The organism is Pseudomonas putida, from assembly GCF_050989985.1.
Taxonomy (GTDB): domain Bacteria; phylum Pseudomonadota; class Gammaproteobacteria; order Pseudomonadales; family Pseudomonadaceae; genus Aquipseudomonas; species Aquipseudomonas putida_AI.
Genome location: NZ_CP158815.1, coordinates 3987266 through 4044936 on the forward strand (window position 1 = coordinate 3987266; position 57671 = coordinate 4044936).

46 protein-coding genes and 4 pseudogenes (2 of these 50 running past the window's edge) are annotated in these 57671 nt (G+C 60.8%); 23 read left to right on the forward strand and 27 right to left on the reverse strand.

The features are described 5' to 3' along the window. Both ABTV29_RS18315 and ABTV29_RS18320 read right to left on the reverse strand, forming a co-directional pair. Nucleotides 1-1406 carry the 5' portion of a hypothetical protein gene (locus ABTV29_RS18315; RefSeq protein WP_433766061.1) on the reverse strand. 160 nt of this gene lie to the left of the window's left edge, so only the first 1406 of its 1566 coding nucleotides appear in the window; it begins with the start codon at nucleotides 1404-1406; its stop codon lies off the left edge, out of view. A 493-nt stretch (nucleotides 1407-1899) separates the two neighbouring features. Beyond that, nucleotides 1900-2205: pseudogene (locus tag ABTV29_RS18320) on the reverse strand (TolC family protein); the annotation flags it as partial. 366 nt (nucleotides 2206-2571) lie between these two features. Here ABTV29_RS18320 and ABTV29_RS18325 point away from each other — a divergent pair. Continuing rightward, nucleotides 2572-3132, forward strand: a complete 561-nt coding sequence (locus ABTV29_RS18325) for a YSC84-related protein (RefSeq protein ID WP_433766062.1) — start codon at nucleotides 2572-2574, stop codon at nucleotides 3130-3132. 355 nt (nucleotides 3133-3487) lie between these two features. On the opposite strand, the gene ABTV29_RS18330 is transcribed toward ABTV29_RS18325, so the two are convergent. From ABTV29_RS18330 to ABTV29_RS18345, 4 genes are all read right to left on the reverse strand, one after another. Beyond that, nucleotides 3488-4906: an efflux transporter outer membrane subunit gene (locus ABTV29_RS18330; RefSeq protein ID WP_433766063.1), complete on the reverse strand. Its 1419-nt coding sequence runs from the start codon at nucleotides 4904-4906 to the stop codon at nucleotides 3488-3490. Then, on the reverse strand, nucleotides 4903-8082 hold the full coding sequence (locus ABTV29_RS18335; protein ID WP_433766064.1) for an efflux RND transporter permease subunit: 3180 nt from the start codon (nucleotides 8080-8082) through the stop codon (nucleotides 4903-4905). Before ABTV29_RS18335 ends, ABTV29_RS18330 begins: the two co-directional genes overlap by 4 nt. 12 nt (nucleotides 8083-8094) lie before the next feature. Next, nucleotides 8095-9354 carry a multidrug efflux RND transporter periplasmic adaptor subunit MexE gene (mexE, locus tag ABTV29_RS18340; RefSeq protein WP_433766066.1) on the reverse strand — a complete coding sequence of 420 codons (1260 nt, stop codon included), beginning with the start codon at nucleotides 9352-9354 and terminating at the stop codon, nucleotides 8095-8097. Nucleotides 9355-9448: 94 nt separating this feature from the next. Further along, nucleotides 9449-9775 (reverse strand): LysR family transcriptional regulator, encoded by a 327-nt coding sequence (locus tag ABTV29_RS18345; protein WP_433766068.1) that lies wholly within the window; start codon nucleotides 9773-9775, stop codon nucleotides 9449-9451. Between the two features lie 109 nt (nucleotides 9776-9884). Here ABTV29_RS18345 and ABTV29_RS18350 point away from each other — a divergent pair, with 109 nt between their 5' ends. Further along, nucleotides 9885-10436 carry a TetR/AcrR family transcriptional regulator gene (locus ABTV29_RS18350; protein ID WP_433766069.1) on the forward strand — a complete coding sequence of 184 codons (552 nt, stop codon included), beginning with the start codon at nucleotides 9885-9887 and terminating at the stop codon, nucleotides 10434-10436. A gap of 136 nt (nucleotides 10437-10572) precedes the next feature. Here ABTV29_RS18350 and ABTV29_RS18355 read toward each other — a convergent pair. The 4 genes and pseudogenes from ABTV29_RS18355 to ABTV29_RS18370 all read right to left on the reverse strand — a co-directional run. Further along, nucleotides 10573-11109 (reverse strand): annotated as a pseudogene (locus tag ABTV29_RS18355) (methyl-accepting chemotaxis protein); the annotation flags it as partial. A gap of 372 nt (nucleotides 11110-11481) precedes the next feature. Beyond that, nucleotides 11482-12561 (reverse strand): annotated as a pseudogene (locus tag ABTV29_RS18360) (PDC sensor domain-containing protein); the annotation flags it as partial. 245 nt (nucleotides 12562-12806) lie between these two features. Beyond that, nucleotides 12807-13145 (reverse strand): hypothetical protein, encoded by a 339-nt coding sequence (locus ABTV29_RS18365; RefSeq protein ID WP_433766070.1) that lies wholly within the window; start codon nucleotides 13143-13145, stop codon nucleotides 12807-12809. 219 nt (nucleotides 13146-13364) lie between these two features. Then, nucleotides 13365-13865, reverse strand: coding sequence for a winged helix-turn-helix transcriptional regulator (locus tag ABTV29_RS18370; RefSeq protein ID WP_433766072.1), 501 nt, complete (start codon nucleotides 13863-13865; stop codon nucleotides 13365-13367). A gap of 123 nt (nucleotides 13866-13988) precedes the next feature. Between ABTV29_RS18370 and ABTV29_RS18375 the strand changes: the two genes are divergently transcribed. Together ABTV29_RS18375 and ABTV29_RS18380 are read left to right on the forward strand one after the other, a co-directional pair. Continuing rightward, nucleotides 13989-14612, forward strand: coding sequence for an isochorismatase family cysteine hydrolase (locus tag ABTV29_RS18375; RefSeq protein WP_433766074.1), 624 nt, complete (start codon nucleotides 13989-13991; stop codon nucleotides 14610-14612). Nucleotides 14613-14620: 8 nt separating this feature from the next. After that, nucleotides 14621-16186, forward strand: a complete 1566-nt coding sequence (locus ABTV29_RS18380; protein WP_433766076.1) for an aldehyde dehydrogenase (NADP(+)) — start codon at nucleotides 14621-14623, stop codon at nucleotides 16184-16186. 142 nt (nucleotides 16187-16328) lie between these two features. On the opposite strand, the gene ABTV29_RS18385 is transcribed toward ABTV29_RS18380, so the two are convergent. Both ABTV29_RS18385 and ABTV29_RS18390 read right to left on the reverse strand, forming a co-directional pair. Continuing rightward, nucleotides 16329-17396: a GGDEF domain-containing protein gene (locus ABTV29_RS18385; RefSeq protein WP_433766077.1), complete on the reverse strand. Its 1068-nt coding sequence runs from the start codon at nucleotides 17394-17396 to the stop codon at nucleotides 16329-16331. Between the two features lie 114 nt (nucleotides 17397-17510). Then, the gene (locus tag ABTV29_RS18390; RefSeq protein ID WP_433766079.1) at nucleotides 17511-18416 is read right to left on the reverse strand and encodes a hypothetical protein; all 906 of its coding nucleotides are present in this window, start codon (nucleotides 18414-18416) and stop codon (nucleotides 17511-17513) included. A 229-nt stretch (nucleotides 18417-18645) separates the two neighbouring features. Between ABTV29_RS18390 and ABTV29_RS18395 the strand changes: the two genes are divergently transcribed. The 4 genes and pseudogenes from ABTV29_RS18395 to ABTV29_RS18410 all read left to right on the forward strand — a co-directional run bounded on the left by ABTV29_RS18395 (nucleotide 18646) and on the right by ABTV29_RS18410 (nucleotide 21104). Next, nucleotides 18646-18804, forward strand: a complete 159-nt coding sequence (locus tag ABTV29_RS18395; RefSeq protein ID WP_433766080.1) for a hypothetical protein — start codon at nucleotides 18646-18648, stop codon at nucleotides 18802-18804. 375 nt (nucleotides 18805-19179) lie between these two features. After that, nucleotides 19180-19656 (forward strand): annotated as a pseudogene (locus ABTV29_RS18400) (MCP four helix bundle domain-containing protein); the annotation flags it as partial. A gap of 27 nt (nucleotides 19657-19683) precedes the next feature. Further along, complete coding sequence (locus tag ABTV29_RS18405) at nucleotides 19684-20805, forward strand: methyl-accepting chemotaxis protein (protein ID WP_433771933.1); 1122 nt, start codon at nucleotides 19684-19686, stop codon at nucleotides 20803-20805. A 119-nt stretch (nucleotides 20806-20924) separates the two neighbouring features. Beyond that, on the forward strand, nucleotides 20925-21104 hold the full coding sequence (locus ABTV29_RS18410) for a hypothetical protein (protein WP_433766082.1): 180 nt from the start codon (nucleotides 20925-20927) through the stop codon (nucleotides 21102-21104). Nucleotides 21105-21164: 60 nt separating this feature from the next. Here ABTV29_RS18410 and ABTV29_RS18415 read toward each other — a convergent pair whose 3' ends face one another. Together ABTV29_RS18415 and ABTV29_RS18420 are read right to left on the reverse strand one after the other, a co-directional pair. Further along, on the reverse strand, nucleotides 21165-21362 hold the full coding sequence (locus ABTV29_RS18415) for a YbdD/YjiX family protein (RefSeq protein WP_008051268.1): 198 nt from the start codon (nucleotides 21360-21362) through the stop codon (nucleotides 21165-21167). Between the two features lie 15 nt (nucleotides 21363-21377). Further along, on the reverse strand, nucleotides 21378-23435 hold the full coding sequence (locus ABTV29_RS18420) for a carbon starvation CstA family protein (protein ID WP_433766084.1): 2058 nt from the start codon (nucleotides 23433-23435) through the stop codon (nucleotides 21378-21380). 473 nt (nucleotides 23436-23908) lie between these two features. Here ABTV29_RS18420 and ABTV29_RS18425 point away from each other — a divergent pair, with 473 nt between their 5' ends. The 4 genes from ABTV29_RS18425 to ABTV29_RS18440 all read left to right on the forward strand — a co-directional run bounded on the left by ABTV29_RS18425 (nucleotide 23909) and on the right by ABTV29_RS18440 (nucleotide 26995). Then, complete coding sequence (locus tag ABTV29_RS18425) at nucleotides 23909-25273, forward strand: cache domain-containing protein (RefSeq protein ID WP_433766086.1); 1365 nt, start codon at nucleotides 23909-23911, stop codon at nucleotides 25271-25273. A 40-nt stretch (nucleotides 25274-25313) separates the two neighbouring features. Continuing rightward, nucleotides 25314-25946 (forward strand): response regulator, encoded by a 633-nt coding sequence (locus tag ABTV29_RS18430; protein WP_433766088.1) that lies wholly within the window; start codon nucleotides 25314-25316, stop codon nucleotides 25944-25946. 243 nt (nucleotides 25947-26189) lie between these two features. Beyond that, complete coding sequence (locus ABTV29_RS18435; RefSeq protein WP_433766090.1) at nucleotides 26190-26351, forward strand: hypothetical protein; 162 nt, start codon at nucleotides 26190-26192, stop codon at nucleotides 26349-26351. Then, nucleotides 26309-26995 carry a helix-turn-helix domain-containing protein gene (locus ABTV29_RS18440; protein ID WP_433766092.1) on the forward strand — a complete coding sequence of 229 codons (687 nt, stop codon included), beginning with the start codon at nucleotides 26309-26311 and terminating at the stop codon, nucleotides 26993-26995. The genes ABTV29_RS18435 and ABTV29_RS18440 overlap by 43 nt, the downstream gene beginning before the upstream one ends. Before the next feature lie 176 nt (nucleotides 26996-27171). On the opposite strand, the gene ABTV29_RS18445 is transcribed toward ABTV29_RS18440, so the two are convergent. From ABTV29_RS18445 to ABTV29_RS18465, 5 genes are all read right to left on the reverse strand, one after another. After that, the gene (locus ABTV29_RS18445; RefSeq protein ID WP_433766094.1) at nucleotides 27172-27681 is read right to left on the reverse strand and encodes a hypothetical protein; all 510 of its coding nucleotides are present in this window, start codon (nucleotides 27679-27681) and stop codon (nucleotides 27172-27174) included. A 479-nt stretch (nucleotides 27682-28160) separates the two neighbouring features. Next, nucleotides 28161-29507 carry a glutamine synthetase family protein gene (locus tag ABTV29_RS18450; protein ID WP_433766096.1) on the reverse strand — a complete coding sequence of 449 codons (1347 nt, stop codon included), beginning with the start codon at nucleotides 29505-29507 and terminating at the stop codon, nucleotides 28161-28163. 22 nt (nucleotides 29508-29529) lie between these two features. After that, entirely contained in the window at nucleotides 29530-30084 is a 555-nt protein-coding gene (locus ABTV29_RS18455; RefSeq protein ID WP_433766097.1) for a helix-turn-helix domain-containing protein, read from the reverse strand. Between the two features lie 25 nt (nucleotides 30085-30109). After that, nucleotides 30110-31399, reverse strand: coding sequence for an NAD(P)/FAD-dependent oxidoreductase (locus ABTV29_RS18460; protein ID WP_433766098.1), 1290 nt, complete (start codon nucleotides 31397-31399; stop codon nucleotides 30110-30112). A 149-nt stretch (nucleotides 31400-31548) separates the two neighbouring features. After that, nucleotides 31549-32955, reverse strand: coding sequence for a purine-cytosine permease family protein (locus tag ABTV29_RS18465; RefSeq protein ID WP_433766100.1), 1407 nt, complete (start codon nucleotides 32953-32955; stop codon nucleotides 31549-31551). A gap of 322 nt (nucleotides 32956-33277) precedes the next feature. On the opposite strand from ABTV29_RS18465, the gene ABTV29_RS18470 reads away from it, so the two are divergent. From ABTV29_RS18470 to ahr, 5 genes are all read left to right on the forward strand, one after another. Beyond that, the gene (locus tag ABTV29_RS18470; protein WP_433766101.1) at nucleotides 33278-33763 is read left to right on the forward strand and encodes a flavin reductase family protein; all 486 of its coding nucleotides are present in this window, start codon (nucleotides 33278-33280) and stop codon (nucleotides 33761-33763) included. Nucleotides 33764-33990: 227 nt separating this feature from the next. Further along, complete coding sequence (locus tag ABTV29_RS18475; protein ID WP_433766102.1) at nucleotides 33991-35034, forward strand: LLM class flavin-dependent oxidoreductase; 1044 nt, start codon at nucleotides 33991-33993, stop codon at nucleotides 35032-35034. Nucleotides 35035-35337: 303 nt separating this feature from the next. Further along, nucleotides 35338-36402, forward strand: a complete 1065-nt coding sequence (locus tag ABTV29_RS18480) for an alpha/beta fold hydrolase (RefSeq protein ID WP_433766103.1) — start codon at nucleotides 35338-35340, stop codon at nucleotides 36400-36402. 238 nt (nucleotides 36403-36640) lie between these two features. Further along, nucleotides 36641-38047 carry an aldehyde dehydrogenase family protein gene (locus tag ABTV29_RS18485; RefSeq protein WP_433766104.1) on the forward strand — a complete coding sequence of 469 codons (1407 nt, stop codon included), beginning with the start codon at nucleotides 36641-36643 and terminating at the stop codon, nucleotides 38045-38047. A gap of 571 nt (nucleotides 38048-38618) precedes the next feature. Next, nucleotides 38619-39650 (forward strand): NADPH-dependent aldehyde reductase Ahr, encoded by a 1032-nt coding sequence (ahr, locus tag ABTV29_RS18490; RefSeq protein ID WP_433766106.1) that lies wholly within the window; start codon nucleotides 38619-38621, stop codon nucleotides 39648-39650. 159 nt (nucleotides 39651-39809) lie between these two features. Here the strand turns inward: ahr and ABTV29_RS18495 are convergent, their stop codons facing one another. Further along, entirely contained in the window at nucleotides 39810-40664 is an 855-nt protein-coding gene (locus ABTV29_RS18495; RefSeq protein WP_433766108.1) for a hypothetical protein, read from the reverse strand. Nucleotides 40665-41185: 521 nt separating this feature from the next. On the opposite strand from ABTV29_RS18495, the gene ABTV29_RS18500 reads away from it, so the two are divergent. Further along, the gene (locus tag ABTV29_RS18500; protein WP_433766109.1) at nucleotides 41186-42115 is read left to right on the forward strand and encodes an alpha/beta fold hydrolase; all 930 of its coding nucleotides are present in this window, start codon (nucleotides 41186-41188) and stop codon (nucleotides 42113-42115) included. A 312-nt stretch (nucleotides 42116-42427) separates the two neighbouring features. After that, on the forward strand, nucleotides 42428-42976 hold the full coding sequence (locus ABTV29_RS18505) for an HIT family protein (RefSeq protein ID WP_433766111.1): 549 nt from the start codon (nucleotides 42428-42430) through the stop codon (nucleotides 42974-42976). On the opposite strand, the gene ABTV29_RS18510 is transcribed toward ABTV29_RS18505, so the two are convergent. Then, nucleotides 42948-43751 (reverse strand): alpha/beta fold hydrolase, encoded by an 804-nt coding sequence (locus ABTV29_RS18510; protein WP_433766113.1) that lies wholly within the window; start codon nucleotides 43749-43751, stop codon nucleotides 42948-42950. The two genes, ABTV29_RS18505 and ABTV29_RS18510, sit on opposite strands and share 29 nt — an antisense overlap. Nucleotides 43752-43842: 91 nt before the next feature. Then, the gene (locus ABTV29_RS18515; RefSeq protein ID WP_433766114.1) at nucleotides 43843-44160 is read right to left on the reverse strand and encodes a carboxymuconolactone decarboxylase family protein; all 318 of its coding nucleotides are present in this window, start codon (nucleotides 44158-44160) and stop codon (nucleotides 43843-43845) included. 1466 nt (nucleotides 44161-45626) lie between these two features. Between ABTV29_RS18515 and ABTV29_RS18520 the strand changes: the two genes are divergently transcribed. From ABTV29_RS18520 to ABTV29_RS18535, 4 genes are all read left to right on the forward strand, one after another. Continuing rightward, nucleotides 45627-47000 carry a glutamine synthetase family protein gene (locus ABTV29_RS18520; RefSeq protein WP_433766116.1) on the forward strand — a complete coding sequence of 458 codons (1374 nt, stop codon included), beginning with the start codon at nucleotides 45627-45629 and terminating at the stop codon, nucleotides 46998-47000. Between the two features lie 37 nt (nucleotides 47001-47037). Next, the gene (locus tag ABTV29_RS18525; protein ID WP_433766117.1) at nucleotides 47038-48429 is read left to right on the forward strand and encodes an aldehyde dehydrogenase family protein; all 1392 of its coding nucleotides are present in this window, start codon (nucleotides 47038-47040) and stop codon (nucleotides 48427-48429) included. Nucleotides 48430-48432: 3 nt separating this feature from the next. Further along, nucleotides 48433-49596: an iron-containing alcohol dehydrogenase gene (locus ABTV29_RS18530; protein ID WP_433766119.1), complete on the forward strand. Its 1164-nt coding sequence runs from the start codon at nucleotides 48433-48435 to the stop codon at nucleotides 49594-49596. Between the two features lie 216 nt (nucleotides 49597-49812). Then, a complete protein-coding gene (locus ABTV29_RS18535) occupies nucleotides 49813-51375 on the forward strand; it encodes an amino acid permease (RefSeq protein WP_433766120.1) in 1563 nt (520 codons plus the stop codon). 134 nt (nucleotides 51376-51509) lie between these two features. Here the strand turns inward: ABTV29_RS18535 and ABTV29_RS18540 are convergent, their stop codons facing one another. The 5 genes from ABTV29_RS18540 to ABTV29_RS18560 form a co-directional block, all read right to left on the reverse strand. Continuing rightward, nucleotides 51510-52652, reverse strand: coding sequence for an acyl-CoA dehydrogenase family protein (locus ABTV29_RS18540; RefSeq protein WP_433766122.1), 1143 nt, complete (start codon nucleotides 52650-52652; stop codon nucleotides 51510-51512). Between the two features lie 10 nt (nucleotides 52653-52662). Next, nucleotides 52663-53856, reverse strand: a complete 1194-nt coding sequence (locus tag ABTV29_RS18545; protein ID WP_433766123.1) for an acyl-CoA dehydrogenase family protein — start codon at nucleotides 53854-53856, stop codon at nucleotides 52663-52665. Nucleotides 53857-53994: 138 nt separating this feature from the next. Beyond that, nucleotides 53995-55080: a Zn-dependent alcohol dehydrogenase gene (locus tag ABTV29_RS18550; RefSeq protein ID WP_433766125.1), complete on the reverse strand. Its 1086-nt coding sequence runs from the start codon at nucleotides 55078-55080 to the stop codon at nucleotides 53995-53997. A gap of 28 nt (nucleotides 55081-55108) precedes the next feature. After that, nucleotides 55109-56461 carry a coniferyl aldehyde dehydrogenase gene (locus ABTV29_RS18555; RefSeq protein WP_433766126.1) on the reverse strand — a complete coding sequence of 451 codons (1353 nt, stop codon included), beginning with the start codon at nucleotides 56459-56461 and terminating at the stop codon, nucleotides 55109-55111. Nucleotides 56462-56581: 120 nt separating this feature from the next. Further along, a protein-coding gene (locus ABTV29_RS18560) for a LuxR C-terminal-related transcriptional regulator (protein WP_433766127.1) crosses the window boundary here: on the reverse strand, nucleotides 56582-57671 show its 3' portion. It continues 725 nt past the right edge of the window; the window shows 1090 of its 1815 coding nt (coding positions 726-1815); its start codon lies off the right edge, out of view — the gene reads right to left on this strand; it ends in the stop codon at nucleotides 56582-56584.

Sequence of the window (57671 nt, forward strand, 5' to 3'; positions counted from 1 at the left end):
CTCAAATAGTCGGTGGCAAAATTTAGCGGAAGATACGGAACATTTCGACCCGTCCGAGCATTGTGTTCACTGACTCTTTCGGCAATACAAGAGATCTCATTATCAATACTATTCGCCGAAAATTCGTCGAGCTTTTTCCGCTGACTAAAGTCCTCTTCATGGATCGTTGGAATACTCCCATGCATTCCAGTTCCCAATCGCTCGGCCAAAGGATTTTTCACATCGTGAATTTCACTTATCGTATTGGTGTGATTCAACCTTACGAAACGGGTTGGCGAAAAAATTCGCCCGTAGATATCATCCGGCTTTGTCAGTGTGCCCATTTTCGACACATATATGATTTGAGACGCTTCCAAATCTAGACATCTAGCAGCAACATCCCCGGCCATTCCCCCCCAGAACGAATCTTTGCAACCAAGAAAGTTGACAATCGACCCATGTGGGAGTTGAAACCTTTTTGAGCCATAATTTAGGTTTTGATGATCATCGATCTGTCTCATGTCCGACAACTTGTCTTTCAGACGCCCCTCCATATCGTCGACGTGCCCCAGGACAACGATATCACCAGATTTCACGAATTTTTTGTCCAGCTCTTTATGATCGACGAGGTTGGCACTCAATGTGGGAAGACTAATCGTCGTAATTAGTTTCTCTGCATCGTATTGCAGCACAGTGGACACCGCATATCGAACCAGAGCGACATAATGCTTGAAGTAGTCATCACCGGGAACCACAGCCGAGACGATCGTTTTTTGTCCATCTAACGTCGTTGCGCGATAAAACACAGGCCGGCCGTAGTTGTAATTCTTAGGCACGGGATTGTGGTTGAAGTCTATTTTCTCCAGCGACGCCAGACCGAAGCGCTTCGGATTGTCTTCCAAGATAACCGGACTGACCTGGATCATCTTGATTTGCTGTCCGGCCTTCATTGCGGCCTCAATCTCCGACATTGGCAACTTTTGAGTCGTAAATTTATTAATTGACCTCCCCATTGTATGGGTATCTTCAGTTGGATTGGGGAAGCCGAGTAACTCGTTAGGTGTTTGCTCAAACTGATAATACGTGAAATGCTCGCCAGTAACTCTGCTCGCAAGCAAGTGATCAATAGCGGAACTGAGCTTGCTTTCCCAATATGGCAAATTCGGTTTTATGCTGGAAAAACCACCTCCAACAATTTTTGCCCCTGCGCCAACACTTAGTAATTTTTTGGAAAGCTCTTCCTTTCCGAGAGCCGCACCTGCAGAACTATCCGTTTGCGCCTCTTGAGTCGGAAAATTCAGAACTTTGGGAGCTTGAGAGACCCACTCCAAACGTCCGCCTGTTGTTTTTTCGACGCATTTATAGTTCGGATGTTCTACAACTCCCGCTGAAGGGCCTAGCCCGGCCAATACAATTGTTACAGTCACTGGAATTCCTCTAAAAATTATCGATCAACATGAAAGCGTACTTTGAAGATCACCGACCTATTCGGAGTAATTTGCAGCGACTCCAACGCATAACTCCATGCTGATTAACATCTTTTGCTATGTCTTTCAAAAAGCGCTCAGAGCACGGATCACCAAGGGAATTGGATGAAAATTCGCCGACGGTACGTGTGTTCCGAGGTTTGAAATCGAACGAATACCGACCAAGGGTCAGAGGTTGTGCAAGGGCGGTTCAATAATGTCGCGCTCACTATCAACCACATATCTGTGGCGAAAGAGCTTGCTTCAGTCGGGTTGCGAAGCGATCCAAAAAATGGGCCTGCTGCGCAGTCCAACAAGGGCAAGCTCCCTCGTCACGAAGTGGGGAGCCATCACGACGGAAGCCTCGCGATGGTCGAGAACGATAACGCGCGAAGCCAGATGCAGCTTGGCACCTGCTGTTTTTTCGCGAGCTCGCTCCTACAAAAAGAGCGGATCACCAGTTCCTGGCCGCCACCTTATTGTCACCGGCATCCCACCCTCCACCCAGCGCCTTGTAAATCGCAACAATCCCCCGGTACTGATCGGTTTCCCCCAGTGCCTGGGCATCTTCGGCATTGAGCCGCTCACGCTGGGCGTCGAGCAACACGAGATAGTCCACGGCGCCTTCCTTGTATTGGGTCGCCGCCAGATACGCCGCCCTGCTCGATTCACTTTGCTTGATCAAAGACAGCAACCGCTACTGGCGCTTGCCGTAATCACTGAACGCGTTCTCCGATTCTTCCAGCGCCAACAACATCTCTTAGTAAAGCTGGTGTTTGCCGGGTTGAAGTGATTCATCGGTAGCCCGAAAAGATCGCAGCCTGCGGCAGCCGCTCAGCTCCACTCGTCCACCCTTGGGGATGCGTGGCTCCGGTTAGAAAAGGTTGGTGCGCTCTTCGTCCTTGGCATCCTGAAGTTGCGCTGTATTGGAACAGCCAAACGCGGGCCCCTGATAACGAACCCGGCCCACCCACAGCGGTCACAACAATTGATGGCATCGTGCTGCGCTCCCGCAGCAGGCTTTCACCCCCTACACTTCAGGGTGCTCCGGATAATATTCAGTGGGCTCCGCTCCTGATCAGGGAACCACTGCACCCATCCACTGCTCCCTCATTGGAGTACGCAAATGACTCAATCCATGCGGTTCTTCCTTTCGATCGTTCTCGCGACTGCCTCCCTGGTCTCGGCGAGCCTGCTGAACACCGCCGGCGCGGCCACCGCCGAAGACCTCAATGCCGACTCTCGGCAAGCATTGCAAGCGCTGTACAAGACCAATCCCTTCTCTGAAACCATCGCGCACAAGGCCAAGGCCGTGCTGGTCTTCCCGAACATCGTCAAGGCCGGCCTGGTGTTTGGCGGCAGTTATGGTGAAGGCGTACTGATGAAGGGCACGCAGGTCGAGGACTATTACAACTCCGTCAGCGGTTCCTGGGGCTTGCAAGCCGGCGCCCAATCCTACGGCTATGCGGTTTTTCTGATGACGGACAAGGCGCTCGACTACCTGGCGAAATCCAAGGGTTGGGAAGTCGGTGTAGGGCCAACGGTGGTGATGGTCGATGAAGGGGTGGCGAAAAACCTGTCCAGCTCGACGCTCAAGGATGATGCCTACGCGTTCATCTTCGACCAGCAAGGGTTGATGGCTGGCATCAGTATCGAAGGCACGAAAATTTCCAAGATCAAGCGGTGAGGTAGGCAACCACGCAAGGTTTTGTAGCTTTCAGGAAATGATCTTGAGGGTGCTTAAACACGCACCGCAAAAGACATTTAAAAGCTGACAGAAACCAGCTTTGCCCTTTTGTAGGAGCGAGCCTGCTCGCGATGGTCGTTAACGATAACGCGGGAAACCAGATGCCCAGCGGCGTCTGTTGGTTTTTCGCGAGCAGGCTCGCTCCTACAGTTTGATCTGCGCCGAACACAATATCTGTGTTCGCAAAAGATCCTCTGTAGGAGCGAGCCTGCTCGCGATGGTCGTGAACGATTACGCGAAGAACCAGATGCTCAAGGCGTCTGTTGGTTTTTCGCGAGCAAGCTCGCTCCTACAATCAGTTCCTGGCGGCCACCTTGTTACCACCGGCATCCCACCCGCCACCCAGCGCCTTGTAGATCGCGACGATCCCTCGATACTGATCGGTTTCCCCCAGTGCCTGCGCATCCTCGGCATTGAGTCGCTCACGCTGGGCATCGAGCAGCACCAGATAATCCACGGCACCTTCCTTGTATTGGGTCGCCGCCAGGTCCGCCGCCGCCCTGCTCGACTCGCTCTGTTTGATCAACGACTGCAACCGCTGCTGACGCTTGCCGTAATCACTGAACGCGTTCTCCGATTCTTCCAGCGCCAGCAGCACCTGCTGTTCATAAGTCGCCAGGGCGCCTTCTGCGTCGGCATCGGCACCGCGAATCCGTGCGCGTACGCTGCCCAGGTCGAACGCGGCCCAGGTGATGCTCGGGCCCAGGCTCCAGGCTCTGGCGGCGGCGGAGCCGATTTGCGAACCGCGCCCGGCGGTGAAGCCGAGGAAACCGCTCAGGCTGACCCGGGGAAACAGGTCGGCGGTGGCCACGCCGACGTCCGCCGTGGCGGCAGCGAGCCGGCGCTCGGCTGCGAGCACGTCCGGACGACGGCGCAGCAGTTCGGCGGGATCACCGATGGGCAGGGTCTTGGAGATGGCTGGCAGGTCTTTCGGGCTCAGGGATACGCTCAGTTGGTCCGGGCGCTCGCCGAGCAAGGTGGCGATGCGGTTTTTCTGCCGCACCTGTTCCGCTTGCAGTTGCGGCACGCTGGCCTCGACGGCGGCCAGACGTGCGTCGGCCCGCACCACGTCAAGTTCGTTACCGACGCCGGCATCGCGCAGGCTGACGGTCACGGCCCGTGAATCGCTTTGGTTCTTGAGGTTGGCCAGGGCGATTTTTTCCCGCAGTTGCGCGCCGCGCAGTTGCCCGTAGGCGTCGGCCAGTTCAGCGATCATGGTCACCCGCAGTTGATACAGGTCCGCCGCAGCCGCGTCTTCCCGGGCGTTGCTCGACTCAAGCGCACGCTGGATGCGACCGAACAGGTCGACTTCCCAGGCCATGTCCAGCCCCAGGTCGTAGCGCTCGGTATTGACCCGGTGTTCGGTCTGGCCCGGTACCTGTGATTTACCTTGCACGCTACTGACCCGGCTGGTGACTACCGGCAGATTGTCATTGCTGATGTCGTCCCGAATCGCCCGGGCCGCTTTCCAGCGGGCGAAGGCCACGCGCAGATCGCGGTTGCCCTCCAGGGATTTGCTCACCAGTTGATTCAGCGTCGGGTCGTCGAACTGCTGCCACCACACGCTTTCGAAACGGGTTTGGTCGTAGTTGGCCGCTTTCGCATAAACGCTGTTTGCCGGCGGTGTGTCGGGGGTTTTGTAGTCCGGCCCCACCGTGCAGGCGGCCAGGGCAGTCACCAGAAGGCTGGGTAAAAACAACTTCAGAGCATTCATGGTTGCACCTCCAGGTTCAGTGCGCGGGCTTGTTGACGTACTTTCTTGCGTTCGATGTAGCGGCGGATGAGGACGAAGAACACCGGTGTCAGCAACAGGCCGAAGAAGGTCACCCCCAGCATGCCGGAGAACACCGCGACACCCATGGCCCGACGCATTTCCGAACCTGCGCCGCTGGAGGTCACCAGCGGGACAACGCCCATGACGAAGGCGAACGAGGTCATCAGGATCGGCCGCAGACGCATGCGGCAAGCCTCCAGCACGGCGTCCAGCGGGGAGAAGCCCTGGTCCTGTTTGTCCTTGGCGAACTCGACGATCAGGATCGCGTTCTTGCACGCCAGGCCCACCAGTACGATCAGGCCGATCTGGGTGAAGATGTTGTTGTCGCCCTTGGAAATGATCACCCCGGCAATCGCCGATAGCAGGGTCATCGGCACAATCAGGATCACCGCCAGCGGCAGGCTCCAGCTCTCGTACAGCGCCGCCAGCACCAGGAACGCCAGCAACACGCAGAGCGGGAACACCAGCAACGCGGTGTTGCCGGACAGAATCTGCTGGTAGGTCAGGTCAGTCCATTCGTAGGTCATGCCGTTGGGCAATTCCTCTTTCAGCAATTTTTCAATTGCGGCCTGCGCCTGGCCGGAGCTGTAGCCGGGGGCCGCGCCACCGTTGATTTCCGCAGTGAGGAAACCGTTGTAGTGGGAAACCCGGTCCGGCCCCGACGTCGGGCTGACCTTGATGAAGGTCGCCAGCGGAATCATCTCGCCGCGATCGTTACGCACCTTCAACTGACCGATCTGCTCCGGCTCCTGGCGGAACTGTTGCTCGGCCTGCACGTTGACCTGATAGGTACGGCCAAAGCGGTTGAAGTCGTTGGCGTACAACGAGCCCAGGTAGACCTGCAAGGTGTCGAAAATATCGTTGATCTTCACCCCGTGGTTCTTGGCCTTTTCCCGGTCGATGGCGGCTTCGACTTGCGGCACGTTGACCGTGTAGCTGGTGAACACCCGGGCCAGTTCCGGCACATTGCGGCTCTTGGTGATGATGTTCATGGTCTCTTTGTACAGCTCGTCGTAGCCCAGGTTGCCACGGTCCTCGATCTGCAGGCGGAAGCCGCCGATAGTGCCCAGGCCCTGGACCGGCGGTGGCGGGAAAACCGCCGTGTAGGCGTCCTGAATCTCGCCGAACTTGGCATTGAGCGAGGCGGAAATCGCCCCGGCGGACAGGCTCGGGTCCTTGCGCTCATCGAACGGGCGCAGGCCGATGAACGCGATGCCGGCGTTCGGGCTGTTGGTGAAGCCGTTGATCGACAGCCCCGGGAACGCCACGGCGCTGTCAAAGCCCGGTTCGTTCATGGCGATGGTGCTCATGCGCCGGATCACCGATTCGGTGCGATCCAGGCTCGCCGCATCCGGCAGTTGCGCGAAGGTCACCAGGTACTTCTTGTCCTGGGTCGGTACGAAACCCGTCGGTGTGGTGCTGAAGCCCATGTAGGTCAGCGCGATCAGGCCGGCATAGATCAGCAAGGCGACGCTGCTGCCGCGCACGATCTTGCCCACGCCCACCACATAGCCATGGCTGGCTTTTTCGAAGACACGGTTGAAGGGCCTGAACAACCAGCCACCGAGCATCCGGTCGAGCACTTTGGAGAATCGGTCTTTCGGTGCGTCATGGCCCTTGAGCAGCACCGCCGCCAGCGCTGGCGACAGGGTCAGCGAGTTGAAGGCAGAAATCACCGTCGAGATGGCAATGGTCAGGGCGAACTGCTTGTAGAACTGACCGGTGAGCCCGGAGATGAACGCCGCCGGTACGAACACCGCGCACAGCACCAGCGCGGTGGCGATGATCGGCCCGGTCACCTCGCCCATGGCTTTCTTGGTGGCCTCGACCGGTTCCAGTCCGGACTCGATGTTCCGTTCGACGTTCTCCACCACCACGATCGCGTCGTCGACCACGATACCGATGGCCAGCACCAGGCCGAACAGCGACAGCGCGTTGAGCGAAAACCCGAGCAGGTGCATCACGGCAAAGGTACCGATCAGCGACACCGGCACCGCCACCAGCGGAATGATCGAGGCGCGCCAGGTTTGCAGGAACAGGATCACCACCAGCACCACGAGGATCAAAGCCTCGAACAGCGTGTGCACCACCGCTTCAATGGAGCTGCGCACGAAGATGGTCGGGTCGTAGACGATCTCGTAATCCATGCCTTCGGGGAAGCTCTTCTTGAGCTCCGCCATCTTCGCCCGCACCTGGTCGGACACGTCGATGGCGTTGGCACCCGGACGCTGGAAGATCGGCATTGCCACCGCTTCCTGGTTGTTGAGCATGGCGCGCAAGGCGTACTGGTTGGAGCCCAGTTCGATCCGGGCAATGTCCTTCAGGCGGGTGATTTCGCCGTTCGGGCCACTGCGGATGATCACGTTTTCAAACTCTTCTTCGGTGACCAGCCGCCCCTGGGAGTTGATCGACATCTGGAAGCTGGTGGCATTCGGCGCAGGCGGCGATCCGAGCTGGCCTGCGGCAACCTGGCGGTTCTGTTCGCGCACGGCATTGACCACGTCGGTGGCGGTGAGATTGCGCGAGGCGGTCTTGTCCGGGTCGAGCCAGATACGCAGCGAGTAGTCGCCGATACCGAACATCTTTACGGTCCCGATACCTTCCAGGCGCGCCAGCTCATCCTTGACGTTCAGGATCGCGTAGTTGGACAGGTAGAGCATGTCGTAGCGCTTGTCCGGCGACACCAGGTGCACCAGCAGGGTCAGTTCCGGCGATGCCTTGTCGACGGTGATGCCGATGCGCGTCACCTCTTCCGGCAACTTGGGCTCGGTGCGGGTCACGCGGTTTTGCACCTGGACCTGAGCGTTATCCAGATCGGTGCCCAGGGCGAAGGTCACGGTGAGGGTCAAGCGACCATCGGCCGTCGATTGCGAAGACATGTACAGCATGTTTTCGACACCGGTGATCGCCTGTTCCAGCGGTGCGGCCACGGTTTCACCGATCACCTTGGGGTTGGCCCCCGGATAGTTGGCTTGCACCACCACGGTCGGCGGCACCACTTCGGGGTATTCGCTGATCGGCAACTGGAACAGCGAGATGGCGCCGGCGATCAGGATCAGCAGCGACAGCACCGCGGCGAAGATCGGCCGGGTGATAAAGAACTGGGAAAATTTCATGTCGGTGGGCCCTTATCCGCGAGGTGTCACAGCCGCATCCGTCTTCACCAGGGCAGGTGATTTAGCGGATGCGGGAGATGGGCTTGCAGGTTTATTGCTCGCTTCGACGGCCTGGCGCTGACGGGTCAGGGCTGCGACGGTTTCAGGGTCGGCCATCGGCGCGTCTTGCGGGGCGACCACGGCGCCCGGGCGCACCCGTTGCAGGCCGTTGATGACGATGCGGTCGTCCTTGTTCAGGCCGCTGCGCACGATGCGCAAGCCTTCGAGTTTCGGCCCCAGCTCAACGTTGCGGTACAGGGTCTTGTTGTCCTGGTCGACCACCAGCACGAACTTCTTGCCAAGGTCCGTGCCCACCGCTTCGTCCTTGATCAGCAGGCCGGCATAGGCCGCGCTGCCCACCAGTTTCAGGCGCGCATACAGGCCGGGGGTGTATTGGCCGTCGGCGTTATCGAACACCGCGCGACCGCGGATGGTGCCGGTTTTCGGATTGACCCGGTTGTCGACGAAGTTCATCTGCCCCAGGTGAGTGTTGCCCTCCTCGTTCGACAAGCCCATGTACACCGGCGTGGCCTGGCCGCGCTGGCCCTGGCGCGAGAGCTGGTTGTACTTGAGGAACAGGCGTTCGTCGGCATCGAAGTAGGCGTAGACCTTGTCGGTGGAGACCACGCTGGTCAGCGCCGTGGTATCGGCGGTGACGATGTTGCCGGCGGTGATTTCGGCGCGGCTGACGCGGCCGCTGATGGGTGCGGTGACCCGGGTGAAACTCAGGTTCAGGCGGGCCAGATCGAGCTGCGCCTGGATCGCGTCGACACCGGCCTTGGCTTCCTGTGCGGTGGTGGTACGGGTGTCGGCCAGCTCGGCGGATATCGCATTGCTGCCCAGCAGGCGTTGACCGCGCTGCGCTTCGTTGGCCGTGCGAACCAGCGTGGCGCGGGCTTGTTGCAACTGGGCTTCGAAACGATGTACTTCGTGCTCGAACGGCCGGGGGTCGATCTGGAACAGCAGGTCGCCCTTCTTCACCAGCGCGCCGTCGGTGAAGGCCACTTGTTCGATCTGCCCCGACACCCGTGGACGGACCTCGACGGTTTCCGGCGCCTCCAGGCGGGCGGTGACTTCATCCCATTCGGTGATGGGCTGCTCAATCACCTTGGCGACAGTGACATGGGGCGCACCCGGTGCATTGGCGGCGACGGGCGCACGATCGCAAGCGGTGAGCATCGTGAGCGCCAGTGCGGCAATCGGGTAACGAAAAGCTTTGAGTGACTGATCCATGGGCTGTGTCCGCCAGACGGTTTTAGGGGTTTGCGAAGTCTCGGCCTCGCGCGAGGCGTCGACGAATCGAACAGAGTGAACTTGGCTATTACTATTAATGATGATCATCATGTATAAGGGCAAAAAAACCGGCCTGCCCCGCCTGATCCTCGGTGTTCGAGATGGCACAGCACACCGAATCCAGCGCTGGACCAAGGGTCTGCGCAATCGAGATGGCTCGGGGGGTGGGCTTCATCTCCCGACCCGTGTGCTTGAACAGAGGATCGTTGAACAACGCTCGCAACCGCCGCAGTGCACCGCTGACGGCCGGTTGGCCCATCGAAAGCCTTCTTGCGGCGCGGGTGACATTGCGCTCCTGGATGAGCGCCTCGAACACCACCAACAGATTCAGGTCGATACTGCGCAGGTCACTACGGTTCATGACATGTCCACCAGGTATTTGCGCTGACGATATATTACGACCATAATCATTACAAGATATTTGGCGACGACTTGCACGCGGCAAGGGCAATTGGCCCGAGGAGCAGCTGATGAAAGTGACCAAAGAAAAGGCGGCGGAAAACAAAGAAGCGATCCTCACCGCCGCGTCCCGGCTGTACCGGGAAAAAGGCATCGACGGCATCGGAATCGGCGAGCTTTCACGCTCGGTCGGGCTGACCCATGGCGGGTTCTACGGGCAGTTCCCCGGTGGCAAGGAACAGTTGGCGTCGGAGGCTGTCACCCGGACGTTCGAGACCAACATCCGCAATTGGCAAAACGCCAAATCGATCCCCGAACTGGTGAAGCGTTATCTGACCCAGAAACACCTGGAAAACTGGACCGAGGGCTGCGCAATTCCCGCGCTGGCCACCGATGTCGCCCGCGCCGGCGGCAGCGTCAGCCAGTCCTTCACCCAGGGGATCGAGCACTTCATTGAAATCCTCATGCCCTTGGTTGAGGGCGACACACAGGAGGAAAAACTCCAGCAGGCGCAGGAGGTCATTGCATCGATTGCCGGGGCCATGCTGATTGCCCGTGCGGTGGACAAGCCTGAACTGGCGAAGCAGTTTTTGACTTCGGTGATTGATGCCTGGGCGCCATAAATGCGTCCCCCTGTAGGAGCGAGCCTGCTCGCGAAGTTCGCCAACGATAACGCGTACTGTCTGAATCAACGCGTTGTCTGGACGTCCATCGCGAGCAGGCTCGCTCCTACAGGAGGGGTAGATCACAGGGCCGTTTTCAATCCCTGAATTGCGTCAGCTGCTGACTCAGCGACCCGGCCTGATCCCGCAGTTTCACCGACTGATCGAGCAGGCTACGGATCGCCTGGTCATTCTGTTCGGAGATCCGGCTGACGCCCTGGATTGCCACGGACAACTGCTCGCCCGTCGCCGCCTGGCTCTGGGTCTGGCGGGCGACTTCGCTGATGCGCGTCAGAATGTCCTGCGCATGCTGACGGATCTGATCCACGCCCTGTGCCGACGTGGTCAGTTGCACCACACCCTGGCGCACGGCTTCGCCGACTTGCTGAACGTTGGCCACGGTGTTGCGCACGTCCGAACCGATGGCGCCGATCATCTCGCCGATTTCCCCGGTGGAGCGACTGGTGCGCTCGGCCAGTTGCCGCACTTCATCGGCTACCACGGCAAACCCGCGGCCCTGCTCCCCTGCCCGCGCGGCTTCGATCGCCGCGTTCAGGGCCAGCAGGTTGGTCTGGTCGGCAATGCTGCGAATCACCGCAATGATCCCGGCGATCTGTTGCGAGCGTTTCTCCAGATCCCCCACCGCACCGGCCACCACGTCCATGGTCTGGTCGATATGGGTAATGCCGGCCAGGGTCTGGCTCATGTCGGTGGAGATGTTGGTGGTCAGCACTTCGGTGTTGCGCGCCAGTTGCTCGACGTCCTCGGCTTGCTGTGACATCTCGGTCACCGAATGCGCCAGTGCCGTAACGCCGCTGGCCATTTCCTCGGTAGCGGTGTGTTGCGAGGTCGCCCGTTCGGCGACGGCCTGGGTGGTGTCGCCCAAATGATTGGAGATCTGCATCAGGGTGGTGCTGCTTTGGCGAATCGACCCCACCAGATTGCCCAGGCGCTGGATGAACTGGTTGAACGCGCCGGCCAGCTTGCCGGTTTCATCGCCACTGCGTTGTTCGAAACGCAGCCCCAGTTCGCCTTCCCAGGCCTGGATGCCGACTGTCAGGCCCGACAACGGACGAATCTGCCACGCCAGCAAGTGCCACAGCACGATCGCCAGCACCAGCAATGCCACCAGGCCGATGACCACCGCCGTGTAGAGGAAGTGATTGATGCCGGCCATGGCTTCGGCCAACGGGTAAGCGACCATCAATGCCCAATAATTCGGCGCCTTGCCGATACGCACCGGTTGCAGCACATAACCCCAGCCATCGAGCTCGAAACTGTAAGGCTTGCCCGCCTTGATCGCGTCCTTGGCCGCGGCTGGCAACTCATCGGCCGGCTTGCTCAGGCGCTTGGCATCCGGGTGGCTGGCGTACAGACCGTCGCTGGACACCAGTGCGCCATAGCCTTTGTAGGCATCGATTTTCGCCAGCTGGCGGTTGATGCTTTCAAGCGGAATATCCACCCCCGCCACGCCCACGGCTTTGCCACCCTGCAGCAGCGGCAACATGATCGACACCAGCATCATCTGCTGGCCACCGCCGGCGCTGTAGGCATAGGGTTCGGACGCCCATGGCTGGCGGGTATGCAGCGGGCGGTAGTAATACTGGTTGTCGGCGTTTTCCGGGGCATAACCGCTCAACGCCTCGGACTTCACCGAACCGCCGGCACGGTTCCACCAGGTCAGGTAGCGACCCGTAGCGTCGTGATTGGGTTGGTTGACGAACTCACTGTCCTTGCCATCGAAGGCGTTCGGTTCCCAATACTGACCGAGGCCCAGAAACCCGGGATTGGCCTCGAATAGCTGGCGGGTCAGCACGTCGGCAGTCTTGCGGTCGACCTGCTGTTGCTGCATCGCCGTGGCAACACTGGCCAGGGACTCGGCCACGGTATAGCCGGCACCGAGTTCGACTTCCACTTCCTTGGCGTTGGCCTTCACGACGCTGTCGACCAGGGCAAAGGTTTCTTTGACGGAATTGCCGTAGGCAATGTAGGCGATGGAGCCCAGCAACAGCGCCATGACGACGACGGTGCCAATCAGCGCCGTCCAGAACAGCTTGAAGTGCAGTGAGCGATTAGGCATGAACATTCTCGAATAGACGATATGTCAGCCAGCACAGCCCGCGCAAAAGTGTGAGTGCAGCAGCCCTGCTGGCAGTTTTTTATAGTTGATATTATTAAGCCACTATATCGACACGAACGTCCCGGATGCAACTTAAATGAACACTTGTTCAACCAAAAAAAGGCAGGGAAAAATGCAGCACAAAACACCCGGCGAACAGGCTTGATACAAGCCTGTTCGCCGGGTTGAGAAAGGGATTTTTCAGCGCTGGATTACAAGCATTCCTGCGCGGCACGTTCGAGTCGCGAAGGCCCGAAAGTCGACGCCAGCAGCGTGCGTTCATACAAGAACACCTTGCCGCCGTTCGAGGCCTTGCGGGCCTCGAGCACATCGTTGGCCGCCACTTTGCTGGACACCACGATGCGGTAACTGCGCTGGGTTTCCGAGACTGTCGCGTGCATCGAATCATGCTGCAGTTTTGGCAAGACACAATTGGCGTAGTCCGCCGGTGCCTTGCTCGTCTGCAAGGTCAGCGTCGGGTCGTTTGGCGTGGAGGCACAGCCTGACAACAACAAAGAGGCGGCAATCGTCAGCCGGGTGTAAAGGTTCATCGCGCCGATTCCTGCGTGAGCGTTTTGGATGGGCGCGATTTTCCTTGTTTGCCACCGGCAACAGAACTTGTGATGAGTGATTGTGACTATTACGTGAAGCAATAGTTGTTGTAGGAGCGAGCATGCTCGCGATGGACTTGAGAACGCCATGGGGTGTCAGGTTCCCAGCGTTATCGTTGACGTCCATCGCGAGCCTGCTCGCTCCTACAGGGGGACCGTTCAGGGCTTGCCCTTGAACGCCTCGCGCCTCGCTGCCCGCTCCTCGACATACCCCTGGGAAGGCTCACTGACCAACTCTTCACGGCGCAGCAACTGCCCGCAATGATCGCAAAGCGGTCCGAGCCCCGCCTCGTGCCCGCAAGGCTGATGGGTATAGCGCACCGCCAATCCCTCCCCTTCCGACTTGCACCAGGTTTCCCCCCACGCCCGCAGCGCCAGCACCACCGAGTAGAACGCCTCGCCCTTGGCGGTCAGGTGGTACTCGTAGCGCGGCGGCCGCTCGCTGTAGGCGCGGCGCTCGACCATCCCGTCCGCCTCCAGGCTTTTCAGGCGCGCCGCAACCATCTGCGGCGTGCCTGCGGTCTGCGCCTGGATCTCGTCGTAACGATGATTGCGCATGAACAATTCGCGCAGGACCAATACCGTCCATCGGTCTCCGACGATGTCCTCGGCCCGTGCAATCGGGCACAAAGTTTCAGGACTAGTCTTTTTTACGGTCATGCACACTTGCCTCTTTCATAGTAACTATGATTATCATATCTACACCGTGCCAGGGCAAGCCCATGGCATAGCTCATTGAGTAGCTCTTTGAGTAGCCCAGCCATTCACTCTGGAGAATTTGTCATGTCGAACGCTGCCTACCCGCTGGATCGCACCGCCTACCTGTTGGTCGATCCCTACAACGATTTCCTCTCCGAAGGCGGTCGCGTCTTCCCCCTGATCAAGCCGATCGCCGAGCAAGTGGGCCTGCTCGACAACCTGCGCGCGCTGGATCGCGCCGTGCGCGCCGCCGATATTCAGGTGGTCATCGTACCGCACCGTCGCTGGGAACAAGGCGATTACGAGAACTGGTCCCACCCAAGCCCGTCCCAGTGCAAGATCCAGCACATGCATCACTTCGCCCGTGGCGAATGGGGTGGTGAATGGCATCCGGATTTCGCGCCGCAGGAAGGCGACATCATCGCTTCGGAACACTGGGGCTCCAGTGGTTTTGCCAACACCGACCTGGATTTCCGCCTCAAGCAGAAAGGCATCACCCACGTGATCATCGTCGGCCTGCTGGCCAATACCTGCATCGAAGCCACCGCCCGTTACGCACAGGAACTGGGCTATCACGTCACCCTGGTGCGCGACGCAACCGCCGCCTTCAAGCCGGAAATGATGCATTCGGCCCATGAACTGAACGGCCCCACGTTCGCCCATTCGATCGTGACCACCGAACAACTCATCGCCACCCTCAAGCAGTGATCAAAAACATGAACCTGACCGGAAATTTCCTGATCGGCGGCAACGAAGTTCCCGCTTCCGAAGGCACCCTGAAAGCGCTCAACCCCGCGACCAACCAGGCCATCGAGCCGGATTTCGCCCTGGGTGGCGTCGCCGAAGTGGATCGGGCGGCGAACCTCGCCGACGAAGCCTTCGATCATTACAGCCATACCTCACTCGCCGAACGTTCGGCGTTCCTGGAGCGCATCGCCGACAATCTCGATGCCGTCGCCCCGCAACTGGCTGCCCGGGCCGCACTGGAAACCGGCTTGCCCGAAGCCCAGTTGCAAGGTGAAGCCGCCAAGGCCGCCACTCAGTTCCGCCAGTTCGCCGACGTCGTGCGCAAGGGTCGCTTTCTGCACCTGGCCATCGACCCGGCGCAGCCCGATCGCCAGCCTCGGCCACGGATGGATCACCGCCTGCAGAAAATCGCCATCGGCCCCGTCGCGGTGTTCGGCGCGAGCAACTTCCCCATCAGCTATTCCGTTGCCGGCGGCGATACCGCTTCGGCATTGGCTTCGGGCGCAACGGTGATCGTCAAGGCCCACAACGCCCACCCCGGTGCCTCGGAAATTCAGGCGCGCGCCATTCTCAAGGCGGTGCAGGACAGCAACCTGCCGGCCGGTGTGTTCTCTATGGTGCGCGGCGCCGGCAATGCCATTGGCGAAGCCCTGGTCGATCATCCGCTGATCAAGGCCGTGACCTTCACCGGTTCCGAACAAGGCGGCATGGCCCTGTATCGCCGTGCGCAATTGCGCCCCGACCCGATCCCGGTGTTTACCGAGATGACCAGCGTCAATCCCACCTTCATCCTGCCCCAGGCCCTGGCCGCACGGGGCGCGCAGATCGGTGACGGTTTCGTCGAGCGCATGCTGGTCAATGTCGGCCAGGCCTGTCTGAAGCCGGCGATCCTGATCACCGTCGAAGGTGATGGTTTTGCGGCCTTGCGCGCGGCCATGATCAAGCGCGTGACCGACGCCCCGGCGCGGCCGATGCTGACCCCGGGCATTCATGGTGCTTACCTGAAAAACCTCGATCACCTGCAAAACGCGGGTGCGAGCCTGGTGGCCGTGGGCGCGGTGGCCCATGCCGAGCTGGATGGACGATCGGGGTTGCTCGAAGTCGACGGTCAGCGCTTTCTCAGCGAGCCGGCATTGGCCGATGAAGTCTTCGGCCCGGCGGCATTGCTGGTGAAGGTCAGGGATGAAGCCGAGATGCTGGCGGTCGCCCGTGCGTTCCGCGGCCAGCTCAGCGCGACCCTGCACCTTGAAGACGCGGATCTGGCCCTGGCTCGACGCTTGCTGCCGGTGCTGGAGCGGCGTACAGGGCGGATCGTGGTCAACGCTTTCGCCCATCCGCAGGAAGTGTCCTTCGCGACCATCCATGGCGGCCCCTTCCCGGCCTCGTCGGACAGCCGCTTCACGTCAGTGGGCATGACCTCCATCGAGCGCTTCCTGCGCCCGATCACCTATCAGGGCTTCCCGGACAGTTTGCTGCCCGAGGCCCTGCGCGATCTCAATCCGCTCGGGTTGCCGCGCAGCGTGGACGGTCAGTAATCGGTTTCGCGCCTGGCATCAAACCAATGTGGGAGCGGGCTTGCTCGCGAAAGCGGTATCACATTCAACATCTACGTTGACTGACCCACTGCATTCGCGAGCAAGCCCGCTCCCACAGGTAATGCTTTAGAAGGGAATCGGGTCAGCGCTGATGTTCCCGTGCCTTTTGCAATGCAACCACCTGGTTTCGCCCATTGCGCTTGGCCTCGTAAAGGCCATCATCGGCGCGGGTCAGCAGGGTTTCCAGGTTGTCGCCAGGTTCGACGAAGGCAACACCGAAGGACGCGGTAATGGTGTCCAGCACGGTGTCGGTTCCCCGTGCCTTGATCCGCAGCGACTGAACCTTGAGGCGCAGCTGCTCGGCAAAGGCGCAGGCACCTTCCAGGCCGGCGCAGTTTTCCAGCACCACGCAGAACTCTTCGCCGCCGTAACGCCCGGCGAACGCATCGTCCACCAGCGCGCCGCGCAACACCTGGGCAACGTGTTGAAGCACGCGGTCGCCCAGCGGATGACCGTACTGATCGTTGAAATGTTTGAAGTGATCGATATCCAGCATCACTAACGCGACCTGCCCGCCGGCCTTGGCCAGGGCCTTCTCCAACAGACGGGTGAACGCGGTGCGATTCAGCAGTTCGGTCAGCCCGTCCAGCGTCGCCGCCTGCTGGGCACGCTCGAGCTTGTCGCGCAGGGTTTTGATTTCGCTTTGCGCCGATTGCAGCTGGGCAAGGAAGTGTTCCTGCTGACTCTGCATCAGCCGGGTGCTCTGCTGCAGTTCGTTCAAGATGCCCGGCAAACGGTCGCTGACCGGTTGTTCGAGCATCTCCAGGCACTGCCCGAGACGGTTCTGGAAATTGACACTGCCCTTCACGCTGCGCGAGACATCCCGCTCCATGCCATCGACCAGGCTGATCACCTGTTGCTGTCCGGCACGGGCGTCCTCCAGCTCGTCGCGGATGATGAATTCGCGAAACAGCCGGGTGGCGGACTCTGGCGGGCAACCGTCGAAATCCCGTACCACGCGGTCCAGATGACGATTGAGCTCCGGTTCCTGGCCTTTGCTGTAGGTGTACCACAGCGCGTAATGCACGGGATTGGGCGGGATATTGTGGCGAACCATCAGGGGTACGGCTTGCTTGAGCAGCGCCGCCGCCTCGCGGGAGTCTTCAGGATAAAGCGCTAGCACATTCGCACGCGTGTCTGATTGGCTCATGAAATCACTGTGGTTGTTAATCATTGGCGTTTGGCAGTGCGCTGAGCATACCGATACGCCCGACAAACGGCTATCCCGGTTTGATTGTTACCACCATTTAATCCTGGGGTTTTGCTAGCGAAGTGCTGGATGAAGGTAGGGCTCGATAAACCCGCAGCCGAGAATCTCGTTCAGGCGCCGGCCATCGCTCATGCGACGAAACAGGCCCGGCGTCATCCACGGCGCGTGGCCGTCGACGTTGGGGGCGCCCAGCCCGGCCAGCAGGTCGTCGATCATGATGGAGCGGGTTTCGAAGGAGATCCGCGTCAATCCGCTGCTGTTGCCCACACCGGCATGGGCGTGCGCGCCGGAAAAGGCAATCAGGCTGCCCGGCGCGATATCCACTGCAATGCCCTGCTGCGCATCGATGGTTTCCAGCAGGTGCGGGATCGCCTCATCGGCATCCACCGCATTGCGCCCGTCGCGATGGGACCGTTGCAGGATCGCGCGCATGTCGAAATCCGCGCTGGAATTGCGCAGTGGCCGCGCCCATAAATCCGGGTACAGGGCGAAAGTCCGCTCTGTGGTGATGGGATAAATCGGCGCCCACCAATTGGTTTGCGCATAAAGATTGGAGCCCCAGGTGTCACGATGAAAGGCAATGGTGGCCGTGGTCCTGGCCCGTGGCGCGATCTGCTGCGGCTCTCGGTGTGGCTGAAAACGCAGGTGCAGGCGATCACAGGCCAGCGCATCCACAGCAATGCCCAGGCTTTCCACTACCGTTTGCCAGCACCGGCGAATTTCGGCGCTACTGGCAAAGGCGCTCTGGCACTGGGCAAAACGAACGGTCTGTTCGCTATGGCTCAGGTAGCGATGGATCTCAGGTGGCGACCACGGATGCAGCGCCTCTTCAAGCAAGCCCCGAGTGGCTTGCACCAGCGCCAGCATCGGCGGCAAGTCCGTGACGCGCAGGATCTCGCCGGCGTAAATCCGCTGGTGAAGCCGCCGTGAACAAGCCGGTATTTCCAGTGCGCTGTACATGACCTGAGGTTCCCTGAAGCTGACCCTGCGACTCTAGAAGCGCACCCCTCCCCGCGCAAAGGGTCAGCTGCGGGCAAAAACAGCGGATCAGAGCCTTTACTCTGTGAATTTCAGCCTGGCAAACGACAAGCGGCAGCACAATGCCACTAATGCATGGCATAATGATGTCATATTGCCCCGCGACTGATGGCGGCACTCATCCAGAAATGTTCCCGCCCGAGGAAAAGCCATGCTCCTGAATGTCCTGATCTGCTGGTTTGTGCTGGCCATCGCCCTGGCAGCGATCCTGTGCCGTCAGATTCACAAGGCGAAAATGGCTGATCAGGCACTGGGCATGCAGCATGCCGACGCTTGCGAAGAAGACCAGTCGGGTATTTACCTGGCGTGAAGCCATCGCCACTGCGCTGCATGTTCGCTCCCGCCCGCTGAATTTCCCTCCTTCATAGCTATTGCTCACGCCACCGGGGAACCGGTGCGCGGAGGCTATTCCCCCTGCTCGCGCCAAATGGTCGATCTGCTCGCTGAACATTCGACAATGTCCTGCGGCACCACTTGTCCGTGCCTGCAAGCATCTGCGTCAAAGGGCCGGAAGACTCCGGCTGCGAATTCTGCCGAACGTCGCCAATTCGTAAGTTCTCGCCGGTAAACGCAGCGGTTTTTTTTGCCTGCACAGTACATGATGCCAATATGCCTTCAGTGCATCATGTAATAACCTCCCCCTCCTTGATAGACCCTCTCAATTACTGATCAGGAATGCCAGACCATGGAAAGCTGGAAAATCAGAACTCATCTTCTGTTGCTGACCGGTGTTTTATTGCTGGGATTATTGTGCGTTGGCGGCCTTGGACTCCTGGGCATGCAATCCGCGGTACACAGCCTGGAGACTGTCTACCTCGACCGCGTCGTCCCGCTGCGGGATCTGAAAAAAATCGCCGATCTGTATGCCGTGAACATCGTTGACGCCACCCACAAGGCGCGCAACGGCAACTTCACCAAAACCCAATCGCTGAGCAAGATCGAACAGGCCCAGAAGGAAATCGACCAGACGTGGCAGGCCTATAAATCGACGCAATTAATTACGGCGGAAACGCAACTCATCGCGCAGATCGACCCACTCATGGCTTCCACCCGTGGGCCGTTGCAAAAACTGCAGGAAATGCTGCGACAGAACGACGACGCGGGTCTCGCGCGATTCGCAACCGACCAGCTGTATCAGTTGATTGACCCCCTGTCAGACAAATTCTCCGAGTTGATCGAGGTGCAGTTGGTGGAAGCCAGGCACCAGTTCGAACTGAACCAGAAAGCCTATACCTCCAACCTCCAACTCTGCCTGTTGATTCTGGCGTTGGCGCTGATTGCAGGCGCGGGCTACTCACTGTTCTTCTCGAGGATGTTGAGCCGCCAGCTCGGTGCTGAACCGGCAGAACTGGCGGCCATCAGTGCGAACATCGCCCTGGGAAAACTGGCTCGCACGCACGATGATCGGCAAAAGCCCTCGACGGGGGTTTTGCATTCCGTCCAGGCCATGCGTCACAGCCTGAGCGATATGATCGGCAAGATCAGCCAGACCTCCGGGCAAATTGAAGGCGCTACCCTGCAACTGTCAGCGTCCTCGGAACAGGGATTGAGCAGCGCAGCCCTGCAAAGCGAGACCGCCTCCTCCATGGCGGCCACGGTAGAAGAGCTGTCGGTGAGCATCAATCACATCGCCGACAATGCCCGGCAGGCCCAGGACACCGCGCAGAAAGCGGGCGAAATCACCGGTGAAGGCATGGCGGTCATGCACGCCTCCATCGAGGAAATGGGGCAGATCGCCGATCTGGTTGCACAAAGCTCATCGGACATCGACCAGTTGGCGATCCAGTCAAACGATATCAGCCTGATTGTCGGCGTGATTCGCGGCATCGCCGAGCAAACCAACCTCCTTGCCCTCAACGCAGCCATCGAAGCGGCGCGCGCGGGTGAACAAGGCCGGGGTTTCGCCGTGGTCGCCGATGAGGTCCGCAGCCTGGCCGCACGCACCGCCCAATCGACCACCGAAATCGTAACCCTGGTCAATGCCATACAAAACGGCATGGTCAAGGCGAAGGACAGCATGGCCGCCGGCTGCGAGCGCGTAAGTCATGGCCAGAAACTGGTCGAAAACGCCGGGCAATCCATGCACAGGATCAAGGAAGCGCTGGACGAATCCATTGCCGCCATCAGTTTCATTTCGATGTCGCTGCAGGAACAGCGGGCAGCCAGCGAACAAGTGGCCAGCAACGTCGAACGCGTGGCGCAAAGCGTGGAAGAGAACGCTGCTGCCCAAGGCGGGATCGTGCGAACAACCCAGGAACTCAAGGCGATGTCCGACGGGCTGGGAGGCGTTCTGCAGCGATTCAGCCTGTAACCGGCAGGCCGATATCAAAATCGTCATTAACAGGCGCTAGGGTAGCTTGACGGCATTCATCTCCAATTCAGTGAAAGATGTCGGCGTCATAAGGAATGTATGCAGCGCGAGGAAATGCCATGCCCCTGAAAACCCTGTTTATTTATTACTGGCCGCTGCTGTCGATCGCCATCGTCGCCGTCCTGTTTCGCCTCATCCATAACGCCAGGGCCACCGTCCGGGCACTGGAGATACAGATGCCGGATACCTCCAACAGTCGGGGTGAAAGGCAAGAGGCGAATGCGGGCCGAACAGCGTAAATGCGGGACGTAACGACAGAATAAAAAAACCCGGCTTATTCAGCCGGGTTTTTTATTGACTCAACAGCACTTCGGTCCGGCCTTGCTGCCGTAACGGGCCTCCTGGCGTTCCCGGAAGAACGCCTCGTAGTCCATCACCGGCTTGTCCGGATGCTTGCTTTGCATGTGCTCGACGTAGTTGTCGTAGTCGGGCATCCCCACCATCAGGCGCGCGGCCTGACCGAGGTATTTTCCGAGGCGACTCAGGTCATTGAACATGCGGCAGATCCTCTATCACGCTTGCGGCACTGGCTTGAATGGCGCTTCTTTGTCCGTGCGCTCTTTTTTGCCCCAGGCGGCGACGCCGACCTTGAGCGCGAAGAACAGGATGCTGAACACCACGAACAGGAACAGCGCAGTCAGGGTTGCGTTGGTGTAGGCGTTGAAGATCACGTGCTGCATCTGATCGATGCTCTTGGCCGGGGCCAGTACCTGACCGTTGGCCAGTGCATCGCTGTACTTCTTCGCCAGGGCCAGGAAGCCGATCGACGGGTTGGCGTCGAACAGCTTGATGAAGCCGGCGGTGGTGGTGCAGATCAGCAGCCATACCGCTGGCAGCAGGGTCACCCACACATACTGTTGACGTTTCATTTTGATCAGCACCACGGTGCCGAGCATCAGCGCGATACCGGCCAGCATCTGGTTGGAGATGCCGAACAGCGGCCACAAGGTGTTGATGCCACCCAGCGGATCGATCACGCCCTGGTACAGCAGATAACCCCACATGGCCACGCAACCGGCGGTGGCGATCAGGTTGGCGGTCCAGGATTCGGTGCGACGCAGTGCCGGCACGAAGGAGCCGAGCAAATCCTGCAGCATGAAACGACCGGCACGGGTACCGGCGTCGACCGCGGTCAGGATGAACAGTGCTTCGAACAGGATCGCGAAGTGGTACCAGAAGGCCATGGTGTTCTCGCCCGGCAGCACGTGGTGCAGGATCTGCGCGATCCCCACCGCCAGGGTCGGTGCACCGCCGGCACGGGCCAGGATGGTGGTCTCGCCGATGTCATGGGCTACTGCTTGCAGCGCTTCAGGGGTAATGGTGAAACCCCAGCTGCTGACGGTTTGCGCAACGGCAACAGCGTCGGCGCCAACCACGGCAGCCGGGCTGTTCATGGCGAAGTACACGCCCGGATCGATTACCGAGGCAGCGACCATGGCCATGATCGCCACGAAGGATTCCATCAGCATGCCGCCGTAACCGATGTAACGGGCATGGCCTTCGCTGGCCAGCAACTTCGGCGTGGTGCCGGAGGCGATCAGCGCGTGGAAACCGGACACCGCGCCACAGGCAATGGTGATGAACAGGAACGGGAACAGACCGCCCTTCCATACGGGACCGGTGCCGTCGATGAACTGGGTCAGGGCCGGCATTTTCAGCTCGGGCATGGTCACCAGGATGCCAATGGCCAGGGCGACGATGGTGCCGATTTTCAGGAAGGTCGACAGGTAGTCACGGGGTGCCAGGATCAGCCACACCGGCAGTACCGCGGCGACGAAACCGTAGCCGATCAGCATCCAGGTGATCTGCACACCGGTGAAGGTGAAGGCCTTGGCCCAGACCGGGTCAGCGGCAATCTGCCCGCCCAGCCAGATCGAAGCCAGCAGCAATACGACGCCGATCACCGAGATCTCACCAATGCGGCCCGGACGGATGTAGCGCATGTAGATGCCCATGAACATCGCGATCGGGATGGTCGCCATCACCGTGAAAATGCCCCACGGGCTGTCGGCCAGGGCCTTGACCACGATCAGCGCCAGCACCGCGAGGATGATGATCATGATCAGGAAGCAGCCGAACAGCGCGATGGTGCCGGGGATGCGACCCATTTCTTCACGCACCATGTCGCCCAGGGAACGACCGTTGCGGCGGGTGGACATGAACAGGACCATGAAATCCTGCACCGCACCGGCCAATACCACGCCGGCAATCAGCCACAGCGTGCCGGGCAGGTAGCCCATCTGCGCCGCCAGGACCGGGCCGACCAGAGGCCCCGCGCCGGCGATGGCCGCGAAGTGGTGACCGAACAGAACGTGCTTGTTGGTCGGAACGTAGTCCAGACCGTCGTTGTTGAGCACGGCAGGCGTGGCTCGATTGGGGTCCAGCTGCATCACTTTATTGGCGATGAACAGGCTGTAGTAACGATAGGCAACGAGGTAGATAGCGACTGCTGCGACTACGATCCAGAGGGCGTTGATCGCTTCGCCGCGGCGCAGGGCCACGACACTCAGCGCAATCGCTCCAAGGACAGCCACGGCAAACCAGGCGAGGTGTTTAGCCAGACGGGGCATATGGGTCTCCTGCCGACAGCTCGTGACTGCGGCGGTAATTTTTATAATTGTGTCCGCTATGCGGAGCTGGCCCAATATCCGCGCATGGCGTCCACAAATAAATCCGCGTTACTACGTATGCGGCGTCTACGTAGTTCTACGTAGATGAGTTCAATCAACCTGTGGGAGCGAGCCTGCTCGCGAAGCGATGTAAAGGCCGACATCGGTGTCGACTGTGCGACCGCCATCGCGAGCAGGCTCGCTCCCACAGGTTTTTTATATGCATCCGGCCATCGGTCATTCCGTCCAGCAGCGCTACTCGGCGAGCGTATCTTTGGCCTATGATGCCGGCCCACTGCCATTCCCCAAACTGCAGGAGCGAGCCTGCTCGCGATGCATCCCGGAGCGTCGCGGGGTGTCAGGTACCCGGCATTACCGTTGACGTCCATCGCGAGCAGGCTCGCTCCTACAGTAGCCCGAGGCGAAGAGTAAAAATGCAGCTCAAACACAAGATCGTCGCCCTCGGGATCCTGCCGCTGGTACTGGCCATTGCCGTCATCTGCGCGCTGGTGATTTCCCTGAACCGTCAATTGGGCGATCAACAGGCGCAGCTGATCGAAGACAGCATTCTGGCGAGCAAGCGCGCGGAGCTGAAAAACTACGTAGAGATGGCGCAAAGCCTGATCGAGCCGCTGTACGACGATGGCCACGGCGACGCCGCCGCGCAGAAACAGGTGCTGGAAGAACTGCGCAAACTCAGCTTTGGCATCAACGGGTACTTCTTCGTCTACGACCATGAAGGCCGCAGCCTGATGCACGCGCGCCAGTCCGAACTGGTGGGCCAATACCTGTGGGACATGAAAGACCCCCACGGCTTGCCGGTGATTCAGGCGTTGCTCAAAAGCGCGCAATCGGGCGAAGGTTTCCAGCGCTACGCCTGGAACAAGCCCTCCTCCGGCCAGGTCACCGACAAGCTCGCCTACGTGGTGATGCTTGATCGCTGGGGCTGGATGCTCGGCACCGGCATTTATCTGGAAGACGTCGAGCGCGCCACGCAGCAGGCCCGTGCCGAAGTGGCCATGGGCATTCGCAAGACCATGATGGCGATTGCCGTGGTGGCGCTGGTGGCGGTGCTGTTCGTGTTCGGCACCGGCATGACCTTGAATGTCAGCGAACATCGGCTGGCGGACAAAAAGCTGCAACGCCTGACCCAGCGCATCGTCAGCCTGCAGGAAGAAGAACGCTCGCGGGTCTCCCGGGAGCTGCACGACGGCATCAGCCAGGTGCTGGTCTCGATCAAGTTTCAGTTCGAACTGGCCAGCCATGTGCTGGAGAATGGCCAGGACAAGGGGCTGGGAATCTTGCGCGATGCCACGGAGCGCCTGGGCGAAGCCATAGGCGAGGTTCGCAGCCTGTCCCACGACCTGCGCTCATCCTTGCTCGACACCCTTGGCCTGCAAGCGGCCATCGGCCAACTGGCGGCGGAATTCGAGCAGCGCAGCGGCCTGACGGTGAGCTACACGGACAATGAATTCGACTGCCAACTGGTCGATGGCGCGGCGGTCTCGCTGTTTCGCATTGTCCAGGAAGGCCTGACGAACATCGAACGGCACGCCCAGGCCAAACACGTATCCATTACCCTGCATGGCTCCAAAGACAATGTGCGCCTGACGGTGGTCGATGACGGCGTGGGCTTCAACGTCGCCCAGGTCGAGCGTCGTCACGCCGGCATCGGCCTGCGCAATATCCGCGAACGTGTCGAACATTTTGGCGGCCGGTTCGATCTGGTTTCCGTGCCAGGGCGAAGTGAGCTGGATGTGCTGCTGCCGATGAAACCCTCCGGCGACAGACACAGCTGAGACAACCGTCGGCAAAACCAACAACAAGAGTGAACCCTGAATGAACCTGCCCTCCCCGATCCGCGTCGCGCTGGTCGACGATCACTCCCTGGTCCGCGATGGAATCAAGGCACTGCTGGCTGTCATGGCGCCCCTGGAAGTGGTGGGCGAAGCCGAAAACGGCGCCGAGGCGATCGAGATGGTCGGGCGCTGCCAGCCGGACCTGCTGCTGGTCGACATCAGCCTCGGCGACATGAACGGCCTGGAACTGACCCGCATGTTGCGCAGCCAGTACCCGTCGCTCAAGGTGCTGGTGCTGAGCATGTACGACAACTATGAATACGTCAGTGAATCCGTGCGCTCCGGGGCCAGCGGCTACGTGCTGAAAAATGCGCCATCGCGGGAAATCATCGCCGCCATCGAAGCCATCACCAGCGGCGGCACCTTCTATAGCGCCGACATCGCCCAGCGGCTCGTCGCCGACAAGAGCACCGACAACGAACTCACGCCCCGGGAGAGCCAGGTGCTCTCGAAAATGGCCCAGGGCCTGAACAACAAGGAAATGGCCCGGGAACTGGACATCAGCGTGCGCACCGTGGAAACCCACCGCCTGAGCATTCGGCGCAAGCTCAACATCGACAAACCGGCGGCACTGGTCAAATACGCCATCGATCACGGGCTCATTTCGCGGTAACGCCATACCCACTGTGGGAGCGAGCCTGCTCGCGATAAACGCCCGGGCAACGCGTTCATTCAGACAGGGCGCATTATCGTTGACGTGCATCGCGAGCAGGCTCGCTCCTACAGGGAAGCGGTTTTCAACTGTGCGATTAAGAACCAAAACATCTTAATAAATAAAAAATCAGTATTTATCGTTATAAAACATTACGCGTAGTCTCCATTCATCCCGTCATTGATCATCACAGTGAAGTGCCCCATGAATGCGACCGACAACCTCATCGACCTGAACAGCTATCGCAAACGCAAACAGGCTCAGCAACGGGCACGGGCCATGTGGGAAATGTACGCACGCAATGCAGGCTTGCAGGCCTGGCAATGGGTCCAGGCGGCCAAGGCGACCGAGACTCGTCACGCGTGAACAGCAATGTGCCTACGCGCTTTCTGGCGAGCGCCGATGAACCCGTGCTGGACCTGAACAACCTGGAGCAGCAGGAAGACGACGCCAATTGCGAACGCGTTGCGCAGAACCTGCAGCGCCTGCGCAGCAAGCGTCACCTCTCCCTCGATGCCCTGGCGCGCCAGTGCGGCGTGAGCCGGGCGATGCTGGCGCAGATCGAGTCCGGGCGCAGCGTGCCGTCGATCAAAGTGCTGTGCAAAATCGCCAAGGGCTTGAAGGTGTCGGTGGCCGCTTTCCTGGAGCATCGGGCCTTTGAAGGTGTGGCGCTGTTGTCGGCCAGCCAGAGCAAGCGCCTGGTCAGTGCCAACGGCGCGTTCGTCAGCCGGGCGCTGTTCCCCTACGACGTGGCGCGGCAATCGGAGTTTTACGAGTTGCGCCTGAGCCCGCTGGGCGAGGACCAGTCCGAAGGCCATGGCCCGGGTGTCCAGGAAAACCTGGTGGTGGCGCAGGGGGTGCTGGAGATCAGCGTCAACGATGAGCGCTACCTGCTGTCCACCGGCGACTCGATCCTGTTTTACGCCGACCAGCCCCATCGCTATCGCAATCCTGCGGACAGTGAAGCTGTGGCTTACCTGGTAGTGACCTACCCCGAACGCCTGGACTGACAACCCAAAAAACTGTGGGAGCGAGCCTGCTCGCGATGATCGTCAACGATGACGCGTTCTTTCTGAATAAACGCGTCGGCCTTGAGTCCATCGCGAGCAGGCTCGCTCCCACAGGTATAGCAATCAGCAATCAGCAATCAGCAATCAGCAATCAGCAATCAGCAATCAGCTTTCGATCAGCAGGTGCAGCACATCATCGGCATGCCGTTGCAGCTCATCATCATCGGCATGCCGCAGTCGTTCATCATTTTCATCATCAGCGCGCAGCAGTTCTTCATCATGTCCATGTTCATGCCGGCCATCGGCATGATTTTGCACATCATGCAGTCGGCCATCATGGTGCATTCCATCACGCACTTCATCGACGGCATCGGCATGCCCATCATTGGCATCGGCATCATCATGTTCATCATCGGCATGGCCATGCTGGCCGCAGACATGCACATCATGCTCATGTTGCCGCAGTGCATCATCATCGGCATGCCGCAGTTCATCATCATCTGCATCATTTCAGCGCTGTTCTTGAACATCGCCATGTCCATGCCCGCCGCCGGCATCATCTTGCACATCATGCCGTCGTCCATCATCTCGCAGGTCATGGTCGCCATCATCATAGGCATGCTCATCATCGGCATCATCGGCATGGCGGCGTTCATCGGCATTTGCATCTGCATGGCGTTCATCATGGTGTGGCTCCCCCGAAGGATTGGATAGTTGGACAAGCTGATGGGGGCGATTCTAGGCAAACGGCCTGGCCCGACAAGCTGGCGGTCGAGCAGCCAAATCCGGTGCCGGGGCAGCCTTTACGAGGCAGGTAGCGATGGGATGTCTGCGATGACGATCAATCGGCTTCGATCGCGGACGTGGCGAATGCCATGACGCGGATTGGTGGGTGATGGATATGTCGTACAGGTCTAATTAAAGAACCGAAGGAAATAATCGGTCTAAGCATTTGCCAAATGCCGGGCAAAAAAAATCCCGGGCAGCTGATGGACGCCCGGGATTTAAAAATGCATAAACCGTGGTGGTGAACGCGGGGCGGATATTACGGAATATTTCGCCCTGTAACAAGATATTTTGATTAACTGCTCAGTTACTAATCTCGCTAAGCCTTTAAATATCCTGATATTTTTTAAGGTTAACTTCGAAAGCCCTTTAACTGCGATTACAGGAACCAGCGATATTCCCGCGCACTGATGTCATTCATAAACGCCAAATGATCCTGACGCTTGTTCTCGCAATAAACGTCTACAAACTCCTCCCCCAAGCCTTCACGTACCGCTGCGTGGTTGTGCATGGAGCGCACGGCTTCGAGCATTTCCAACGGGAAATCGACGCCGCTGCTGCGATCTTCATTGAGCGGGGCGATGGGCTCGCGCTTCTGCTCCAGTCCCTGCTCCAGGCCGATCAGGATCGCTGCCAGTACCAGGTAAGGGTTGGCATCGGCGCCGGCCAGGCGATGTTCGATGCGCAAGTTTTTCACGTCCGACTCCGGCACCCGCAGGCACGCGTCGCGGTCTTCAAAGCCCCAGCTGGCGCGGGAGGCGACGTTCACCGTGGCGCTCAAGCGGCGTGTCGCGTTGTGGTTCGGAGCGAAGATCGGCATGCAATGCGGCAACACGTCCAGGCAACCGGCCACGGCATGACGCAACGCCTGCCCCCCGTTCGCCGCCAGCAGGTTGTTACCCGCCTCGTCATACAGGCTCACATGCACATGCATGCCGCTGCCGGGGTGCTGCAAATAAGGTTTGGCCATGAAGCTGGCGCGATAGTTGTGCTTGAGTGCCACGCCACGGGTACTGCGGCAGAACAACGCCGCCCAGTCGGCCGCGCGCAAACCGTCATCGAGGTGACCGAAGTTGATTTCGAACTGACCGGGGCCCAGTTCGGCGGTGATCACCGTCGCGTCGATGCCCTGCGCTCGCGCCGTCTCGACCATTTCATCGAGTACCGGGGCAAAGCGGGTCAGGCGCTCGATGTGCATGTTCGGCTGGTCATCGGCATCGCCGGTCAGCGGGTCGCGGGCAAATTGCGGCAGGCCATCGCGCAAGTGACTGTCGAACAGGTAGAACTCCAGTTCGAAGGCCACGACCGGGAAAATGCCCTTGCGACCCAGCCGCGCCAGCACCTGCGCCAGGACTTCCCGCGGTTCGAATTCGATCGGTTTTTCCGTGCCGTCGGAGGTAATCAGCATCTGCCCCAGCGGTTGCTGTTCCCAGCTCACCAGCTTCAAGGTGCCAGGCACCAGGCGCCGTTGCGCGTCCGGGTCGCCGTCGTTGAAGCAGTAGTCACCGATCTTGAACAACCCGCCCTGGGTGCCGAGCAATACGCAGTTCTGCGGCAGCTTGAGCGCGCTGCCGGCCGCGACTTTTTCGAGCATTTCGATCGGGTAGCGCTTGCCGTAGAAATGCCCCGGGATGTCCAGGGAAATCAGGTCGACAAAACGTACGTCGGGGTACTGCTGACGAAATTCACGTACTTCGGCGAGCAGTTCAGAGCAGACAGCATCCATCATTGTGTTCCTTGTTGTTTTATCAGGTGTAAACCCAAAGTACGCGGGTGAGTTGCTCGCCCAGATTGCCGTAGCGGCAATGGGCATGGCTGGCCAGCTGGAAACTGTCGCCGGCGCGCAGGGTCACCGGTTCGTTGTCATCCAGCCACAGGGTCAGTTCGCCTTCCAGGACATAGCCGCCCTGCTCCGAGCTGTCCTTCATGTGCCGCTCGCCGCTGCTGGCACCGGGCTCCAGCTGGCTTTCGAGCATGGAAAAGGACGCGCGCATTTTCGGCGAGACGAGGATGTCGGTGATGCCGTCGGCGTAGTACAGCGTGCGACGCTCATCCGGCCGGGTTACCCACGGCAGGGCCATGGGTTTGGGCAGGCTGTAGAAATAGGTGGTGGGCACGCCGAGGGTTTCGCTGATGGCGGTCAGGTCCGCCACCGTCGGCCGCGACAGCCCGCGCTCGACCTGGGACAGGAAACCCACGGAACGGCCGATTTTGTCCGCCAGATCCTTGAGCGTGTATTTTTTGTGTTTGCGCAGGTCCTGGATCAGGATCGCCAGCGCCGAAATCTCTTCTTGCATGTCCATCTAAAGGCTTCCAGAAATTGCCGTTTCAAATGCTGTCGCGCAGCCGATACCAGGCTTTGCCGATGGCTTCCAGGGGCGCCGCCATGTATTTGCCGCCGGGGAAGCTGCCGTTGGTCAGTCCCTGGTACAACGCCAGTTCGTCCGCCCGGCCGAGTATCGCATCGGACACCGCCCGCGCCCCGGCCAGGGTCGGCAGCACGCCATGCCCGGAATAACCCTGCAGCCAGTACAAATCTCCGCGTCGGCCGATATCCGGCGTGCGCTTGAGCGTCAGGTCGATATGACCGCCCCAGGAGAACTCCAGCTCGACCCCTTTCAACTGCGGAAACACCCGCTCAAGGCACGGCCGGGTAGCGCCGGCGATGTCCTTGGGCATCCCGCCCAGATAGGTGCAGCCACCGCCGAACAACAAGCGGTTGTCCGGGGTGCGGCGGAAATAATCGAGCACGAACTGGTTGTCGGTGACGCACACATTGCTCGGCAGCAGCGCAGTCGCCTGCGCCTCTGACAACGGCGCCGTGGCGACCTGATAGGTGCCGACGGGCAATACGCAACTCGACAGCTGCGGATCGAGCCGATCCAGATAGGCGTTGCAGGCCAGGACCAGCACGTCTGCGCGAATGCTGCCGCGCTCGGTGGTCACCCGGTAACCGTCGCCGTCCTCGTGATAACTCAGGGCCTTGCTTTGTTCATGGATCACGCCCCCGGCCCGCTCAATCGCGGCGGCCAGGCCCAGCGCCAGTTTCAGCGGATTGAGGTGCCCGCCCTCGGGGTCGAACAGACCGGCCTGATAACGCTCGCTGGCGACCCATTCCGGCAACTGATCGCGTTCAATGAACTGCAATCCGTCGTGCCCCCATTTGTGACTGGCCTCGTGCTGCCATTCGGTCAGCAGGCTGACCCGCCGTGGCATCACTGAGGTCCAGAGGTGCCCGGGCCGATAATCGCAATCGAAACCATGGCGCGCCGGCAGTTCACGCAACTCCTGCGCCGCCCAGCGCATGCCGTCCCACAGCCGCCGCGCGCGCTCGTAACCCAATGCTGCCTCCAGCGGCGGCATGTCACAGGACCAACCCAGAATCGCCTGTCCGCCGTTACGCCCCGAGGCCGCCCACGCCACCCTGCTCGCCTCCAGCAGCGTCACGCGCTTGCCAGCCAGGGCCAGGCGCAACGCGGTGTGCAGCCCGCTGAAGCCGGCGCCGATAATCAGCACTTGCGTGTCCTGTTCACCTTTGAGTGCCGGCCGATTGACCAGGCGATCGCTGCAGGAATGGGCGTAATAGCTGGCGACGTGTTGCGCGGATTGCTGAAACATGACCGGCTCCATGAAATTTTATAGTTTTAATTTCATGAAAAAATACACGAAAGATTTCATGCGGGCAACGTCACAGTACCCCAACGGCCGAATACCGAAACAAAAATGCCCGGCAAAAGCCGGGCATTTGGGTTGAACGCGAGATCGTTTCAGTCGGTGTAGCCGAGTGCTGACGCCCGGATCTCCTGCTTCTGCCCCCGTGTCGCCAGGCAGTAATACAGCGGGCAAGTCACCACCAACCCCACCAGCCAAGACAGGTCCGCGCCTTCCACCAGGTTGGCGTACGGCCCGACGTACAGCGAGGTATTGGCAAACGGCAGCTGCACGATGATGCCGATGAAGTACGCGATGATCGCATGCAGGTTGAAGCGCCCGTAGATCCCGCCATCGGCGCGGAAGATCGAAGGGATGTCATAGCATCCGCGCTTGATCACATAGAAGTCGATCAGGTTGATCGAGGCCCACGGCACCAGCACCAGCAACAGCGCCAGGATCAGCCCGATGAACTGCGAGATGAAGTCCGCCGAGGCCCCCAGCGCCACCACGCAGCAGCCGGCCAGCACCACGCTCGACAGCGCTACACGCACCTTGATGCTCGGCGTCCACTGGCTGGCGAAGGTCTGGATCGACGTGATGATCGACAGCACCGCGCCGTACAGATTCAAGGCGTTGTGGCTGATGATGTTGAGCAGGAACAGCACCATCAGGATCGGCCCCAGCCAACCGGTGGATTGCTTGACCGCCGCCATCGCCTCGGTGCCATCGGGGGTCGCCAGCACCGCGACCGCGCCAAAGGTGAACGACAGGATCGTGCCCAGGGTTGCGCCCAGGTAAGTGGCGAAGAACGGACGGCTGATGCCGATGTTCGCCGGCAGATAACGCGAATAGTCCGACACATAAGGCGAGAAGCTGATCTGCCAGATGATCCCCAGCGACACCGTGGCCAGCCAGCCGGACAGGTTGAACCCGCCGCGGGTGAAGAAATCCGCCGGCAGGTCATGGGCGAAGATGTAGAGGAAACCGGCGAGCAGCGCGCTGCCCATGACCCAGGTGCCGATACGGTTGAGGGTATGGATGAAGCGATAGCCGATCACCCCGATAGCCGTGGCGCTGAGCGCTCCCATCAGGATGCTGGCCGGTACGGGCACCGAAGGCACGATGCCGACAATCGATTTGCCCGCGAGCACGATGTTGGAAATGAAGAACCCGATGTAGATCAGTGCGGCAAAGAACACGATCAGCAGCGCGCCATAACGCCCGAACTGGCCACGGCTCTGGACCATTTGCGGGATGCCCATGCGTGGCCCCTGGGCCGACGCGAGGGCAATCACCAGGCCTCCGGCCATATGCCCCAGGGCAATCGCCAGCAGCCCCCAGAACAGATTGAGGTGGAACACCTGAACCACCATCGCGCCGGTAACGATCGGCAGCGGCGCAATGTTGGTACTGAACCATAAGGTGAAAAGATCGCGGGCCTTCCCGTGGCGCTCTGCGAGAGGAACGTAGTCGACCGTGTGATTCTCGATCAACGGATCTTGCCGGGACATCTGGGACATAGGTGTGAACTCGAGTTTGTCTGTTCTTATCTTTGTAAAAGCCAAACCGGGGGTGCTCTCTGCCACCCCTCAGATGCGAACCATATTATGGTATTCCAACATTTTCACAAGACTGATCCGGCCTTTGAAAGGGCATCTGATCCGCAATCCTGCTGCGTTTCGATGCATGCTGCCCGGCGAAAAGCCCCGTAATCATTGGCTCAAAGCGCAAGCCTGCGCGTTTGTCGGCACGCCGTGAAAGTTCTTGCAAACTTGGTATTACGGTATACCATCAGACCTACAAACACATAAAAACCGCGTCACACCACCCGAGGACCGTCCAATGATCGATGCCGCCATCTACAAACAAGTCATGGGTTCGTTCCCGTCTGGCGTGACGGTGATCACCACGCTGGATGACGACGGGCAAATCGTCGGCCTGACCGCCAGCGCCTTCAGCTCGCTGTCCATGGACCCTGCCCTGGTGCTGTTCTGCCCCAACTACAGCTCCGACTCCTACCCGGTGTTGATCAAGAACAAACGCTTCGCCATCCACGTATTGTCCGGCGGCCAGCAGAGCGAAGCCTATGCTTTCGCCCGCAAAGGCAAGGACAAGGCGCAAGGCATCGAATGGACCCTGAGCGAACTGGGCAACCCGATCCTGGCCAATGCCACGGCGGTCATCGAATGCGAACTGTGGCGCGAATATGAAGGCGGCGACCACGCGATCATGGTCGGCGCGGTGAAGAACCTGATTGTGCCGACGCACGACGCCGGGCCGCTGGTGTATTGCCACGGGAAGATGGGGGCGTTGCCGGTGCTGGCCTGAGGCGCGAGATCACCTCTATCCCTGTGGGAGCGGGCTTGCCCGCGATAGCGGTGGATCAGACAACATTGATGTCGAATGTGATGCCGTCATCGCGGGCAAGCCCGCTCCCACAGGGTTTGCGTTTGCCCTACAGGCAAGTTATTTGAACTAAAAACGTATTATGGTATACCAATAATCAACGAGCCCGCACACGACAGGCCGATAACAAAAGATCCGAGGTAAGCGTCATGAAATTTTCCCTGTTCGTACACATGGAACGTTGGGACGAAAGCGTCAGCCACCGCCAGTTGTTCGAAGACCTGACCGAACTGACCCTGATGGCCGAGGCCGGTGGTTTCAACACCGTATGGATCGGTGAACACCACGCCATGGAGTACACCATCTCGCCGAGCCCAATGCCGCTGCTGGCCTATCTGGCGGCCAATACCACCACCATTCACCTGGGCGCCGGCACCATCATCGCGCCGTTCTGGCACCCGCTGCGGGTGGCCGGTGAATGCGCCCTGCTGGACGTGATCAGCAACGGTCGCATGGAAGTCGGCCTGGCGCGCGGCGCCTATCAGGTCGAGTTCGACCGCATGGCCGGCGGCATGCCGGCCTCCAGCGGTGGCCAGGCGCTGCGGGAAATGGTTCCGGTGGTGCGTGCCCTGTGGCAAGGCGACTACGCCCATGACGGCGAGATCTGGAAATTCCCCACCTCCACCAGCGTACCCAAGCCGATCCAGCAGCCGAACCCGCCGATGTGGATCGCCGCCCGCGACCCGGACTCGCACAACTTCGCCGTGGCCAACGGCTGCAACGTCATGGTCACGCCGCTGATGAAAGGCGACGAAGAAGTACTGGACCTGAAAAACAAATTCCAGGCCGCACTGGACAACAACCCGGACGTGCCGCGCCCGCAATTGATGGTGCTGCGTCACACCCACGTCCACACCGCTGACGACCCGGATGGCTGGCAAGTCGGGGCCAAGGCCATCTCGAAGTTCTACCGTACCTTCGACGCCTGGTTCGGCAACAAGCAGACCCCGGTCAACGGCTTCCTGGCGCCAAGCCCGGAAGAGAAATTCGCCGGCCGTCCCGAGTTCGAACTGGAAAGCCTGCACAGGACCGCCATGATCGGCACCCCGGAAGAAATCATTCCGCGCATCAAGTACTACCAGGAACTGGGCGTCGACGAATTCAGCTTCTGGTGCGACAACAGCCTGCCCCACGCGGAAAAGAAAAAATCCCTGGAGCTGTTCATCAAGCATGTGGTGCCAGCGTTCCGCTGATACGCCACTGCTACCCTGCCTCCCCCCCTGCTCCCCTGTGGGAGCGAGCCTGCTCGCGAAAGGGCCGTATCAGCCAGCATTTATGCTGAATGACACACCGCTTTCGCGAGCAGGCTCGCTCCCACAAATTGATCTGCGCGAACAACACCCTCCCCCCGCCTTGTATCGAAATGTATCTACACTCCCCCGCGATACAAAACGCTTCACCCGCCCGCTTTTCTGAAATAGCCCGGATACCTCCCTGCACTTAAATGTGAACCACGGCCTCCCCCGCCTGGCCTTCACTTAAAAAGGAGCTCCACCATGAAAGTGCATTTGTTGAACAAACACGCCGACAAAAATCGCCGCCATCTGGTGGGCTCCACCGTTCTTGCCCTGACCCTGGGTGTACTGGGCGCCGTCAACGCCCAGGCGAGCACCACCGCCAACGCAGCCCCTGCACCGGCCAGTGCGTCAACCGCCGCCGACACCCCGTTCGGCCCGCTCAAGCACGTCAATGCCGGCCTGCTGGACGTGGCCTATGCCGAAACCGGCCCGGCCGATGGCCCGGTGGTGATCCTGCTGCACGGCTGGCCCTACGACATTCACAGTTACGACGAAGTCGCGCCCCTGCTCGCCGCCAAGGGCTACCGGGTGCTGATGCCCTACGCACGGGGCTATGGCGATACGCACTTCCTGTCCGATAAGACCCTGCGCAATGGCCAACCTGCTGCACTGGCCAGTGACGTCATCGACTTCATGGACGCCCTGAAAATCAAACAGGCCGTGCTCGGTGGCTACGACTGGGGCGCGCGTTCGGCGGATATCGTCTCGGCGCTGTGGCCTGAGCGGGTCAAGGCGCTGGTGTCGGTCAGCGGTTACCTGATCGGCAACCAGGCCGCCGGCAAGAACCCGCTGCCGCCCAAGGCTGAATTGCAGTGGTGGTACCAGTTCTACTTCGCCACCGATCGCGGTAAAGAGGGTTACCAGAAAAACACCCACGACTTTGCCAAGTTGATCTGGCAGCTGGCGTCCCCGCAATGGGCGTTCGATGACGCCACCTACGACCGCAGCGCCGCGGCCCTGAACAACAAGGATCACGTCGACATCACCGTCTTCAACTACCGCTGGCGCCTGGGCCTGGTGCAAGGCGAAAGCAAATATGACGCCCTGGAGCAGAAACTGGCCAAGGCCCCGTCCATCAGCGTGCCGACCATCACCATGGAAGGCGACGCCAACGGCGCCCCGCACCCGAAAGCCGAGGACTATCGCCAACGCTTCACCGGCAAATACGAGTATCGGCTGATCACCGGCGGTATCGGTCACAACCTACCCCAGGAAGCTCCGCAAGAGTTTGCCAAGGCGATCATCGACGCCGATCACCTGTGAGGTCGTGAGACCAAGAGTTCTTCTGGAAAAATGAACGGGTGTTTCTGAATTATTCAGTTTTCGAAACACCCGCTCATGGCTAACTTTGTCGCAAGTCTGGCAAGCGCCATTGGCCGGTTAAACGATCGCGGCCTGCGGCAACTCCTACACTCTACCGATGCACATGTAGGAGCTGTCGCAGGCTGCGCTCTTTTGCGCCAGCCCGCACATTGTTTTCTTGCGATCCGAGGAAAGTCCCATGTCTGAACAAACCCTGGCTGTGCACGCGCCCTACAACGGCAAACTTCTCGGTCATGTCGCCGCTGCCACCGCGGCTGACGTCGAGCAGGCGCTGAGCGTCGCCCACGGCCTTTTCCGCGACCGTAGCCAATGGCTGAGCAAGCCGCGGCGCATTGAGATCCTGCACCGCGCCGCCGGGCTGGTCGCCGAGCGCAAGCTGGAAATCGCCACCCAGGCAGCGGCCGAAGGCGGCAAGCCACTGAAGGATTCCCTCGCCGAAGTCGAACGCGGCATCGACGGCATCCTCAACAGCATCGAAGTGCTACGCACCGAAGGCGGCCACGTGATCCCCATGGGGCTGAACGCTGCGTCGGCCAACCGCGTGGCGTTCACCCAGTTCGAACCGATTGGCGTGGTGGCGGCCGTCTCGGCCTTCAACCACCCGTTCAACCTGATCGTGCACCAGGTGGTTCCGGCCATCGCCGTTGGCGCGCCGGTAATCGTCAAGCCGGCGGGCAACACCCCGCTCAGCTGCCGCACGCTGGTCGATATCCTCACTGAAGCCGGCCTGCCCGAAGGCTGGGCGCAGATGCTGCTGCCGGCAGACAACAGCATCACCGGCAAGCTGGTATCCGACCCACGGGTAGGTTTCTTCAGTTTCATCGGTTCGGCGAAAGTGGGCTGGATGCTGCGTTCCACCCTGGCCCCCGGCGCCCGCTGCGCACTGGAGCATGGTGGCGTGGCACCGGTCATGCTGGCGGCGGATGCCGATCTTGATGACTCGTTGCCGCGGATCGCCCGTGGCGCCTTCTTCCACGCCGGCCAGGTTTGCGTCAGCGTGCAGCGGGTGTTCTGCCACCGCAGCATCGCCGAGCAGGTGGCCGAGCGCCTGGGCCAGTTGGGCGATGCCATGGTGGTGGGCGATCCGACCGATGCGCGCACCGATGTCGGTCCGTTGATCACCGAGCGTGAAGTCAATCGCGTCAGCCAATGGGTGGACGAGGCCGTCGCCGGTGGCGCGCGCCTGATCTCCGGTGGCCGTGCACTGGGCAACAACTGCTACGCGCCGACCGTGCTGCTCAACCCGTCCATCGACTCCAGCGTGATGCAAAAGGAAGTGTTCGGTCCGGTGGTGGCTGTGTATGCCTACGACGACCTGACGCAAGCCATCGAGCTGGCCAACGCCCTGCCCGACGCCTTCCAGGCTGCGGTCTTCACCCAGGACCTGGACACCGCCATGCAGTGCTACCAGGACCTGGACGCCACGGCGGTGATGATCAACGAAAGCACCACCTTCCGCGTCGACTGGATGCCCTTCGCCGGCGCCCGCCAGTCCGGCCACGGCGTGGGCGGGATCCCCCACACCATGAAGGAAATGCAGGTCGAGAAGATGATGGTCTGGCGCTCCCGGGCAGTGCGCGGCTAAACAGCGACACCGCTCCCACAGGTCCATGAGTCGACCACTAAATTTGTGAACAACCCAAAACCCTGTGGGAGCATGGCTTGCCCGCGATGGCGTCAGGCCAGCCAGCACCGATGCCGGATGTGCCGGCCCCTTCGCGAGCAGGCTCGCTCCCACAGGTTCACCGGTCGACCGCTAAATTTGTGAACAACCCAAAACCCTGTGGGAGCATGGCTTGCCCGCGATGGCGTCAGGCCAGCCAGCACCGATGCCGGATGTGCCGGCCCCTTCGCGGGCAAGCCCGCTCCCACAGGTTCACCGGTCGACCGCTAAATTTGTGAACAACCCAAAACCCTGTGGGAGCGAGCCTGCTCGCGATGGACGTCAACGATAACGCGCGCTGTCAGGATGAACGTGTTGTCTGATCGTTTTTCGCGAGCAGGCTCGCTCCCACACCCACACCCACAGAATTACGCGCTCCTGCAAAGGTTTCCGGGAACATGGCGCCAGGAAAGAGACCCGCTACACTTTTCTGGCTCCGCCGCCACCGCACACGGGCGGCCAAACCCTCGTCTCCTGATCTGGAGTGCCCCCCATGAGCGACAGCAGCGAACTCACCACTTTCACCGGTTGGGCCGCCACCGCGGCCCGCGCCCCGCTGGAGCGCTTCAGCTACGACCCCGGCCCCTTGGGTGAAGAGCAGGTAGAGGTCGCCGTGGAATATTGCGGCGTCTGCCACTCCGACCAATCCCTGATCGATAACGATTGGGGCATCAGCCAATACCCTTTTATTCCCGGGCATGAGGTCGTCGGCCGAATCGTCCGGATGGGCGCGCAGGTACGCGGCCTGCAATTGGGCCAGCGGGTGGGCATCGGCTGGTACAAGGGCAGCTGCATGCATTGCTCGTCCTGCATCGAAGGCTCCCACAACCTGTGCCGCACCGCCCAGCCGACCATCATCGGAAGCCACGGCGGCTTCGCCGATCGCCTGCGTTCGCACTGGGCCTGGGCCCTGCCGATTCCCGAAGCGCTCGACCCGGCACTGGCAGGTCCCCTGTTCTGCGCAGGTTCCACGGTGTTCAACCCGCTGGTGGAATTCGGCATCAAACCCACAGACCGGGTCGGTGTGGTGGGCATCGGTGGCCTCGGTCACCTGGCCCTGCGCTTTCTCAACGCCTGGGGTTGCGAAGTCACCGCCTTCACCTCATCCCTGAGCAAACAGGACGAGGCCAAGCGCCTGGGCGCCCACAAGGTCGTCGCCTCTACCGACAGCGACGCACTCAAAGCCATTGCCGGCTCACTGGATTTTCTGCTGGTCACCGCCAGCGCCAATCTGGACTGGACCGCCATGCTCGCCACCCTGCGCGGCAAGGGTCGCCTGCACTTCGTCGGCATCGTCCCCAGTGCGATTCCGGTGCATGTGTTCGACCTGATCCCGCAACAAAAGACCCTGTCCGCCTCACCGGTCGGTTCACCGAGCAACACCGCGAGCATGCTGGAATTCTGCGCGCGACATCAGATCCTGCCGCAGGTCGAGATGTTTCCCATGAGCCGGATCAACGAGGCCATCGATCATCTGCGCAGTGGCAAGGCGCGGTATCGCGTGGTGCTGGATGCCAGCAAGTGATGCATTTCTGTAGGAGCTGCATGGGAGCCATGTAGAAGCTGTGTAGGAGCTGTGTAGGAGCTGTCGAGTGAAACGAGGCTGCGATCTTTTGATCTTTAAAAGCACAATTAAAAGATCAAAAGATCGCAGCCTGCGGCAGCTCCTACAGGAGGCCTGCGTTTACCGAGTGGTTTGAACCGCAGCCTGCAGCTGGTTCAGCAACTCAGCCGATTTGTCCTGGTCCGACTCTTTCCTGCCGAACCAACTGGTGCCGTTCTGCAGGATTTCCGCGAGGATCGGGAAATACAGCTGTTTCTTCTTCGCCAGCTCCACCGGGTCGGCGGCGGTGGCCTGGTCCAATGCGGTCTGGATCGTCGCGCGCTGGGTCAGCCATTGCGGCGTGGATTTCTCTTCCGGGCTCATGTTGTCCAGGAAATTCAGCGCAGCCTTGGCCCGACCCACCGGGTCATTGGCGAACGGGTCGCGCCAGTTCTTCTTCTGATCTTCCGGGCCGACGTAATAGCCCGTGGCGAGTTGTGCCTGCTGGCGCATCAGCTCCTGTGCCGAGGCTTGTTCTTCCTTGCTGAACTGGCCGCCCTCGTTGGTGGCCACGGCGTACAGCGAACGTCGATCCAGATCGCCCATCAATGAATTGCGATCCTGCATGCTGTTGTCGTACGGCTTGCCGCTGTCTTTCATCAGCGCGTACTTCTCATCCATGCGCTTGCGGGCATCGAGGGCGACGTCGGCGAAGGTCTTGTCCTTGGAGCTGGAAATCGCCCCCGGCTTGGCGGCCCCCAGGATCAGCGCGTCGGCATTCATCCCCGGCCGCACCGGAAAGTACGGCGCGTTGCTGGCGATGGCAGCGCTGTAATCGGTGGCGGTGCCGGAAAAACTCACCGAATCATCATTTTGCGTCGGGTCTGCCGACTGACTGGCGCCGTTGCCCTGGGCATTGCCGGCCTTGCTGCTGGCGGCGGAGGAATAGGCGGCGATCAATGCGCTGGATGAAGACGAGGATGAGTTGACGTACATGAATCTTCCTTGTTGTGTCTGGGGTGCTCGGCAAACCGGCGCCTAATCTACTGGCGTTGGATCCGTAAATAAACCATCGACATGACGGCATCGTGTCGCTTCTGCTTTTCTGTAGGAGCGAGCCTGCTCGCGATGGTCGTCAACGATAACGCGGGAAGCCTGATACCCCGCGGCGCTCTTTCGTGCATCGCGAGCAGGCTCGCTCCTACAGAGGCAAGGGCAACGCTCAACCTGTGGGAGCGTGGCTTGCCCGCGATGGTCATCAACGATAACGCGGGTAACCAGACACTTCGCGGCCGCCATCATCGCGCAAAACCGGCGCCATGGCGTCTATACCAAAGCGTTAGCCGCAGACACCCATGTCTGATTTTCCGCAAGGCACTTTGCCCATAAATTTTCCTCAGCTGCCAAACGCACGGCCACGGGCCTTGCAAGCGCTCCCTCCAGAACCTAATGGGTATTGAAAAATGACTGATGAGACCAGCGGAACCTCCCGTCGCGGCCTGATAACGACTGGCGCCATGGCCGCCGCCCTCGTAGTGGCGGTACCGGCGCTTGCAGCGCAGCAGGCACCGTCCGCCACCAACACCAACGGCAATGCCGGCGGCAAAGGCAACGTCAAAGGCTCGGGAACCATCACGGTCAAGGACGGCACGCAGATTTTCTACAAGGACTGGGGCAGCGGACAGCCGATCGTGTTTCACCATGGCTGGCCGCTTTCCGGCGACGACTGGGATGCCCAGATGCTGTTTTTCCTCAGCAAGGGCTTCCGCGTCATCGCCCACGATCGCCGGGGTCATGGCCGCTCGACCCAGACCGATACCGGCAACGAAATGGATACCTACGCCGCCGACGTGGCCGAGCTGATGGCGCACCTGAACATCACCAATGCCATCCACATCGGTCACTCCACCGGTGGCGGTGAAGTGGCACGCTATGTGGCGCGTCATGGCCGTGGTCGCGTGGCCAAGGCGGTACTGATCGGCGCCGTGCCGCCGATCATGCTGCGCACCGCGAAAAACCCGGGTGGCCTGCCGATGGATGTGTTCGACGGCTTGCGCAAGGCCCTGGCCGACAACCGCGCCCAGTTCTATCGCGACTTTCCCTCCGGCCCGTTCTACGGTTTCAACCGTCCGGGCGCGAAAGTCTCCCAGCCCGTCATCGACAACTGGTGGCGCCAGGGCATGAACGGCGGGATCAAGGCACAGTACGACTGCATCAAGGCCTTCTCGGAAACCGACTTCACCGACGACCTGAAAAGCATCGAAGTGCCGACCCTGGTCATGCACGGTGAAGACGACCAGATCGTACCGATCGCCGATTCTGCGCAGCTGAGCATCAAATTGCTTAAGAAAGGCACCCTGAAAACCTATCCCGGCCTGCCCCACGGCATGTGCACCACCCATACCGAGGTGATCAACCAGGACCTGCTGGCCTTCATCAAGGGCTGATGCCAGCCATAAAACCGTGGGCGCCGGACCATGACGCAGGTCATGTTCGGCGCCTTGTGCCGCAGGCCAGAGCCCCTGCGGCCCTACTTAAATAAAAGCGATTCGCATGAAGAGAATCTGGATCTAGAATCGATACAGGCAAATCAGCGATAGAGCTGCCAGTGCGACCTCAGCGTGTCTTGCGTAAAGCAGGTGCGCGAAGCCAAAGGAGTGATCGAAAACACTTCGCGCGACTGTTCGACATGACGTTCAAGAATTAAAAAGCGACTGGATCTACCGCGGATCCTTGCCAGCCACCAACGGACATTCGCCATGGACATAGCGCCACGCTTCATCATCCATGAAACCGATCACTGGATACTCAACCATCACATGTCCTCGAAGCTGCCTGGCTATCTGGTATTCGGGACCAAGTACCCTGTGCGCTCATTGTCCGACCTGCCTGAAGAGGCGCTGATCGAAATGGGTCCGCTGCTCGCCCGCGTGCAAAAAACCCTGCAAGCGGAGCTGCAACCCAAGTGGCTCTACATCAGCCGCTTTGGCCACGACCCGCGCTTCCCCATCCACTTTCACTACATTCCTGTCTACCACTGGGTCGAAGAGCTGTTCTGCAAGGATGAGCGCTATCGCGTGCTGAAAAACTTCGGCGCAGGTATCGATGCCCACTCACTGACCGATGGCGCGGAACTGACCCTGTTCGTCTGGCGCGAATTCGGCGAGAGCCTCGAGCCCCCGAGCATTCAGGGGCCTTCCATCGAGCAGACGATCGAGCGGCTACGATTGGCGTTCGGTGGCCCGCTGCCGTTTCACGCGGCGGACAGGCCGGGGGTCATCACGCCGCTGCACCGAGGAACTCACTGACCGCCGAGAGCACCCGTTGCGGTGCTTCGCGATGCGGTACGTGATGACAATCCTCCACGATCAGATAATCGCCCGGGCCTGTCGACAGCCGGGCGATACGCTTGGGATGCAGGTCTGAGCCGTATTCATCGTACTGGCCATGAATCGCCAGCAATGGGCACTGGATGGCGCCCACCGTGCTTTCAATCGTCCAGTCGCTGAAGTCCGGGGAAAGCCACGTATCCGTCCAGGCGGATAACACCCAAGGCGCCTTGGCGCCGTGATATTTCTCCAGTCGCCCCATCTGTCCCGGCTGCGCGAACTGCGCCTGGGCCACTCGAATGCCTTCGAGCGTCCGATCCTCGACAAACGCCTGCGCCGACACCGTGATCAAGGCCGTGCAACTTTCCCCATACAGAGAGGCGCAAGCCGCCGCCATGGCCCCGCCGACGCTGTGACCGAACGCAATGAACCGCTCGATCCCGAGCGCAGCCTTCAGATGCGCAAAAAACTGTACGGCTTCATCGCCGATAAAGTGCAGCGGCAAGGGGCCGGGATACACGTCGGACTGGCCGAAACCGAGGCGGTCATAGGCAATCACTTCACGCCCGGTGGCACGACACAACTGCTCGGGAAAATCGCGCCACAGGGCAACGCAACCCAGCGAGTCATGGAAAAGGATGATGGGTGGTGTTTGCGCACTACCCTCGCCGCCTTCCGGGAACCAGCGGCATCCGAACAGGCGACCGAGGGGCGTATCGATCCAGAGTGTTTCAGTACTGACAGACAAATGCATGCGGGGCCTCATGGAGCAGTCATCCACGGACTGTAACAGCTTGCTGCACAGCAAGCATTGCCCCGCTACGCCCCGGTTGATGGCCCGGCTCTCAGTCCGTCATCACATCCTCTGCCCAACTGATCGCCGCGACCACCGTGGGGAAACCGATGGTGCTGGTCAGCGAGATCAACGCATGCCGAATCTCTTGCGACGTAGCCCCCGCCTCCCGCGCTCGCCGGACATGACTATGCACCGCCCCCTCGGAGCGACTCGCCGCAGCGGCGCCAAGCTGGACCAGTTGAACCGTCTTCTCATCCAGCGGCCCTGCCTGCCGAACAGCAGTCCCGAGGGACTCGACGGCATCCATATAAGCCGGGTACTGACTTTTGAGATTGTCGTAGGTGGTGTGTTCTCTCTTCTTCGCCATTTTCAAAACTCCGCCAGCGTGTGAACGCATTTCAGTGTAGGAGCTGCCGCAGGCGGCAATCTTTTGATCTTGATCTTCACAGGCAAAAGCAAAAGATCGCAGCCTCGTTTCACTCGACAGCTCCTACACAGCTCCTGCCGGTCCACCCTTCACCCTGTGGGAGCGAGCCTGCTCGCGATGGCGGTCTGTCAGCTGGCCATGTTCTTTCAGGCGTACATATCCATTGCTGCGGTAACGGCCGCTTAGGGTTCCGCCCTTACGGCGGGTTACTTGGAAAAGCGCCAAGTAACCAAACGCTTGATCCCCTGACGTACGGTGCCTCGCCTAGGCTCGGCATACCCTCGCTCCGGTATTCATCCGGGGGCATCGCCTCCGGTTTGCTTCGCTGCACCTCCTCTCGATGTGTGCGGCTGCGCCGCACGGCGCTACGCGCCTAACCCCCGGATGAACACCTCCACTCGGCCTTCCGACGGGGCAGATCAAAATCAAGATCAAAAGCCAAAGCGAGGCGGCCGACCGGCCGGCCTGATTGCACTGGCCCCCTGTAGGAGCGAGCCTGCTCGCGATGGACAACAGAACACCGCGGGGTGTCAGGCTGCCAGCGTTATCGTTGGCGACCATCGCGAGCAGGCTCGCTCCTACAGGGGATTGGGGACATCCGTGAAATCAAGTCGGCTGTCAGGCCGCCTTCGCGAGCAAGCTCGCTCCCACAGGGGATTGGGGACATCCGTGAAATCGGGTCGGCTGTCAGGCCGCCTTCGCTGGCAAGCCAGCTCCCACAGGTAGGTGCCCACTTGCGGACCTGTAGGAGCTGTCGAGTGCAACGAGGCTGCGATCTTTTGATTTTCAAAAGCAAGATCAAAAGATCGCAGCCTTCGGCAGCTCCTACAGGGAACCGCGCCAACCATCAGGCCGAGCGTTAGCTCGCCTGCAAGCTTTTGATCTTGATCCACCCGCCCCTTCGGCAGGCTGAGTGGAGGCGTTCATCCGGGGCAGGCGCGTAGCGCCGTGCGGCGCAGCCGCACACATCGAGAGGAGGTGCAGCGAAGCAAACCGGAGGCGATGCCCCCGGATGAATGCTGGAGCGAAGGAACGCCGAGCCTTAGCGAGGGGCCGGACGCCGGGGCGAGCCTTTTTTTGCTTATCTTTTTTTTGGCGTTTGAAAAAAAAGTAAGTCGCCGTAAGGGCGAAACCATAAGTGGCCGTTACCGAAGAAATGGATATGTACTCAGTCAACAAAAGCCAGGTCGGCTGTCAGGCCGCCATCGCGAGCAGGCTCGCTCCTACAGGAGATATGGGCACATCGAGGAAGATCTCAGCAAAAACTTGCAATAAACGACAGTAGGCTAAGCTATGTTCAGCTAATTGCTCACGATGCTCGCATCTGCAGGTTCAGGGTTGTTCTGGAGAGCGTCCGCAACGGCTATTTCAGACAGGCCCCAACCCTTAGCGCAGGACTTGCCGTGATGACCGAGCCTTCTCTCAGTTTCGACGAACTCAAGCGTGCTGCCGCCTCTGGCGAAATCGACACCGTGCTGGTGTGCATGGTCGACATGCAGGGCCGGCTGGTTGGCAAGCGATTCCAAGTCGAGTTTTTCATCGACAGCGGCTACGAAGAAACCCACTGCTGCAACTACCTGCTGGCCGATGACATCGACATGGAGCCGGTGCCGGGCTACGCCGCCGCGAGCTGGAGCAAAGGCTACGGCGACTTCGTCCTCAAACCCGACATGAGCACCCTGCGCAAAGTGCCCTGGCTCGAATGCACGGCCCTGGTGCTGTGCGACGTACTCGACCATCACCATCGCCAGGACCTGCCCCACAGCCCGCGGGCGATCCTGAAAAAGCAGGTCGAGCGCCTGCGCGAACGCGGCTACAAGGGCATGTTCGCCTCGGAGCTGGAGTTCTACTTGTTCGACGAGACCTACGAGGCCATCCACAAGCGCAACTACTACAAGCCCAAAACCGCCGGCCACTACATCGAGGACTACAACATCCTGCAGACCACCCGCGAGGAACCGGTCTTGCGGGCGATCCGCAAACACCTGCAGGCCTGCGGCATTCCCGTGGAGAATTCCAAGGGCGAATGGGGCCCGGGCCAGGAAGAGATCAACATCCGCTACGCCGACGCCATGACCATGGCCGACCATCACGTCATCATCAAGCACGCCTGCAAGGAGATCGCGCAACTGCAGGGCAAGGCGATCACCTTCATGGCCAAGTGGCGCTACGACGCCGCCGGCTCCAGCAGCCACATCCACAATTCGCTGTGGGACAAGAACGGGAAGAAGCCGCTGTTCTACGACGCCAAGGCCGAGTTCGGAATGTCGAAACTGATGCGCTCCTGGGTGGCCGGACAGCTCAAATACGCCAACGACATCACCTGTTTCCTCGCGCCCTACATCAACTCCTACAAGCGCTTCCAGGCCGGCACCTTCGCCCCGACGCGGGCAATTTGGAGCCGTGATAACCGCACCGCCGGTTTCCGCCTGTGTGCCGAAGAGAGCAAATCCATTCGCATCGAATGCCGCATCGGCGGCGCCGATCTCAACCCCTACCTGGCCTTCGCCGCGCTGATTGCCGCGGGTCTGGCCGGCATCGACGAGAAACTCAGCCTCGACCCGCCCTACGAGGGCGACGCCTATGTCAATGAGTCGCTGCCCGAAGTGTCCAAGACCCTGCGCGACGCCAGTGCTGCGCTGAAGGCCTCGGCCATGTTGCGCGAGGCCCTCGGCGATGAGGTGGTCGACCACTACGTGCACACCGCCGAATGGGAGCAGAAAGAGTACGACCGGCGGGTCACCGACTGGGAACTGCAACGCGGCTTCGAGCGCTATTGATTCAACTCTGATCGTAGAAGCAAAAGTTGAGAACATCATGACTGCGAAGATTCAGCTCATCTCCCCGGTCGATGGCCGGGTCTACGCCGAGCGTCAATACGCCGACGTTGTCCAGCTCGATAAGGCACTGGATGCGGCCGCAACCGCCCAGGCGCAGTGGAAACGCCGGCCACTGAGCGAACGCGCGGCTTTTTGCAGCGCGGCCGTGGACGCGATGCTGGCCATGAAAGATGAAATCGTCCTTGAACTGGCCTGGCAGATAGGCCGGCCGGTCCGTTATTGCGCAGGAGAGCTGCGCGGCTTCGAAGAGCGTGCCCGGCATATGATCGCCATCGCGCCAGAGGCTTTAGCAGACGTTGAACCCGAGCCAATCAGCGGTTTTCGCCGACACATCAAACGCGAACCACTAGGCACCGTGCTGGTAGTCGCCCCATGGAATTACCCCTACCTGACCGCCGTCAACACGATCATCCCGGCATTGATGGCCGGCAACAGCGTCATCCTCAAACATGCTTCACAAACCCTGTTGGTTGGCGAGCGCTTCGCCGAGGCCTTTCGCCGCGCGAATCTGCCTGAGGGTCTGTTCCAGAATCTTGTACTCAGTCATTTACATACGTCAGCCGCCATTTCATCTGGAAAGGTTCATCAAGTGAACTTTACCGGTTCCGTGGACGGCGGTAAGACCATGGAACACGCCGCCGTCGAAGGTTTTCTTGGTCTTGGCCTGGAGCTTGGCGGCAAAGACCCGGCCTACGTTCGCGCCGACGCCAACCTCCAACACGCCGTGGAAAACCTGGTAGACGGCAGCTTCTTCAATTCAGGGCAGAGTTGCTGTGCCGTGGAACGCATCTATGTCGATCAATCAATCTACCCGGCGTTTATCGAACGTTTTGCCACTCTGACTCGCCAGTATGTGCTGGGCAATCCACTGGACGAAGCCACCACTCTCGGGCCGCTGGTCAACCCCGGCGCGGCTGACTTTGTGCGCGGCCAAATCGCTGCCGCTTTGGCCCAGGGCGCCAAGGCGCTGATCAATCCGCAAGACTTTGCTGCCGACGTACCGGGCAGCGCCTACCTCGCGCCGCAGGTGCTGGTGGACGTCACCCATGACATGTCGGTGATGCGCGATGAAAGCTTCGGCCCGGTGGTGGGCATCATGCCGGTCACCGGCGATGACCAGGCCGTGGCCCTGATGAACGACAGCGAGTTCGGCCTCAGTGCCTCGATCTGGACCAGGGATCTTGCCGCCGCCGAACACCTGGGCAACCAGATCGACACCGGCACCGTGTTCATGAACCGCTGCGACTACCTCGACCCGGCCCTGGCCTGGACCGGGGTGAAGAACAGCGGGCGCGGCGTGACCCTGTCGAGCCTGGGTTACGAACACCTGACCCGCGCCAAATCTTTCCATTTGCGCCACGAGATCTGAACCATGAGCCTGAAGGGAAACTGGAACTACCCCACAAGCATCCGCTTCGGTGTCGGCCGTATCAGCGAGCTGGCCGAGGCCTGTCGCAGCCAGGGTATCCAGCGCCCCTTGCTGGTCACCGACAGCGGCCTGGGCAAGGCGCCGATCACCACCGCCGCGCTGGCTGCCTTGCGTGATGCCGGGCTTGGCGCCGAGCTGTTTTGCGATCTCAAGCCCAACCCGGTGGAAGCCAACCTCGCCGGCGGGCTGGCAGCTTGGCGCGCGGGCAATCACGACGGCGTGGTGGCGTTTGGCGGCGGCAGTGGCCTGGACATGGGCAAGCTGATTGCGTTCATGAGCGGGCAGACGCGCCCGGTATGGGATTTCGAGGACATCGGTGACTACTGGACCCGTGCCGATGAGAAAGGCATCACCCCGATCATCGCGGTCCCCACCACCGCGGGCACCGGTTCGGAAGTGGGCCGGGCGGCGGTGATCATCGATGACAAAACCCACACCAAACGCATCATCTTCCACCCGAAAATGATGCCCCGGATAGTCATCAGCGACCCGGCGCTGACCGTCGGCATGCCGCCGAAAATCACCGCCGGTACCGGAATGGATGCGCTGGCGCACTGCCTGGAAGCCTATTGTGCCCCCGGCTTTCACCCGCTGGCCGATGGCATCGCGGTGGAAGGCATGCGCCTGGTGAGCCACGCACTGGTGCGCGCGGTCCACACCCCGGACGACCTCGATGCCCGCGCCAACATGCTGGCTGCCGCGGCGATGGGTGCCACCGCCTTCCAGAAAGGCCTGGGCGGGATGCATGCCCTGGCCCATCCGATCGGCGCGCTGTACGACACCCATCACGGCATGACCAACGCCACGCTGATGCCCTATGTCCTGAAATTCAATCGCCCGGCCATCGAAGAACGCATCACCCGCCTGGCTGCGTATCTACAGCTGCCCTCCCCCGGTTTCGACAGCTTCCTGGCCTTCGTCCTCAAGCTGCGCAAGGACGTCGCCGTGCCCCACACGCTGTTCGAGCTGGGCGTGGATGACAAGCAGGCGGACCTGATCGCCGACATGGCGGTGGTCGACCCGTCAGCCGGTGGCAACCCGTTGCCGCTGAGCAAAGCCGGCGCAGCAGAGATTTTTCAGGCCGCCTTCCACGGTCGCCTCCTGTAGGAGCGAGCATGCTCGCGATGGTCGTTAACGATAACGCGTGCTGTCTGAATGAACGCGCCGCGCGTGAGTCCATCGCGAGCATGCTCGCTCCTACAGGTAAATGGGTAATCGAACAGGTTTCACCGATTTGAAAAGGAGCAGTACGACACGAGGTTGAAGGCCGAGCTGTCCGCCATTGCGGATGGATGCGTATCAAAACCTGAAGGGGCACATACGATGAACCCAGCAAGCCAGCCCGGCACCGAGGCGCATGACGATGACGTCAAGGTGCTGCACAGCATGGGCTATGCCCAGCAGCTGTCGCGACGAATGGGCGTTTTCTCCAACTTCGCGATTTCCTTTTCGATCATCTGCATCCTCTCCGGAGGGATCAACTCACTGGCCCAGGGCACCTCGGGCGCAGGCGGTGCCTCGATTGGTATCGGCTGGCCGATCGGCTGCCTGATTTCCGGGGTATTCGCCCTGGCCATGGCGCAGATTTCCTCGGCCTACCCCACCGCTGGCGGCCTGTATCACTGGGGCTCGATTCTCGGTAACCGCTTCACCGGCTGGCTGACGGCCTGGTTCAACTTGCTGGGGCTGGTGACGGTGCTCGGCGCAATCAACGTCGGCACCTATTACTTCTTCTTCGGCGCCTTCGGGCCAACGCTGGGCATGGAAGACACCACCACGACACGGGTGATATTCCTGGCGATCCTCACGGGCCTGCAGGCCTTGTGTAACCACCTGGGCATCGGCCTGACGGCCAAACTCACCGACTTCTCCGGCTACCTGATCTTCGCCACCGCGCTGGCGCTGACCGTCGCCTGCCTGATCTCGGCACCCAGTTTCGAGTTCTCGCGGCTGGTGACCTTCGGCAACTACTCCGGTGCGGCCGGGGGCGGCGTCTGGCCGGAAGCTTCCAATGCCTGGATCTTCATGCTCGGCCTGCTGCTGCCGATCTACACCATCACCGGCTATGACGCCTCGGCGCACACCTCCGAAGAAACCCGCAACGCGGCTGTGTCGGTGCCAAAGGGCATGGTCATGTCGGTGGTCTGGTCGCTGCTGTTCGGCTGGCTCATGCTCAGCGCGTTCGTGCTGATGCTGCCTAACATGGACGAGGCCGCCAAGCAGGGCTGGAACGTGTTCTTCTGGGGCATGAGCGCCCAGGTCAATCCGCTGGTCAAGGACGCGCTGTACGTGGCGATTTTCATCTCGCAAGTGCTGTGCGGGCTGGCCACCGTGACCTCGGTATCGCGAATGATCTTCGCCTTCTCCCGCGATGGCGGCCTGCCGTGCTCCAAGGCACTGTCCTCGGTGTCGCCGACCTTCCGCAGCCCGGTGGCGGCGATCTGGACCGGTGCGACCCTGGCGGTGCTGTTCGACTGGGGCTCGTCGGTGATCTCGGTCGGTGAAACGCCGGTCTACACCATCGTCGTGTCCTGCACGGTGATCTTCCTGTTCTTCTCTTTCATCATCCCCATCGTCCTGGGCCTGTTCACCTACGGCACCTCGAAATGGCCGACCATGGGGCCATGGAACATGGGGCGATTCTGGTACACGGTGTTCGCCCTGCTCTCGGTGCTGTCGATGGTGATCATCTTCGTCATCGGCATCCAGCCACCCAATGACTGGGCGCTGTACATCACCATCGGCTTCCTGGTGCTGACGGCGATCGTCTGGTTCGGCTTCGAGGCCCGACGGTTCCAGGGACCACCGGTGGGCGATGTGATTCTCAAGCGCCAGGCCGAGATTGCGGCGGCCGAGGCTGCGTTGAACAAACAGGCTGGAAGCTGAACATCGATCAACTGTAGGAGCGAGCCTGCTCGCGATGGACGTCCAGACAACGCGGTCATTCAGACAGGTCGCGTTATCGTTGGCGTCCATCGCGAGCAAGCTCGCTCCTACAGGGGTGGTGGCCGGCCGAGGGCTCAAGCCACCGCCATCAACCCCGAATAAACCCGCAAGTGATGGTCGTCATCCCCAAACTGCCGCGCCACCATCAGCAAATGCCTGGCATGGTGCGACAGCATGTACTCCCACGTCAGCCCGATCCCGCCATGCAACTGGATCCCCTGGTCAGCCACAAACCGACCGGCACGGCTGACAATGAACTTGGCCGCCGCCAACACACGACTGCGCTCATCACTGTCCGCCTGGTCCGCCACACAGGCCGCCAGCAGGGTCATGGAAGTCGCCTGGTCCAGCTCGATGCGTATGTCCACCATGCGGTGTTGCAACACCTGGAACTTGCCGATCGGCTGGCCGAATTGCTGGCGTGTCTTCAGGTAGTCGAGGGTCAATGCGCAAGCTGCTTCCATGCTGCCGACGGCTTCGGCGCACTGCGCAGCGATGCAGCGCCCCTGCTGGTAACGCAGCGCCGGCAAGGCCCGCCCCACTTCGCCGAGCACCGCGTCGCACTTGATGAACACATCTTCCAGGTAAAGATCACAGGCCATGCGCCCGTCCATGGTCGGGAAGGCACGCCGGCGCACACCGGCCTCATGTGGATCAATCAGAAAGAGGCTGATGCCCTGCTCTTCCCTGGCCCCATGACTGGTTCTGGCCGATACCACGATCAGCCCGGCGCTCTGCCCGCCAACCACCACGGACTTGCGGCCGTTGAGTTTCCAGCCACCGGTCACGGGCTGCGCGACGGTTTGCACGTCCTGTAGCTGGTAGTGACTCTGCGGCTCATCCACGGCCACCGCCATTTGCAATTCGGCGTTGCCCAGTGCCGGCAACAGTCTCTGCTTCTGAGCCTCGGTGCCCAACTGGGTGACCAGGCCCCCGGCGAAAATCACTGAATGCAGGTAGGGCTCCAGGCACAAGCCTCGACCCAGCTCCTTCATGATCAGCATCGTCTCCACACCACTGCCGCCGAATCCACCGTATGTTTCGGCGAAAGGCACGGCACTCAAGCCAAGGTCACCCAATTGCTGCATGAGCTCATGGCTGAACCCGTGCTCACGCCGGCTGTATGCCTCGCGCTTTTCGAAACCGTAGGTGTCGCGCACCAGCCTTGCGACGGTGTCTTGCAGCATCAACTGCTCTTCGGTCAGTTTGAAATCCATGGTCGGCCCCTTACAACTCGAGAATCATTTTGGCGATGATGTTTTTCTGGATCTCGTTGGCCCCGCCGTAAATCGAGGCCTTGCGCGCATCCAGGTACTGACAGGTCGCCGCGCTGCTGTAGTCGGTGTACAGCAACGGCTCGCTGCCATAGCCCAATTCCTCTTCAATGAACGGCAGCGCGTAAGGCCCCACCGCCTTGCTGATCAGCCAGGTAATCGCCTGGCGGATCTCGGTGCCCTTGATCTTCAGGAACGAACTTTCCGCCCCGGGTACACCGCCTTCACTGGCCGCTGCCAAAGTGCGCAGGTTGCTCATTTCGGCCGCCATCAACTGCATCTCGACCTCGGCGATCTGTGCCCGGAACAACGGATCATCGATCAGCGGCCGGCCATCACGAACCTGCTGGCTGGCGATGTTTTTGAGACGGCCGAGCAGCGCCTTGTTCTGGGCAATCCCGCCAATGCTGGTGCGTTCATGGGTCAGCAGGTACTTGGCGCAGGTCCAGCCTTCGTTCTCCTGGCCGACCAGGTTCGCCAGCGGAACCCGAACGTTGTCGAAGAACACTTCGTTGACTTCATGCTCGCCATCGAGGGTGATGATCGGTCGCACCGTGATGCCCGGCGTCTTCATGTCGATCAGCACAAAGGAAATACCCCGCTGCTGTCGTGCCTCGGGGTCGGTGCGCACCAGGCAGAACATCCAGTCGGCGAAGTGCGCCAGGGTGGTCCAGGTTTTCTGGCCGTTGACCACGTAGTGATCGCCATCGCGAACAGCGCGGGTCTTCAAGGACGACAGGTCGGAACCTGCCCCCGGCTCCGAGTAGCCCTGGCACCACCAGTCTTCACACGTGAGGATGCGCGGCAGAAACCGGGCCTTCTGCTCGGCGGTCCCGAACTTGATGATCACCGGAGCGACCATTTTCAGCCCGAAGGACACCACTTTGGGGGCGCCGGCGGCAAAGCACTCTTCGTCGAAAATGTGTTTTTGCACATCGCTCCAGCCGGTGCCACCGAACTCCACCGGCCAGCCAGGCGCCAGCCAACCCTGACGGTTGAGGGTGCGCATCCATTGCACCTGATGTTCCTTGTTCAGTCGCTTGCCCTGGGAAATGCGCTGGGCGAATTCGACTGGCAGGTGGTCGCGCAGATAGGCCCGAACCTCTTCGCGGAAGGCGCGTTCGTCCGATGTGAAATCTATGTCCATCAATCAACTCCAAAAACGCAAGGTCACCTGTAGGAGCGAGCCTGCTCGCGATAGCGGCATGACAGTCACCTTCGAGTTGAATGTGCCGGCCTCATCGCGAGCAGGCTCGCTCCCACAGGTACATGGGTACGCAGGGGTTCAGTCGTTGAAAACGATCACCGAGCGCGCCAGTTCGCCACGGCGCAACTCGTCGAACGCTTCGTTGATCTGCTCAAGCTTGATGCGCTGGGAAATCATTTCGTCGAGCTTGAGTCGCCCCTGCATGTAGAAATCCACCAGGCGCGGCATGTCCACCGGGAAACGGTTGGAGCCCATCAGCGAACCCTGGATGCGTCGCTCGTGCAGCAGCTGCAACGGGTCCAGTTCGATTTTCAGGCCGGGCTTGAGCATGCCGATCACCGTGGCGGTGCCGCCACGGGCCAGCATGGCAAAGGCCTGTTCGGCGGTCTGCTTGAGGCCGATGCATTCGAAGGCGTGGTGCACGCCGCCACGGGTCAGTTCCATGACCTGCTTGGCGGCGTCGCCGTCGCGGCCGTTGATCAGGTCGGTGGCGCCGAACTGCCTGGCCAGTTCCAGTTTGGAATCAAGCATGTCGATGGCGATGATCCGCCCTGCCCCGGCCAGCGCGGCGCCGTTGATGGCGGCCAGGCCGATGCCGCCGCAACCGATCACGGCCACGGTTTCGCCCGGACGCACCTTGGCGGTGTTGAACACTGCCCCGGTACCGGTGGTGACGGCACAACCCAACAGGGCGGCGCGGTCCAGCGGCATGTCGCGGCGGATGGCGACGCAGGCGTTTTCATGCACCAGCATCTGTTCGGCAAAACCGGACAGGTTGACGAATTGCGGCATCGGTTTTTGCACGTAGGTCAGGCGCGACTCTTCGTCCTTGCCGCGCTTGGTTTCCGGCGACACGCAGCGAGCGAGATGGCCGGTCACGCAGTGATCGCAATGACCGCAGAACACGGTCAGGCAGGTCACCACATGATCGCCGGGCTTGACCGAACGCACTTCGGAGCCGACCTGCTCGACCACGCCGGCGGCTTCGTGACCCAGCACCAAGGGGCCCGGATAGGGAAACGAGCCGTCGATGACGTGCAAGTCGGAATGGCAGACACCCACGGCCTTGGTGCGGATCAAGACTTCGCGCGGGCCCGGTTTGCTGATGCCCACATTTTCGATGACCAGCGGGGCTCCAACCTGGTGGAATACGGCAGCTTTCATGGCAAACACTCTCAACAATGAACGGGGATCAGGCCGGGTTGGGCGCTGTGCGAAGGATGGCTTTGGCGTGACTGAAGGTGCGGAAACCGTCGATGCCGTGATAGGCCCCCATGCCGCTCTGGCCGACGCCACCGAACGGCAGGCCTTCGGTGCTGGCATGGCTCAAAACGCCGTTGAGGGTCACGCCGCCCGAGCAAGTACGCGTCAGCACTGCCGCCTCTTCGGCGGCATCGTTGCCGAAGTAGTACAAGGCCAGCGGGCGTGGGCGCGCGTTGATCCGGGCGATCACTTCGTCGATGGTCGTGTAGGCCAGGACCGGCAGCAGTGGGCCGAAAATCTCGTCCTGCATCACTTGCAGAGCGTCGCCGGGATTGCGCAGCAAGGTCGGCACGATCTTGTTTCGCGCCCCGTCGCTGAAATCCTCACCCGCCGGGTTCAGCTCGATCAGCTCGACACCCGCTGCACGGGCTTCGCCGAGATAGCCCAGCAGTCGCTCGTAGTGACGGCTGTTGATGATCGAGGTGTAGTCGGGATTGTCCTTGAGGGTCGGGAAAAATTTGCCGACCACCGCCTTGGCCACGCTGATGAATGCGCCTACAGACTCCTGCGGCACGAACACGTAGTCCGGTGCCACGCACAACTGACCTGCATTGAGCAGCTTGCCGATCACGGTCTTGGCCACGGCGTCGTTGAAGTCCGCTGTGCGGGAGATGATCGTCGGCGACTTGCCGCCCAGTTCCAGCGTCACCGGCACCAGGTTTTCCGCCGCCGCGCGCAACACGTGCTTGCCGATGCTGGTGGCACCGGTGAACAGCAAGTGGTCGAACGGCTGGCCACAGAACGCCTGGCCGACGTCCGCGCCACCGAGCACCACCGCCACTTCCTCTTCGGCGTACACCGAGCGGATCAGTCGGGCGATCAGGGCCGAAGTGTGCGGGGTGAATTCCGAGGGTTTGATCATCACCCGGTTGCCGGCGGCGAGGGCACCGGCCAGGCCGCTGAACACCATGTAGCCGGGGACGTTCCAGGCGGTGACGATGCCGACCACCCCCAGCGGCTGGTACTGCACCCAGGCTTGGCCGGCCCGGGCCTGGCGCTGTTCGGGACGCATCCAGTCGGCCAGTTCGGCCTTGGTCTGCTTGAGCGTGGCCAGTGGCGACAGCACTTCGCTGCCCTTGGAAAAGCCCGGGCTGCGATGACCGAAGTCGGCGGTCAGGGCCTCGATGAGGTCCTGCTCGTGATTGACCAGCAAACCGATTGCCCGATCCAGCAACTCACAGCGTTGCTCGAGGGTCCAGGGCTCATTGGCCAGGAACCCGGCCCTCTGTTTTTCCAGGATCGTGCGGATTTCACAGCTCGTCGAATGCTCGATGGCGCTCATCACTACCTCTCTTGTTTTTTTCCGGTCACGGCCGCGATCAGGCAGCGATACATAAGGTCTGGCTGCATGGTTGACCAACGCCGGCGCCACGCCGCCACCCGGATCAGGTGGTGGGGGTTTTCAAGCCAGGATGCCCATGGCCTTGGCGCTGTTGATGGCCTGGGTGCGGCGACAGGCGCCGAGCTTGACGTTGATGTTCTTGGCGTGGGTCTTGACGGTATTGACCGAGATGAACAGGCGATGGCCGACTTCGCGCACCGACATGCCTTCGGCCAGCAGCTTGAGTACGGACATTTCCCGGGGTGTCAGTTCGTCTTGATAGTCAGGTACGCGGGACACGGCGAACCTGTCGGTGTCGTCGCCGTGATCGCGGGCCAGGTTCCGGGCTTTTTGCAGGGCAATCGGCCCCTGGTAGCAGGTGCTGTCAATCCTGCCCCAGTGCATGCGCCGCTCGGCTTCGTACAACAGCAGGTGGGCTCGTTCGGTGTCACGGCCGCGGGAGGCCATCTCCGACAGCAACAGGTAGGCATCGAGCACAAAGGGTGCGCAGCAATCACGAACCTGCAACAGCCCGGCCTGCACCACCTGCCGGGCCTCCTCCAGGTGCCCCTGGTGCAGCAACAATTCACCTTGCAGGAACATCAGCCGGCCGAGCAATGGATACGGCGAATTCCTGCTGCCAGCCAGCCGCTCAAGCTCTGTGCGCAGCAACGATTGGGCAAGGGTGGTCTGCCCCTGGAGCGCCATCAACCGCACCCTGTCCGTATTGACCAGGACTTCCGCTTCACGACTGCCGCGACGCCGGGCCAGTTCCAGGGAATGCTCCAGCAACACCTGGGCCTCGGTCAGTTCGCCGGTTTTCATGGCGATGCGCGCCAATGTGCAATGGCACAGCAACACCGACAGCCAGTCCGCGCCTGTCAGGTAGCCAAGCGCGGCGTGGCAGTGCAGGCGCGCCTGTTCGGTATTGCCGCGCAGGGCGTGCAAGGTGCCGAACAAGGCCTGCCAGTTGGCCAGCAGGCGCTGGTGGCGTTGCGGGTCGGGCAGCGGCAGGAAATGCCCCAGGCGTTGCAGGCAATCTTCGGCCTCTTTCAGCCGGCCGCTGAACAGCAGCGCCTTGGCGCACAGGTAGATCAGGCGCGGGCTGCTGTGCAGCAGTTGCGGCTCGATTTTCTCGCGCCAGTCCATGAGTTTGCTCAGATGCCGCTCG

Coding starts and splice junctions, on each gene's coding strand:
- ABTV29_RS18325 (WP_433766062.1), top strand. CDS start 2,572: ATGACTCAATCCATGCGGTTCTTCCTTTCGATCGTTCTCGCGACTGCC.
- ABTV29_RS18330 (WP_433766063.1), bottom strand. CDS start 4,906: ATGAATGCTCTGAAGTTGTTTTTACCCAGCCTTCTGGTGACTGCCCTG.
- ABTV29_RS18335 (WP_433766064.1), bottom strand. CDS start 8,082: ATGAAATTTTCCCAGTTCTTTATCACCCGGCCGATCTTCGCCGCGGTG.
- mexE (WP_433766066.1), bottom strand. CDS start 9,354: ATGGATCAGTCACTCAAAGCTTTTCGTTACCCGATTGCCGCACTGGCG.
- ABTV29_RS18345 (WP_433766068.1), bottom strand. CDS start 9,775: ATGAACCGTAGTGACCTGCGCAGTATCGACCTGAATCTGTTGGTGGTG.
- ABTV29_RS18350 (WP_433766069.1), top strand. CDS start 9,885: ATGAAAGTGACCAAAGAAAAGGCGGCGGAAAACAAAGAAGCGATCCTC.
- ABTV29_RS18365 (WP_433766070.1), bottom strand. CDS start 13,145: ATGAACCTTTACACCCGGCTGACGATTGCCGCCTCTTTGTTGTTGTCA.
- ABTV29_RS18370 (WP_433766072.1), bottom strand. CDS start 13,865: ATGACCGTAAAAAAGACTAGTCCTGAAACTTTGTGCCCGATTGCACGG.
- ABTV29_RS18375 (WP_433766074.1), top strand. CDS start 13,989: ATGTCGAACGCTGCCTACCCGCTGGATCGCACCGCCTACCTGTTGGTC.
- ABTV29_RS18380 (WP_433766076.1), top strand. CDS start 14,621: ATGAACCTGACCGGAAATTTCCTGATCGGCGGCAACGAAGTTCCCGCT.
- ABTV29_RS18385 (WP_433766077.1), bottom strand. CDS start 17,396: ATGAGCCAATCAGACACGCGTGCGAATGTGCTAGCGCTTTATCCTGAA.
- ABTV29_RS18390 (WP_433766079.1), bottom strand. CDS start 18,416: ATGTACAGCGCACTGGAAATACCGGCTTGTTCACGGCGGCTTCACCAG.
- ABTV29_RS18395 (WP_433766080.1), top strand. CDS start 18,646: ATGCTCCTGAATGTCCTGATCTGCTGGTTTGTGCTGGCCATCGCCCTG.
- ABTV29_RS18410 (WP_433766082.1), top strand. CDS start 20,925: ATGCCCCTGAAAACCCTGTTTATTTATTACTGGCCGCTGCTGTCGATC.
- ABTV29_RS18415 (WP_008051268.1), bottom strand. CDS start 21,362: ATGTTCAATGACCTGAGTCGCCTCGGAAAATACCTCGGTCAGGCCGCG.
- ABTV29_RS18420 (WP_433766084.1), bottom strand. CDS start 23,435: ATGCCCCGTCTGGCTAAACACCTCGCCTGGTTTGCCGTGGCTGTCCTT.
- ABTV29_RS18425 (WP_433766086.1), top strand. CDS start 23,909: ATGCAGCTCAAACACAAGATCGTCGCCCTCGGGATCCTGCCGCTGGTA.
- ABTV29_RS18430 (WP_433766088.1), top strand. CDS start 25,314: ATGAACCTGCCCTCCCCGATCCGCGTCGCGCTGGTCGACGATCACTCC.
- ABTV29_RS18435 (WP_433766090.1), top strand. CDS start 26,190: ATGAATGCGACCGACAACCTCATCGACCTGAACAGCTATCGCAAACGC.
- ABTV29_RS18440 (WP_433766092.1), top strand. CDS start 26,309: ATGGGTCCAGGCGGCCAAGGCGACCGAGACTCGTCACGCGTGAACAGC.
- ABTV29_RS18445 (WP_433766094.1), bottom strand. CDS start 27,681: ATGATGAACGCCATGCAGATGCAAATGCCGATGAACGCCGCCATGCCG.
- ABTV29_RS18450 (WP_433766096.1), bottom strand. CDS start 29,507: ATGGATGCTGTCTGCTCTGAACTGCTCGCCGAAGTACGTGAATTTCGT.
- ABTV29_RS18455 (WP_433766097.1), bottom strand. CDS start 30,084: ATGGACATGCAAGAAGAGATTTCGGCGCTGGCGATCCTGATCCAGGAC.
- ABTV29_RS18460 (WP_433766098.1), bottom strand. CDS start 31,399: ATGTTTCAGCAATCCGCGCAACACGTCGCCAGCTATTACGCCCATTCC.
- ABTV29_RS18465 (WP_433766100.1), bottom strand. CDS start 32,955: ATGTCCCAGATGTCCCGGCAAGATCCGTTGATCGAGAATCACACGGTC.
- ABTV29_RS18470 (WP_433766101.1), top strand. CDS start 33,278: ATGATCGATGCCGCCATCTACAAACAAGTCATGGGTTCGTTCCCGTCT.
- ABTV29_RS18475 (WP_433766102.1), top strand. CDS start 33,991: ATGAAATTTTCCCTGTTCGTACACATGGAACGTTGGGACGAAAGCGTC.
- ABTV29_RS18480 (WP_433766103.1), top strand. CDS start 35,338: ATGAAAGTGCATTTGTTGAACAAACACGCCGACAAAAATCGCCGCCAT.
- ABTV29_RS18485 (WP_433766104.1), top strand. CDS start 36,641: ATGTCTGAACAAACCCTGGCTGTGCACGCGCCCTACAACGGCAAACTT.
- ahr (WP_433766106.1), top strand. CDS start 38,619: ATGAGCGACAGCAGCGAACTCACCACTTTCACCGGTTGGGCCGCCACC.
- ABTV29_RS18495 (WP_433766108.1), bottom strand. CDS start 40,664: ATGTACGTCAACTCATCCTCGTCTTCATCCAGCGCATTGATCGCCGCC.
- ABTV29_RS18500 (WP_433766109.1), top strand. CDS start 41,186: ATGGCCGCCGCCCTCGTAGTGGCGGTACCGGCGCTTGCAGCGCAGCAG.
- ABTV29_RS18505 (WP_433766111.1), top strand. CDS start 42,428: ATGGACATAGCGCCACGCTTCATCATCCATGAAACCGATCACTGGATA.
- ABTV29_RS18510 (WP_433766113.1), bottom strand. CDS start 43,751: ATGCATTTGTCTGTCAGTACTGAAACACTCTGGATCGATACGCCCCTC.
- ABTV29_RS18515 (WP_433766114.1), bottom strand. CDS start 44,160: ATGGCGAAGAAGAGAGAACACACCACCTACGACAATCTCAAAAGTCAG.
- ABTV29_RS18520 (WP_433766116.1), top strand. CDS start 45,627: ATGACCGAGCCTTCTCTCAGTTTCGACGAACTCAAGCGTGCTGCCGCC.
- ABTV29_RS18525 (WP_433766117.1), top strand. CDS start 47,038: ATGACTGCGAAGATTCAGCTCATCTCCCCGGTCGATGGCCGGGTCTAC.
- ABTV29_RS18530 (WP_433766119.1), top strand. CDS start 48,433: ATGAGCCTGAAGGGAAACTGGAACTACCCCACAAGCATCCGCTTCGGT.
- ABTV29_RS18535 (WP_433766120.1), top strand. CDS start 49,813: ATGAACCCAGCAAGCCAGCCCGGCACCGAGGCGCATGACGATGACGTC.
- ABTV29_RS18540 (WP_433766122.1), bottom strand. CDS start 52,652: ATGGATTTCAAACTGACCGAAGAGCAGTTGATGCTGCAAGACACCGTC.
- ABTV29_RS18545 (WP_433766123.1), bottom strand. CDS start 53,856: ATGGACATAGATTTCACATCGGACGAACGCGCCTTCCGCGAAGAGGTT.
- ABTV29_RS18550 (WP_433766125.1), bottom strand. CDS start 55,080: ATGAAAGCTGCCGTATTCCACCAGGTTGGAGCCCCGCTGGTCATCGAA.
- ABTV29_RS18555 (WP_433766126.1), bottom strand. CDS start 56,461: ATGAGCGCCATCGAGCATTCGACGAGCTGTGAAATCCGCACGATCCTG.